Source organism: Pseudarthrobacter sp. LT1 (assembly GCF_035621795.1).
Classification (GTDB): domain Bacteria; phylum Actinomycetota; class Actinomycetes; order Actinomycetales; family Micrococcaceae; genus Arthrobacter.
Map to the genome: position 1 here is coordinate 2781679 of NZ_CP141830.1, position 57671 is coordinate 2839349.

At 66.7% G+C, this 57671-nt stretch carries 47 protein-coding genes and 4 tRNA genes (1 of these 51 running past the window's edge); 18 read left to right on the forward strand and 33 right to left on the reverse strand.

The genetic code is table 11. The annotated features are described in order from the left end of the window. The 4 genes in view from rsmD to thiL are tightly spaced (at most 42 nt apart) and all read right to left on the reverse strand, a layout consistent with a single transcriptional unit that may run on beyond the window. Positions 1 to 431, reverse strand: the 5' portion of a protein-coding gene (gene rsmD, locus VIK36_RS13100; RefSeq protein WP_324642226.1) for a 16S rRNA (guanine(966)-N(2))-methyltransferase RsmD. It extends 214 nt beyond the left edge of the window; the window shows 431 of its 645 coding nt (coding positions 1-431); its start codon is at positions 429 to 431; its stop codon lies beyond the left edge, outside the window. 42 nt (positions 432 to 473) lie between these two features. Then, complete coding sequence (locus tag VIK36_RS13105) at positions 474 to 2744, reverse strand: ATP-dependent DNA helicase RecG (protein ID WP_324642227.1); 2271 nt, start codon at positions 2742 to 2744, stop codon at positions 474 to 476. Further along, positions 2734 to 3720, reverse strand: coding sequence for a DAK2 domain-containing protein (locus VIK36_RS13110; protein ID WP_324645279.1), 987 nt, complete (start codon positions 3718 to 3720; stop codon positions 2734 to 2736). Before VIK36_RS13110 ends, VIK36_RS13105 begins: the two co-directional genes overlap by 11 nt. A gap of 22 nt (positions 3721 to 3742) precedes the next feature. After that, the gene (gene thiL, locus VIK36_RS13115; RefSeq protein WP_324642228.1) at positions 3743 to 4789 is read right to left on the reverse strand and encodes a thiamine-phosphate kinase; all 1047 of its coding nucleotides are present in this window, start codon (positions 4787 to 4789) and stop codon (positions 3743 to 3745) included. 69 nt (positions 4790 to 4858) lie between these two features. On the opposite strand from thiL, the gene VIK36_RS13120 reads away from it, so the two are divergent. Then, entirely contained in the window at positions 4859 to 5362 is a 504-nt protein-coding gene (locus tag VIK36_RS13120; RefSeq protein WP_324642229.1) for a DUF3515 domain-containing protein, read from the forward strand. Positions 5363 to 5433: 71 nt separating this feature from the next. On the opposite strand, the gene VIK36_RS13125 is transcribed toward VIK36_RS13120, so the two are convergent. The 6 genes from VIK36_RS13125 to leuC form a co-directional block, all read right to left on the reverse strand. Further along, positions 5434 to 6582, reverse strand: a complete 1149-nt coding sequence (locus VIK36_RS13125) for a D-alanine--D-alanine ligase family protein (RefSeq protein ID WP_255172519.1) — start codon at positions 6580 to 6582, stop codon at positions 5434 to 5436. A gap of 2 nt (positions 6583 to 6584) precedes the next feature. After that, positions 6585 to 7634, reverse strand: coding sequence for an NAD(P)H-dependent glycerol-3-phosphate dehydrogenase (locus VIK36_RS13130; protein ID WP_255172520.1), 1050 nt, complete (start codon positions 7632 to 7634; stop codon positions 6585 to 6587). After that, positions 7631 to 8401, reverse strand: coding sequence for a lysophospholipid acyltransferase family protein (locus VIK36_RS13135; RefSeq protein WP_255172521.1), 771 nt, complete (start codon positions 8399 to 8401; stop codon positions 7631 to 7633). Before VIK36_RS13135 ends, VIK36_RS13130 begins: the two co-directional genes overlap by 4 nt. Positions 8402 to 8410: 9 nt before the next feature. After that, complete coding sequence (gene murA / locus VIK36_RS13140; protein WP_255172522.1) at positions 8411 to 9736, reverse strand: UDP-N-acetylglucosamine 1-carboxyvinyltransferase; 1326 nt, start codon at positions 9734 to 9736, stop codon at positions 8411 to 8413. A 148-nt stretch (positions 9737 to 9884) separates the two neighbouring features. Beyond that, positions 9885 to 10487 carry a 3-isopropylmalate dehydratase small subunit gene (leuD, locus tag VIK36_RS13145; protein ID WP_324642230.1) on the reverse strand — a complete coding sequence of 201 codons (603 nt, stop codon included), beginning with the start codon at positions 10485 to 10487 and terminating at the stop codon, positions 9885 to 9887. A 9-nt stretch (positions 10488 to 10496) separates the two neighbouring features. After that, positions 10497 to 11951, reverse strand: coding sequence for a 3-isopropylmalate dehydratase large subunit (gene leuC, locus VIK36_RS13150; RefSeq protein WP_255172524.1), 1455 nt, complete (start codon positions 11949 to 11951; stop codon positions 10497 to 10499). A gap of 113 nt (positions 11952 to 12064) precedes the next feature. Between leuC and VIK36_RS13155 the strand changes: the two genes are divergently transcribed. Both VIK36_RS13155 and VIK36_RS13160 read left to right on the forward strand, forming a co-directional pair. After that, positions 12065 to 12784, forward strand: a complete 720-nt coding sequence (locus tag VIK36_RS13155) for an IclR family transcriptional regulator (RefSeq protein ID WP_009356552.1) — start codon at positions 12065 to 12067, stop codon at positions 12782 to 12784. Between the two features lie 41 nt (positions 12785 to 12825). After that, positions 12826 to 13371 carry a DUF1697 domain-containing protein gene (locus VIK36_RS13160; protein WP_255172525.1) on the forward strand — a complete coding sequence of 182 codons (546 nt, stop codon included), beginning with the start codon at positions 12826 to 12828 and terminating at the stop codon, positions 13369 to 13371. Between the two features lie 10 nt (positions 13372 to 13381). Here VIK36_RS13160 and VIK36_RS13165 read toward each other — a convergent pair whose 3' ends face one another. The 5 genes from VIK36_RS13165 to VIK36_RS13185 all read right to left on the reverse strand — a co-directional run bounded on the left by VIK36_RS13165 (position 13382) and on the right by VIK36_RS13185 (position 18219). Beyond that, positions 13382 to 14998, reverse strand: a complete 1617-nt coding sequence (locus VIK36_RS13165) for a GTPase (RefSeq protein ID WP_324642232.1) — start codon at positions 14996 to 14998, stop codon at positions 13382 to 13384. Further along, complete coding sequence (locus VIK36_RS13170) at positions 14995 to 16764, reverse strand: dynamin family protein (RefSeq protein WP_324642233.1); 1770 nt, start codon at positions 16762 to 16764, stop codon at positions 14995 to 14997. Before VIK36_RS13170 ends, VIK36_RS13165 begins: the two co-directional genes overlap by 4 nt. A gap of 7 nt (positions 16765 to 16771) precedes the next feature. Further along, positions 16772 to 17824 carry an acyltransferase gene (locus VIK36_RS13175; protein WP_324642235.1) on the reverse strand — a complete coding sequence of 351 codons (1053 nt, stop codon included), beginning with the start codon at positions 17822 to 17824 and terminating at the stop codon, positions 16772 to 16774. Positions 17825 to 17943: 119 nt separating this feature from the next. Next, a tRNA-Glu gene (locus VIK36_RS13180) sits at positions 17944 to 18019 on the reverse strand. A 128-nt stretch (positions 18020 to 18147) separates the two neighbouring features. Beyond that, positions 18148 to 18219, reverse strand: a tRNA-Gln gene (locus tag VIK36_RS13185). Positions 18220 to 18532: 313 nt separating this feature from the next. Between VIK36_RS13185 and VIK36_RS13190 the strand changes: the two genes are divergently transcribed. Beyond that, on the forward strand, positions 18533 to 20089 hold the full coding sequence (locus VIK36_RS13190; RefSeq protein ID WP_324642237.1) for a hypothetical protein: 1557 nt from the start codon (positions 18533 to 18535) through the stop codon (positions 20087 to 20089). 72 nt (positions 20090 to 20161) lie between these two features. Here VIK36_RS13190 and VIK36_RS13195 read toward each other — a convergent pair whose 3' ends face one another. Genes VIK36_RS13195 through VIK36_RS13210 form a run of 4 tightly spaced genes read right to left on the reverse strand, consistent with a single transcriptional unit; the run spans position 20162 to position 24077 of the window. Next, a complete protein-coding gene (locus VIK36_RS13195) occupies positions 20162 to 20899 on the reverse strand; it encodes an HAD family hydrolase (RefSeq protein WP_324642239.1) in 738 nt (245 codons plus the stop codon). Continuing rightward, complete coding sequence (gene gltX / locus VIK36_RS13200) at positions 20899 to 22413, reverse strand: glutamate--tRNA ligase (protein WP_324642240.1); 1515 nt, start codon at positions 22411 to 22413, stop codon at positions 20899 to 20901. Before gltX ends, VIK36_RS13195 begins: the two co-directional genes overlap by 1 nt. Positions 22414 to 22470: 57 nt before the next feature. Next, positions 22471 to 23247: a fumarylacetoacetate hydrolase family protein gene (locus tag VIK36_RS13205; RefSeq protein WP_224026426.1), complete on the reverse strand. Its 777-nt coding sequence runs from the start codon at positions 23245 to 23247 to the stop codon at positions 22471 to 22473. A 5-nt stretch (positions 23248 to 23252) separates the two neighbouring features. Further along, the gene (locus VIK36_RS13210) at positions 23253 to 24077 is read right to left on the reverse strand and encodes an MBL fold metallo-hydrolase (protein WP_324642241.1); all 825 of its coding nucleotides are present in this window, start codon (positions 24075 to 24077) and stop codon (positions 23253 to 23255) included. Between the two features lie 132 nt (positions 24078 to 24209). On the opposite strand from VIK36_RS13210, the gene VIK36_RS13215 reads away from it, so the two are divergent. Then, complete coding sequence (locus VIK36_RS13215; RefSeq protein ID WP_324642242.1) at positions 24210 to 24803, forward strand: hypothetical protein; 594 nt, start codon at positions 24210 to 24212, stop codon at positions 24801 to 24803. A gap of 82 nt (positions 24804 to 24885) precedes the next feature. Here the strand turns inward: VIK36_RS13215 and VIK36_RS13220 are convergent, their stop codons facing one another. From VIK36_RS13220 to ilvD, 10 genes are all read right to left on the reverse strand, one after another. Then, positions 24886 to 25998, reverse strand: coding sequence for a branched-chain amino acid aminotransferase (locus VIK36_RS13220; protein ID WP_324642243.1), 1113 nt, complete (start codon positions 25996 to 25998; stop codon positions 24886 to 24888). A 103-nt stretch (positions 25999 to 26101) separates the two neighbouring features. Then, a complete protein-coding gene (locus VIK36_RS13225) occupies positions 26102 to 27154 on the reverse strand; it encodes a 3-isopropylmalate dehydrogenase (RefSeq protein WP_324642244.1) in 1053 nt (350 codons plus the stop codon). Between the two features lie 91 nt (positions 27155 to 27245). Next, a complete protein-coding gene (gene metG, locus VIK36_RS13230) occupies positions 27246 to 28802 on the reverse strand; it encodes a methionine--tRNA ligase (protein ID WP_324642245.1) in 1557 nt (518 codons plus the stop codon). A gap of 36 nt (positions 28803 to 28838) precedes the next feature. After that, positions 28839 to 29594 carry an ABC transporter ATP-binding protein gene (locus VIK36_RS13235; RefSeq protein WP_324642246.1) on the reverse strand — a complete coding sequence of 252 codons (756 nt, stop codon included), beginning with the start codon at positions 29592 to 29594 and terminating at the stop codon, positions 28839 to 28841. Beyond that, the gene (locus tag VIK36_RS13240) at positions 29591 to 32389 is read right to left on the reverse strand and encodes an ABC transporter permease (protein WP_324642247.1); all 2799 of its coding nucleotides are present in this window, start codon (positions 32387 to 32389) and stop codon (positions 29591 to 29593) included. The genes VIK36_RS13235 and VIK36_RS13240 overlap by 4 nt, the downstream gene beginning before the upstream one ends. A gap of 217 nt (positions 32390 to 32606) precedes the next feature. Next, complete coding sequence (gene serA, locus VIK36_RS13245; protein ID WP_018768338.1) at positions 32607 to 34196, reverse strand: phosphoglycerate dehydrogenase; 1590 nt, start codon at positions 34194 to 34196, stop codon at positions 32607 to 32609. 125 nt (positions 34197 to 34321) lie between these two features. Then, positions 34322 to 35347 (reverse strand): ketol-acid reductoisomerase, encoded by a 1026-nt coding sequence (gene ilvC / locus VIK36_RS13250; RefSeq protein WP_324642249.1) that lies wholly within the window; start codon positions 35345 to 35347, stop codon positions 34322 to 34324. Between the two features lie 85 nt (positions 35348 to 35432). Beyond that, positions 35433 to 35945 (reverse strand): acetolactate synthase small subunit, encoded by a 513-nt coding sequence (gene ilvN / locus VIK36_RS13255; RefSeq protein ID WP_043453275.1) that lies wholly within the window; start codon positions 35943 to 35945, stop codon positions 35433 to 35435. 2 nt (positions 35946 to 35947) lie between these two features. Beyond that, entirely contained in the window at positions 35948 to 37855 is a 1908-nt protein-coding gene (locus VIK36_RS13260) for an acetolactate synthase large subunit (protein ID WP_159631697.1), read from the reverse strand. A gap of 274 nt (positions 37856 to 38129) precedes the next feature. Further along, a complete protein-coding gene (gene ilvD / locus VIK36_RS13265; RefSeq protein WP_324642250.1) occupies positions 38130 to 39848 on the reverse strand; it encodes a dihydroxy-acid dehydratase in 1719 nt (572 codons plus the stop codon). Between the two features lie 259 nt (positions 39849 to 40107). Here ilvD and VIK36_RS13270 point away from each other — a divergent pair, with 259 nt between their 5' ends. From VIK36_RS13270 to VIK36_RS13280, 3 genes are all read left to right on the forward strand, one after another. Further along, positions 40108 to 41184, forward strand: a complete 1077-nt coding sequence (locus tag VIK36_RS13270) for a hypothetical protein (protein WP_324642251.1) — start codon at positions 40108 to 40110, stop codon at positions 41182 to 41184. Further along, positions 41138 to 42337, forward strand: a complete 1200-nt coding sequence (locus VIK36_RS13275; protein ID WP_324642252.1) for a PQQ-dependent sugar dehydrogenase — start codon at positions 41138 to 41140, stop codon at positions 42335 to 42337. The genes VIK36_RS13270 and VIK36_RS13275 overlap by 47 nt, the downstream gene beginning before the upstream one ends. A gap of 114 nt (positions 42338 to 42451) precedes the next feature. Further along, positions 42452 to 42527, forward strand: a tRNA-Lys gene (locus VIK36_RS13280). 239 nt (positions 42528 to 42766) lie between these two features. On the opposite strand, the gene VIK36_RS13285 is transcribed toward VIK36_RS13280, so the two are convergent. Continuing rightward, complete coding sequence (locus tag VIK36_RS13285; protein ID WP_255175607.1) at positions 42767 to 43225, reverse strand: MarR family winged helix-turn-helix transcriptional regulator; 459 nt, start codon at positions 43223 to 43225, stop codon at positions 42767 to 42769. Positions 43226 to 43321: 96 nt separating this feature from the next. On the opposite strand from VIK36_RS13285, the gene bcp reads away from it, so the two are divergent. The 8 genes from bcp (at position 43322) to VIK36_RS13325 (ending at position 53416) form a co-directional block, all read left to right on the forward strand. Then, positions 43322 to 43795 (forward strand): thioredoxin-dependent thiol peroxidase, encoded by a 474-nt coding sequence (gene bcp / locus VIK36_RS13290; protein WP_324642253.1) that lies wholly within the window; start codon positions 43322 to 43324, stop codon positions 43793 to 43795. 127 nt (positions 43796 to 43922) lie between these two features. After that, positions 43923 to 44004: transfer RNA gene (locus VIK36_RS13295), tRNA-Leu, on the forward strand. 232 nt (positions 44005 to 44236) lie between these two features. Next, positions 44237 to 44941, forward strand: a complete 705-nt coding sequence (locus tag VIK36_RS13300) for a fasciclin domain-containing protein (protein ID WP_255172543.1) — start codon at positions 44237 to 44239, stop codon at positions 44939 to 44941. Between the two features lie 164 nt (positions 44942 to 45105). Further along, positions 45106 to 46773, forward strand: a complete 1668-nt coding sequence (locus tag VIK36_RS13305; RefSeq protein WP_324642254.1) for an ABC transporter substrate-binding protein — start codon at positions 45106 to 45108, stop codon at positions 46771 to 46773. Between the two features lie 79 nt (positions 46774 to 46852). Further along, positions 46853 to 48355 (forward strand): malate:quinone oxidoreductase, encoded by a 1503-nt coding sequence (locus tag VIK36_RS13310; RefSeq protein ID WP_324642255.1) that lies wholly within the window; start codon positions 46853 to 46855, stop codon positions 48353 to 48355. Between the two features lie 69 nt (positions 48356 to 48424). Next, complete coding sequence (locus VIK36_RS13315; protein ID WP_324642256.1) at positions 48425 to 51655, forward strand: efflux RND transporter permease subunit; 3231 nt, start codon at positions 48425 to 48427, stop codon at positions 51653 to 51655. Between the two features lie 190 nt (positions 51656 to 51845). After that, positions 51846 to 52955, forward strand: a complete 1110-nt coding sequence (locus VIK36_RS13320; RefSeq protein WP_324642257.1) for an LLM class flavin-dependent oxidoreductase — start codon at positions 51846 to 51848, stop codon at positions 52953 to 52955. Beyond that, positions 52955 to 53416: a MarR family winged helix-turn-helix transcriptional regulator gene (locus VIK36_RS13325; protein ID WP_224026440.1), complete on the forward strand. Its 462-nt coding sequence runs from the start codon at positions 52955 to 52957 to the stop codon at positions 53414 to 53416. The genes VIK36_RS13320 and VIK36_RS13325 overlap by 1 nt, the downstream gene beginning before the upstream one ends. On the opposite strand, the gene VIK36_RS13330 is transcribed toward VIK36_RS13325, so the two are convergent. After that, positions 53413 to 54219 carry a transglutaminase family protein gene (locus VIK36_RS13330; RefSeq protein ID WP_324642258.1) on the reverse strand — a complete coding sequence of 269 codons (807 nt, stop codon included), beginning with the start codon at positions 54217 to 54219 and terminating at the stop codon, positions 53413 to 53415. The genes VIK36_RS13325 and VIK36_RS13330 overlap by 4 nt on opposite strands. Positions 54220 to 54290: 71 nt before the next feature. Next, the gene (locus VIK36_RS13335) at positions 54291 to 55118 is read right to left on the reverse strand and encodes a hypothetical protein (protein ID WP_324642259.1); all 828 of its coding nucleotides are present in this window, start codon (positions 55116 to 55118) and stop codon (positions 54291 to 54293) included. A 181-nt stretch (positions 55119 to 55299) separates the two neighbouring features. Here VIK36_RS13335 and VIK36_RS13340 point away from each other — a divergent pair, with 181 nt between their 5' ends. Beyond that, positions 55300 to 55962, forward strand: coding sequence for a DUF1684 domain-containing protein (locus tag VIK36_RS13340; RefSeq protein WP_255172550.1), 663 nt, complete (start codon positions 55300 to 55302; stop codon positions 55960 to 55962). Between the two features lie 25 nt (positions 55963 to 55987). Beyond that, positions 55988 to 56488 carry a GtrA family protein gene (locus VIK36_RS13345; RefSeq protein ID WP_324642261.1) on the forward strand — a complete coding sequence of 167 codons (501 nt, stop codon included), beginning with the start codon at positions 55988 to 55990 and terminating at the stop codon, positions 56486 to 56488. 13 nt (positions 56489 to 56501) lie between these two features. Here VIK36_RS13345 and VIK36_RS13350 read toward each other — a convergent pair whose 3' ends face one another. Further along, the gene (locus VIK36_RS13350; RefSeq protein WP_324642263.1) at positions 56502 to 57668 is read right to left on the reverse strand and encodes a cysteine desulfurase family protein; all 1167 of its coding nucleotides are present in this window, start codon (positions 57666 to 57668) and stop codon (positions 56502 to 56504) included. Positions 57669 to 57671 lie beyond the last annotated feature (3 nt).

The following is a 57671-nucleotide window of genomic DNA, read 5'->3' on the forward strand; positions in this document are numbered from 1 at the left end:
GCCGCAAGCTTCTGCAGCACCGCTGAGAGCGTTCCGTCCTCCAACGGATACGGCGGGTCCAGGAACACCAGGTCCCAGGCGGCCGTTGGTGCCGCGCGGTCAAGGAACGGTTCCACCTTTGAGCGGTGGACGGTAACGGTTTTCTGGCCCAGCACTCCATTGATGAGGTCCGCGTTGCGCTGGCACACGGCGCTGGCCTTGGCTTCCGACTCGACCAGGTCCACCGCCCGCGCTCCCCTGCTGCCGCTTTCCACGCCCAGGGCGCCGGAACCGGCATAAAGATCCAGCACCCGGGCGCCGGCAATCACGCCAAAAGCATCGAGGCGGGAGAACAGCGCTTCCTTGACCCGGTCCGTCGTAGGCCGGGTCAACGATCCCGGAACAGCTGCCAGCGGTGTGCCGCCGGCGGCCCCGGCGATGATCCGCGTCACGTCGCCCACCGTGACCCGGCGGCGCCCGCTGCGCCCTCGTTGCTAACCGCGTTCAAGGAACGCCTCCTTCTCGGGGTTGAGGTACTGCTCAATGGCATCGGCGAGGCCGGGATGGCCGGCCAGCAGCGGGTCACCGCCGACGATTGCCTGGGCGTCGTCCCTGGCCCGGGCTATCACGTCTTCGTGTTCGAGGACCCGCAACAGCTTCAGGGTGGACCGGCCGCCGGACTGGGAAGCACCAAGGATATCGCCCTCGCGCCGCAGCTTAAGGTCTTCCTGCGACAGAACAAAACCGTCCGTGGTTGCAGCCACGGCCTCCAGCCGCCGCCGGCTGGGATGGCCGGGTTCAAGGGCGGTGACCAACAGGCAGGTCCCCGGCAGCCCGCCACGGCCCACACGCCCGCGAAGCTGGTGCAGCTGGGAGATCCCAAACCTGTCGGCGTCCAGGATCACCATCAGGGTGGCGTTCTGCACGTCCACCCCCACTTCGATCACGGTGGTGGAGACGAGCAGTTTAATGCGGTTGGCGGTGAACCCGGCCATGGTGTCCGTTTTCAACTCGGGGTCCTGGCGCCCGTGAAGGGGAGCCAGCGGAACTCCCGCCAATGAGGGCTCAGCCAGCAGGTGGTCCACGACGGCGGTGACGGACGCGAGTTCCCTGGCCTCCTCCGCCTCCACGCCCGGTGGTGCGGCCTCCCCGGGGCTGAAGTCGCCGTCGTCGTCGGTTCCGATCTTGGGACAGACCACGTACACCTGGTGGCCGGCGTCGATTTCCTCCCGGGCGCGTGCCCAGATCCGTGCCGCCCAGGCAGGGTTCTCCGCGAGGCCCACGAGATGGGTGGTGATGGGGGCCCTGCCTTTGGGCAGTTCATCGAGGGTGGAGGTTTCGAGGTCACCAAACACGGTCATTGCCACGGTGCGCGGAATGGGCGTGGCGGTCATGACCAGCAGATGCGGCGGCTTCCGGGCCTTGGCCCGCAGGGCATCGCGCTGTTCCACGCCGAAGCGGTGCTGCTCGTCCACCACGATCAGGCCGAGGTCGTAGAACGAGACGTTGTCGCTGAGGAGGGCGTGGGTGCCGATGATGATCCCCGCCGTCCCCGAGGCCGCATCCAGCATGGCTTGCTTCCGTGCCGCCGTGGGCATGGATCCGGTTAACAGCGTGACCTGCACGGATGGCCCGTTGCTTCCGGCCAGGCCGCCAAGGAGTCCGTCGCTGGAGAGCGAACCCAGGGTGCGGCGGATGGAGTCGTAGTGCTGGGCTGCGAGCACCTCGGTGGGGGCCAGGAGCGCGGCCTGGCCGCCGGCGTCCACTACCTGGAGCATGGCCCGCAAGGCCACGACGGTCTTTCCGGAGCCCACTTCGCCCTGGAGCAGGCGGTTCATGGGCGTGTCCTGCGCCAGCTCCCCTGCGAGGGTCCTGCCGACGGCGGCCTGGCCGGCCGTGAGGGTGAAGGGCAGCGCCTGGTCGAAGGCGGCCAAAATGCCTTCTCCGACAGGGCGCCGGGCGGTGGCTTCCTCAGCGGCGAGCTGGGCCCGGCGCCTGGCAAGCGCTGACTGCAGCACCAGGGCTTCCTGGTAACGGAACCGGTCGCGTGCACGCTTCCAGTCGGCGGCGGTTTCAGGCACGTGGATGAGGCGGTAGGCGTCGGCCACGGGCAGGAAGTCTTCCCGGGCCGCGACCACCGGGGGCACCGGGTCCGGCACCGCGCCAAGGTCCGAGGTCTCAAGCAGCGTCGCGATCACCTTCTGGATGTTCCAGCTGGGCAGCTTGGCCGTGGCCGGATAGACCGGAATGGGCATGGCCGCAAGCTTTTCGGGATCCTGGCCCCCATCGCTGAAGGGATCTTCGTCCAGGAGCTGGAAGTCCGGGTTGGTGAGCCCAAGCTTCCCTTTAAAACTGGTAACCCTGCCCGAAAACAGGGCACGGCGTCCCTGCAGGAGTTCGTTTTTCGCCTTGAACCCGTTGAAGAAGCTGATTTTGAGGGTCCCCGGAACTTTTCCGGTGTAATCCCGGCCACCCACCAGGCGAAGCCCCTGCTGCCCGTCGTCGTCGGAAACGATGACGTCGGTGATGGTCCCGCGCCGTGCCTGCATATGCCGGGTGCTGCTGGACAGAACCCTGGCAATGAGGGTGACCTCCTCATCCAAAGGAAGCTCCGTGATGGGCGTGAGCTCACCGCGGCTCATGTAACGGCGCGGGAAGTAGTTAAGGAGGCCCTCCACGGTGGTTATGCCGAGATGTTTCTCAATGACTGCCGCCGAACGCTTCCCGATCCGCCGCTCCAGGGCCAGTTCCAGCTCAGCGTTCATGCCCGCCGGTGTTCACCGCATCCGCATCAGGATCCCTGGGCAGGGCCAGTTCGCTGATGGTGATCTGGGAAGGTTCGCCCAGCGAGCGGATAATTGCAGCAGCCGGGGCAGCGTCCGGCACGTGCACGTGGACCCGCCACCGGTAGTTTCCTTCGGCGTCCGGCCCGTTGCCAACCTGGCTCATGATCACGGACTCGCCAATCTCGTCCAGCCGCTGCCGGAGGGTTGCGGCGTTCAAGGGCGAAAGGCTGATGGTGCACATGACTTCCACGCCGTCGTCGTCCGGCAGGGAGGTGTGGATGTGAGGATCGGAGACATCGTAGCCGTGCAGGCCGTCGAGGAGCTCGCCCTGCAGTTCCTGCCCCATGACGGCTGAGCGGAGGCAGTCGAGGATCAGCAGCATCCCCACACCGCCGGCATCCACCACCCGGGCAGACTGGAGCGCATCAAGCTGCTCCTCGGTGTGGATCACGGCGGCCAGGGCCCCCTCCACCGCTGCGTCCAGCGCGAGGCCCAGGGCGTGGTTGCTGTCATCGCCGTCCTGGCCGGCGTCCACAGCCCCAGCCGCACGGGCTGCCGCCTCCATCACCGAAAGCATGGTTCCCGGTACGGGATCACTCAGCGCAGACCAGGCGCGGATCTGGGCACGGTTCAGGGCTGCCGACAGGAGGGTGGACGTCAGCCGGGTGTGCCCGGCCAGTGGTTCGGCAGCAGCACACAGGAAAACCGAAAACAGGGTTCCGGAATTTCCCCTGGCCTCTTCCATGGCTGCCTGCCCGGCCTTGGAGAGGACTTCCCCGACGTCCACGGGGGCCGGCTGGTCCGCGTCCAGCACCAGCGACCGGGCGGCAGCGCGGACCGTGAGGTAGAGGTTGGTGCCGGTATCACCGTCAGCGACCGGGAAAATGTTGATGGCGTTGAGCCGGTCGCTGTGGTTTCCCAGGGCAGTTTCAGCCTTGCCCAGCCACCTCTTCATCGCCAGCGCGTTGGCGGCAACCTTAGTGTGCAAAGTGATCCCATCCCCCGGTGTCCGCGGCCCGGCCAGCTATCAGGACACCCGGGCCTTCGTCGGTGCCGAGTGCATGTATCGAGCCTATCGCAGTGAATCCGGGTGGCAGCTGAACGCCGGCCGGGAATGTGGCCAGCAGCCCGTGGTCCTCCCCGCCGCCCAGGACCCACGGTGCCGCATCTGCTCGCAGCCGCGCCGCAGCAGGGCCCAGCAGGTCCGCCAACTGGGTAAGACGCGCTGGGTCGAGGGCCACCGCGACATGGCTGGCGGTGGCCAGCCGCTTCCCGTCGCGCAGGAGTCCGTCCGAGATATCCAGCATCGCCGTGGCACCTGCCGCGCGGGCTGCCGGGCCGGCTTCCAACGGCGGCCGCGGACGGCACTGCAGGTCCACAAAGGCCTGCTCGGCAGGGGTGAGGGAGTCCAGCGGCACGCCCGATTCGAGCAGGGCCAGGCCCGCTGCCGCGTGGCCGACGGTTCCGGCCAGCGCGAGGATGTCCCCGGGCCGTGCGCCGGACCGGAGGACCGGCCGCCCGCCGTCGAGGGTTCCCAGGACCGCAGCAGTCACCGAAATTTCCCGGCCCCGGCCAAGGTCGCCACCCGCCACGGAACAGTGGACTGCCCCGAGTTCCCGGATTCCGGCCGTCAGCCCGTCCGCCAGGTCCTCCACCCAGCGGACCGGCGTGTCAACGGGAAGCGTGAGGCTGACCACCAGGGAGGTGGCATGCGCACCCATGGCGTTGATGTCGCTAAGGTTCTGTGCCGCGGCCTTCCAGCCGACGTCGAACCCGGTGGTGCGGTAGCCGTTGGGCCACAGGAGCCGGAAATCCTGGTCCTGGACCTGGGTGTCGATGCTGATGACGGTCTTCCCATCCGGAGCAGCGACGATGGCGGCATCATCCCCCGGGCCGAGGAGCGTGCTCGAGTTGTGGCCGCCCTCCATATGCAGGCGCGGAAAGATCCGGGCCAGCAGGTCGGCTTCGGAAAGTCCGGCCACGGTGGGCTGGCGGTCAACGCGGTTACGGAGGTCTTCAGGCACGCCACTACGCTACCGCGCCGGGCCGACATTGTGTCCGGACGGGGACTGCGGCGGCGATAGGCTGGAAGCATGCACCATCCCCAGCTGCCCCTGTCCGCCCGCGCCGCCAGGATCGCGGCAGTTGGGGCAATTGCCGCCCTTTCACTGGCTGCCTGCTCCCCCGCCGTTGATGTCACCGCCGCCAAGGACGCCGCCAACCCGGCGTGTGCGCCCATGATGGTGGCCCTGCCTGATGCCATAGGCGATTCCAAACTGCGGAAGACAAACAGCCAGGCCACCGCTGCCTGGGGCGATCCGTCCCTTGTCATTCTCCGTTGCGGCGTCAACGTTCCGGGGCCGACGACCGACCGCTGCGTTACCGTCAACGGCATCGACTGGGTGATCAAGGAAGGCGACCCCGTGTGGACGCTGACCACCTACGGCAGGGAACCCGCAACGGAGGTCCTGATGGACCCGGACAAGATCAGCTCCGCGACAGTGCTGGCGGACCTGGCAGCAGCGGCCGGCAAGGTTCCGTCGTCACGGAACTGCGTAGGCCAGGAGGATCTGCAGAACCTGCCCAAGAGCCAGTAACCGGCCGGTGAGGGCCCACGCCGGCAGGGTTCCCTGGCCGAAGCGGAGCGAGGTTAGGGTGCCGGTGGGGCTCAGCGGAGTCCGGTGTTGCGGTTCAGCGCCAGGTAGATCAGTTCGTCGATGAGGTCGGCGTAGCCCAAACCTGTTGCCGCCCACATCTGGGGATACATGCTCTTCGGGGTGAAGCCGGGCATGGTGTTGATCTCATTGATGATCAACTCGCCCTCGGGCGTGTAGAAGAAGTCCACCCGGCTGAGTCCCTCGGCCCCGACTGCGTCAAAGGCGGCTGCAGCCAGCTCACGGACCCGGGAAATGGCTTCCGCAGGCATGTCGGCCGGGCAGCTCAGTGCTGCGGCGTCATCCTCGACGTACTTGGCGTTGAAGTCGTAGAACTCGTGGGTACCCCCGGCGACTGAGATTTCGCCGGGCATCGATGTCCGTGGCGCATCCGTGCCCCGGCCCTCCAGGACCGCGCACTCGATTTCGCGTCCAACAATGCCGGCTTCGATCACGAGCTTGAGGTCGTGGCGGCGGGCTTCCTCGATGGCGGCGTCCAGCCCCTCGAGGGAGTCGACTTTCGAAATGCCCATCGAGGACCCGGCACGGGCCGGCTTGACGAAGACGGGGAACCCCAGGCGGTCCACCTGTTTACGCACAGCTTCCGGGTCCTTGCGCCATTGCCGGTCGGTCACAACCACATACGGGCCCACGTGCAGCCCGGCAGCTTCGAAGACCACCTTCATGTAGTGCTTGTCCATGCCGACGGCCGATGCCAGGACCCCGGCGCCGACGTAGCGCGTATCCGAGAGCTCCAGGAGGCCCTGGATGGTGCCGTCCTCGCCGAACGGGCCGTGCAGCAGCGGGAAAACCACGTCAACGGCGCCCAGTTCCTGCGGAACCTGGTTGGGCGAGGCCACGATCAACTGGTGTTCCCCGCCGATCTCGGCCAGGGTAACGGTCTCCGACGACGGCACAACTTCCGGGAGCGATGATGCCGCCAGGGACCATTGGGCCGTTTCGGCGGGGGCGAGAACCCACTGGCCGGTCTTGGCGATCCCGATGGGGATGACCTCGTACTTGTCCTTGTTGATGGCACCCAGCACACCTGCCGCCGTGACGCAGCTCACGGCGTGCTCGCTGGAACGGCCGCCAAAAAGCACGGCAACGCGCGGCTTCCTGGTGGGGACCGTTTGGCCTGTGGTGGGTTTGTCTTGGGACATGGTCAGTAATCGCCTTCAGGTTTCAATTCCCGGGACAGCAGAACCGGCCCCAGTTGGTCAACGGACAGCTTGCCTGCCAGCACCGCCACGACGGCGGCAGTAATGGGCATTTCGACGCCGAGCTTGCCGGCAAGTTCATGGACGGCCTGGCCGGACTTGATGCCTTCGGCGGTCTGGGTCATCTTCCGGCCCACCTCCTCCAGCGTCAGGCCCTGCCCCAGCAGCCGGCCGGCAGTGTGGTTCCGGGACAGCGCGGAGGAACACGTCGCCACGAGGTCGCCAAGCCCTGCGAGCCCGGCCATGGTTTTCGCTTCGCCGCCCAGCGCCAGCGCAAGGCGGGATGTTTCCGCAAGTCCCCGGGTAATCACCGAGGCCTTGGTGTTGTCCCCCATCTGCCTGCCCTCGCAAATGCCAACGGCCAGTGCGATGACGTTCTTGACGATGCCGCCAATTTCGACGCCGACGACGTCCGCCGTGGTGTACGGGCGGAAGTAGGGGGCGGTGCAGCTTCTGGCAAGCCAGCCAGCCGTCGCGGAATCCGTGCACGCCACAACGGACGCGGTGGGTTCCTCACGGGCAATTTCCATGGCGAGGTTGGGGCCCGAGACGACCGCGATGCGCTCCTGCGGCAGACCCAGTTCCTGGCCGATGACCTCACTCATCCGGGCATCAGTTCCCAGCTCCAGGCCTTTCATGAGGGAGACGACGACGGCCCCGGGGGCGATCATGTCCTTCCACTCCCGCAGCTGGGGACGCAGCGACTGGGCCGGAACGGCCACCACCACCAGCTCCGCCCCTGTCAGGACCTCCCGGACGTCGGTTGACGCCGTGATGCTCTCCGGCAGGACGATGTCCTTGAGGTAGTCGCTGTTGCGGTGGCTGGTGTTGATCTCTTCCACCACTTCGGCGCGCCTGCCCCACAGCTTGATGGCGCGCGGCGTACCGGTGGCAAGGGCGGCGTCGGCCAGGATCTTCGCGAACGTTGTTCCCCATGATCCTGCACCGAGGACGGCCACTGTGCGGGCCGCTCCCGGCTTTGCGTCAGCGGTCACTGCGCTTCCGTTTCTGCGCCTGGCTGCTGCCCGCGTTCCACGAACCGCCCGTGCTTGGCCTGCTGCTGCTTGGCCGGATCCCAGCGTTCCGCGGGAGGCTGCTCACCGCGCAGTCCCGCCAGGAGCTCCGTGATGGCATCCATGATGAGTTCGGTGGCCTCGCTCAGTGTGGCCTTGTCCAGGGGACGGCCCTTGAAGGCGCTCAGGTCCACGGGATCGCCCACGACCACCCGGGAACGCTTCCGCGGGAACAGGTGGAACCGCTTGCCGTACCGGGGGAAGACCTCGTGCGCACCCCAATGGGCGATGGGCACCACAGGGATGCCCCCCTCAAGGGCAAGCCGTGCCGCGCCGGTGTGCCCCTTCATCGGCCAAAGCCCGGGGTCGCGGGTCAGCGTGCCCTCCGGGTAGATGATGATTGCGCCGCCCTCAGCCACAATCTCCTGGGCCACCTGCAGCGACCGGTTCGCTCCCGCCGTCGAACGCTCCACGGGCACCTGCTTGGTCGCGCGCAGGAGCGGGCCCAGGCCCGGCACCTTGAAGAGTCCGGCCTTGGCCAGGAAGTGCGGGGCCCGCTTCTGGTTGTAGAGCATGTGCCCTACCACCAGGGGATCGATTTCGGTGCAGTGGTTGGGCGCGGCAATGAAGCCGCCCGCGGGAAGCTTCTCAGTGCCTTCCCACGTTTTGGACATCATGACGTTCATCAGGGGCCGGACGACGCTGGCGATGAACACAAATGTGGCCCTGCTCCTGGCAGATTCCTTCACGGTCCCGCTTTACTTCGTGGTGGTGATGTCGAAATCGGCACCGAGGCCGGCAAGCTTCTCGGTGAAGCGCTCGTAGCCGCGGTTGATGATGTCGATGCCGGTGACCCGTGAGGTCCCCGTGGCGGCCAAAGCGGCGATCAGGTGGCTGAACCCGCCGCGCAGGTCCGGAACATCGATGTCGGTTCCCTTGAGCTGGGTGGGGCCGGAAATGACCGCGGAGTGCAGGAAGTTGCGTTGGCCGAAGCGGCACGGAACGCTGCCCAGGCACTCCCGGTGCACCTGGATGCTGGCGCCCATGCGGATGAGCGCGTCCGTGAAGCCGAAGCGGTTCTCGTACACGGTTTCGTGGACAATCGAGACGCCCTCGGCCTGGGTGAGTGCCACCACCAGCGGCTGCTGCCAGTCGGTCATGAAGCCGGGGTGGACATCCGTTTCGAGGACCAGCGGGTTCAGCTTTCCGCCCTTGTGGTAGAACCGGATGCCGTCCTCGCCGATGTCCATTCCGCCGCCGACTTTGCGGTAGGTGTTCAGGAAGGTCATCATGTCGCGCTGGGAGGCGCCCTCGACGAAGATGTCGCCGCGCGTCACCAGCGCCGCCGACGCCCAGGACGCCGACTCATTGCGGTCCGAAAGCGCGCGGTGGTTGTAACCGCCCAGGTCCCGGACGCCTTCGATGCGGATGGTGCGGTCGGTCTGGACGCTGATGATGGCGCCCATTTTCTGCAGCACGGCGATGAGGTCGACGATTTCCGGTTCGGTGGCGGCACCGGAAAGTTCCGTGATGCCTTCCGCGCGGGTGGCGCTCAGCAGGACCTGCTCCGTGGCCCCCACGGACGGGTAAGGGAGGGAGATCTTGGCGCCCTGCAGGCCTTTGGGCGCCGAGATGTGGATGCCGCCGGGGCGTTTCTCCACAACGGCGCCGAACTGGCGCAGGACGTCCAGGTGGTAGTCGATGGGCCGGTCACCGATCTTGCAGCCGCCCAGGTCCGGGATGAAGGCTTCGCCGATCGCGTGGATCAGCGGCCCGCACAGCAGGATGGGAATGCGGGAGTCGCCGGCGTGGGCGTCGATCGCGGTGCTCGGCGCCGTCTTGGCGGCCTTGGGGTCGAGGGTGAGGTCACCGTTGACCGGGTCTTTCTCCACGGTCACGCCATGCAGCTGCAGCAGGGAGGTGACTACCTCGACGTCCTTGATTTCCGGCACGTTCCGCAACACCGAGGGTTCGTTTCCCAGCAGCGCCGCCACCATTGCCTTGGGGACAAGGTTCTTTGCCCCACGGACGCTGACGCGGCCTGTAAGCGGGACACCGCCGCGGATTGTCAGAACACTACTCATATACCGGTTTCCTCACGATCACTAGCCCCCAAAACCTTGCAAAGGCTCCAACCAAGCATAGGAGGTCGCGTTACCGAACCGAAATAAGGGGGCACCGGCGGCGGGGCGTGGCGGAACGGACACCCGCCGCCGGATGGCGCACCCCAGGCTAGGAAAGCTTCGCCGGCAGGGTCTTGGGCTTGAATGCCGGGCGGGTGGCCTCATAGGCCGTGATGTCGGCTTCGTGCTGCAGGGTCAGCCCGATGTCATCCAGGCCTTCCAGGAGCCGCCAGCGGGTGTAGTCGTCGATCTCAAAGGGCGCCACGATGTTGCCGCACACCACGGTCTTGGACTCGAGGTCCACCGTGACCTGGGTGCCCGGGGCGTTCTCGAGTTCCTTCCAGATGAGCTCGATGTCGTCCTGGGCCACCTGCGCGGCCAGGAGCCCCTGCTTGCCCGAGTTGCCGCGGAAAATATCGGCGAAGCGGGACGACAGCACGGCCTTGAAGCCGTAGTCCTTCAACGCCCAGACGGCGTGCTCGCGGGAAGACCCGGTACCGAAGTCCGGGCCGGCCACCAGGACCGAACCGGCGCTGTACGGCTCTTGGTTGAGGATGAAGGAGGAGTCCTTCCGCCATGCCGAGAACAGGGCATCCTCGAAGCCGGTCCGGGTGATGCGCTTGAGGTACACCGCGGGGATGATCTGGTCGGTGTCGACGTTGCTCTGGCGCAGCGGGACGCCAATGCCGGTGTGCTTGGTGAACTTTTCCATGGTGTTGTCCTAGGCTGCGTCGATGCGGATGGCTGCGGGTTCGGGAGCCGGTTCAAGGTCCGACGGCGAGCTGAGCGTGCCGCGCACGGCCGTGGCTGCGGCCACCACCGGCGAGACCAGGTGCGTGCGTCCGCCCTTGCCCTGGCGTCCTTCGAAGTTGCGGTTGGAGGTGGAGGCGCACCGCTCCCCGGGCTCCAACTGGTCCGGGTTCATGCCCAGGCACATGGAGCAGCCGGCGAAGCGCCATTCGGCACCGAAGTCCTTGAAGACCTTGTCCAGGCCCTCGGCCTCTGCTTCGAGCCGGACGCGGGCCGAGCCGGGCACTACCAGCATGCGGACCTGCGGATCCTTTTCGCGGCCGCGGATAATGTCCGCGGCGGCGCGCAGGTCCTCGATCCGGGAGTTGGTGCAGGAACCGAGGAAGACCGTGTCCACCCGGATGTCCTTCATCGGCGTGCCGGCTTCGAGCCCCATGTACTGCAGGGCGCGCTCCGCGGCGGCCTTGGCGTTCTCGTCGCCGAAGTCCCCGGGGGACGGAACGGACTGGGACAGCGATACGCCCTGGCCGGGGTTGGTTCCCCAGGTGACGAACGGCTCCAGCGTGTCGGCGTCCAGGTCCACCTCGACGTCGAAGGTGGCGTCGTCGTCGGTCCTCAATGTGTTCCAGTACTCGACGGCGGCGTCCCAGTCAGCGCCCTCCGGCGCGTGCGGGCGGCCCAGCATGTAGTCGTAGGTGGTCTGGTCGGGTGCCACCATGCCCGCCCTGGCGCCTGCCTCGATGGACATGTTGCAGATGGTCATCCGTGCTTCCATGGACAACGCCCGGATGGCCGAGCCACGGTATTCGAGCACATAGCCCTGGCCGCCGCCGGTGCCGATTTTCGCGATCACGGCGAGGATAATGTCCTTGGCGGTAACGCCCGGGCGCAGCGTGCCCTCCACGTTGATGGCCATGGTCTTGAACGGCTTCAGGGACAGCGTCTGGGTGGCCATGACGTGCTCCACCTCGGACGTGCCGATACCCATGGCCAGCGCGCCGAACGCACCGTGCGTGGAGGTGTGCGAGTCGCCGCAGACAACCGTCATGCCGGGCTGCGTGAGTCCCAGCTGGGGACCTACGACGTGGACGATGCCCTGTTCGGCGTCGCCCAGGCTGTGCAGCCGGACCCCGAACTCCGCGCAGTTGTTGCGCAGGGTCTGGATCTGGGTGCGGCTGGTGAGGTCGGCAATGGGCTTGTCGATGTCCAGCGTGGGGGTGTTGTGGTCTTCGGTGGCGATGGTCAGGTCCGGCCGGCGCAGCTTGCGGCCGGCCAGGCGCAGGCCTTCAAAGGCCTGCGGGGACGTGACTTCGTGGACCAGGTGAAGGTCGATGAAGAGAAGGTCAGGCTGGGCGTTGGCACCATCGCCGTCACCTTTGCGCACCACGTGTGCGTCCCAGACTTTCTCGGCCAATGTCTTTCCCATGGCCCTCTCCCTTCACTGCTGTTTGGCTGAATGGTCCAACTGAATCAGGAGGGCTCCACACCGCGCCACCCGAAAGATTTGCATCTCAGATAATGAGACGGCAATATCATTACATGGACAATTCTAGTGGAGTCGGTGTCATTGATAAAGCGGCCCAGGTGCTCGACGCCCTCGAGGCAGGACCCACCACCCTGGCGCAGCTCGTGGCGGCCACAGGCTTGGCCCGGCCCACTGTCCACCGCCTCGCTTTGGCGCTGGTGCACCACCGGCTCGTCAGCCGCGACATCCAGGGCCGCTTCGTGCTCGGCAGCAGGCTTGTTGAGCTCGCCTCGGCAGCCGGCGAGGACCGCCTGATCGCCTCCGCCGGCCCGGTCCTGATGCAGCTGCGCGACGCCACGGGCGAGAGCGCGCAGATTTTCCGCCGCCAAGGCGACTGGCGCGTCTGCGTCGCCTCCGCCGAGCGGCCCATCGGGCTTCGCGACACCATCCCCGTCGGCACACAATTGTCCATGAAGGCAGGTTCCGCGGCCCAGGTCCTGCTGGCGTGGGAAGACCACGACCGGCTCCTGGAGGGCCTGCAGTCGGCCCGCTTCACGCCCACTGTCCTGGCAGGAGTACGACGGCGGGGCTGGGGGCAGAGCCTGGGCGAACGCGAGCCGGGGGTCGCGTCCGTCTCGGCACCGGTGCGGGGTCCGTCCGGCAGGGTGATCGCCGCCGTCTCCATTTCGGGCCCGATCGAACGCCTGACCCGCCAGCCGGGACGCCTCCACGCCGAAGTGGTCTGCAATGCAGGACGCATCCTGACCGAGGCGCTGCGGAAGAACAACGACTAGGACCTTCCCTCCCCCGGCGTCCGCGCCGCTAGGCTGTGGCCATGGGCAGCTACGCAGTGTTCCTCCGCGGCATCAACGTAGGCGGAATCAATATCAAAATGGCGGACCTCAGGGGCGCGCTGAAGAACTGTGGTTTCGAGGACGCGAAGACCCTGCTGGCGAGCGGCAACGTGGTGCTGTCCAGCAGCCTGGACGCGGCAGCCGTGAAGCGCGAGTGCGAAAAGTGCCTCCGTGCGGCCTTTGGCTACGAAGCCTGGGTGGTGGTCCTGGAAGCCGGGCGGGTGGGCCACCTGGTGGAAGCCTGCCCTTACCCTGACGACGACAAGTCCACCCACGCCTACATCACCATCTCCTCGGACACCGCAGTCCTGGACGAACTCGAGGCGGCCGGCTCAGCCCTGGAAGGCCAGGACCAGCAGCGGCTGGCGCCGGAGGCTCTCGCCTGGCTGGCCCCCGTAGGCGGAACCCTTGACAGTCCCTTCAGCAAGATCAGCGCCAAGGCGAAGTTCAAAGCGGCAACCACCACCCGGAACCTGCGCACCATGATCAAGGTCCGCGACGCCGCACGGGCCCTCGCAGCAGGCTAGCGAACAGGCCCTAGGCCTGCCCGGCCTTCTTCAGTGCCTTGTTGAACGCCGCAAGCCTTCCGATTTCCGCTTCCACCGGTTCCACCACCAGCTCCTGCGCCGCCGCTGCAACGGCGCTGTTGAGCCGTCGTCGTGCCCTGGCAGCCCTGGCCCGGGCAGCCGCGGCTGCAATGAAACGTCCGGTGATCGCCAGGAAAATCCCCAAAACCAGTCCGAAGGCGATCATCAGGGTGGGCACCGGCCATCCCTCCACGCGCGGCACCTCCGGCACCGGCAGCTGAAGGTAGCCGAGCCCGGCCAGGACGCCCAGCCAGCCCAGACCGCCCACCAGGATTAACAGCGCCAGCCACTGCACCGCGTTGAAAGCACCCCACCACCACGCTTTCCGGTCGGCAGCCAGGTCGGTTCCGGCGATGGCCTGGTCCAGCGCATCGGGCAGGCGCTCCCGGCCGGCCCTTGCAGCCCCCCGGATCGCGGCCCGCCATGGGCCGGGCGCGCCGGCACTGGCCGCGTCCGCGAACTCCCTGACAGCTGCATCGGTGCGTGCCCGGTCCGGCGCACCGGCCGGCGGCAGCGAAGTCCGGTTCAGGCTGGCAGGAGAACTGCTGCGGAGGTTGAGCCGGCGCAGCGGGTCAACCCGGAACCGGGAGAGCCAGCGGGTTACCGGCCAGCCGGTGCGGCGCACGGACTCGAGGCGGTAAGACTGTCCCACGGCCCGCACCACGGCAGGCACATTCGCCGCAACGGCCAGTTCCTCCGCAAGCTGCGTCCTGGCGGCAGAACGGATCCCTGCGGCATCGCCGTCACCGGAGGCATGCAGCAGATCCTCCGCGGCCTTGCTGATGTCCGCTTCCAACCGCCGGGACTGGGCCTGCCGCTGCACAGCCACCTTCCGGATCGCGGCCCGCACCTCCGCAATCCCTGCCCCTGTCAGCGCGGATGACGCGAGTACGCGCACCTGTCCCAGCCCCTCGCCGGCAAGGATCGCGTGCAGCGAGTCAAGTACCGGCTGCACATCGTGCGCAGGCAGTCGGTCCACCTGGTTGAGGACCACCAGCGTGACGGCCCCGTGGGACGCCAGCGGCGCCAGGAAGCCGTTATGGAGGGCCGCATCCGCATACTTCTGCGGATCGAGCACCCAGACCAGGACGTCCACCATGCCCACCATGCGCTGCACGATCTCGCGGTTGGCGGCGCGGGTGGAGTCGAAGTCGGGGAGATCCAGCAGGATCAGCCCGGTCCGCTCGTCCGCAAAGCCCTCCACGGGCTGGGCGTGGTGCCGGTTCCCCACCTCCAGCCAGTCGAGGAGCGCTTCACTGCCCGCTGCTCCCCAGACCCCTGCCAACGGTTCCGATGTGGTGGGCCGGCGCGCGGCCGCCGTCGCGATTTCCGCGCCGCTGACGGCGTTGAAAAGGGACGACTTGCCGCTTCCTGTTGCCCCAAAGAAGCCGACCACTGTGTGGTCACCGGACAAGGAACGGCGGGAACTTGCGCGTTCCAGGACAGCGAATGCCTCCTGCAGCGCCTGGTCCGGCAGGACACCCTCCCCCAGTTCGCGGGCGTCCTGGAGGGCCTGGAGCCGGGTGTCCAGCCGTGAGGACTCCCGCGCTCCGCTGTGCCGGCTCACGCGCTCCCCGCCAGCCGCGCCAGTTTTCCGGCCTGCACTGCAAGTGCCTGTGCCAGGTCCGGGTTGTCCGCCGGCAGCCGCTGCAGGAACTTCTGCTGCTCGTCCATCAGCAGCTGCCGGCAGCGCACTGCCAGGTCCTCGCGCGCCTTGTCCGCCATCCGGCGCACGGCATCCTCGCCAAACACCGCCTCCAGCAGGCGCTGGCCCACGACGGCGGTGCCTCCGGCCACGCCGATCTCCAGTCCCGTGAGCCCCGCCGTCATCGAAAACACCACGATCATCAGCGCGGCACCGAGGCCGTTGATGCCGAACGACAACCAGCGCGCCTGGGTGCGTCTGCCTTGGCCTTCGGTGCGGATCAGCTCCATCAATGCTTCCTGCCAGGCCCGGATCTCTGCAGCCGCCTGGTCAGCGAACCCGGGCGCCGTCCCGGACAGGTCGTCCGCGGCCAGCAGTTGCCGGCCGGCCGGGTCCGAACGCCACCGCTGGTCAGTGTCTTCGGCAGCATTGGCTGCCTCGTCGACAATGACTGCCTGCAGGCCGGTCTCGATGGCCGCCTCCACCCGCACGGCCGGCGCGGGTTCACCACGGAAGAATGCCCCCAGCCGGTCCCTGAACCGGCCCACGTTCTGCTCGAGGGTGCGGAAAAATTCGCCGGTGCCCACGAAGTCCTGCCAGCGGGCCAGCACCTCGCCCCGCAGCAGGGCTCCGTCGCGGGTGGCGTCCAGGATCCGGGTGGCCGCATTTTCATAAGCCGCCACGGCATCGGATTCGAGCCGGGCAGCTGCCTGTTCCTGTTCACGCACAGATTCGGCGAGGTCTGCAACCCGCTGGGTCAACGCACGGACTGTCCCGTTCAGCGTTCGGCGTGCCACATCGGCCCGCCCCGCCGCATCGGATGCCAGCGACGCCAGCCACACCCCCAACTCATCCACGGCCCCGGCGGGCAGCATGCCGCGAGCATCCAGGACTGTTTCGGCGATGATGAACAGGCGGCTTCCGGCCAGGCCTTCGCGGTCCAGCAGGCCCCGGAGGTCCTGGCTCACCTCCGCTTCGGCGCCCTGCGGCACCCGGTCCAGCACCACGGCCACCGTGATGTCCCGGGAAGCGGCGTCCAGGAGGAGCTTCCAGGGGACGGCGTCGGCATACCGGTTTGCGGTGGTGACAAACACCCAGAGGTCGGCGGCAGCCAGCAACTGTCCGGCAAGGAGGCGGTTCTGGTCCGAAATCGAGTCGACGTCGGGCGCATCAAGGAGGGCGATCCCGGCAGGTACTGCCGCATCAGCCAGCAGGACCAGGGAATCGGTGGCAGCGGCCGGCTCCCCCGCGTGGCCCGTGGGCACTGGACTGGCAGCCAGGGTTCCCCGGATCCGGCTTAGCCCCGGCAGGACGCGCTGGCCTTCAAACCAGGCAGCTTCGGCGGGGTTGTGCAGCAGGATTGGCTGGCGGGTGGTGGGCCGGATGGCTCCGGCGCGGGTTACCGGGTGCCCCACGAGTCCGTTCACGAGGGTGGACTTGCCCGCGCCCGTGGAACCGCCGACGACGGCAAGCAGGGGGGCGTCCAGGCTGCGGTACCGAGGAAGGATGTAGTCGTCCAGCTGGGCCCTTGCGGCTGAGGCGTCGCGGCGCGCCTGGTCTGCACCCGGCAGGGCCAGCGGCAGGGTGACATCGTCCAGCCCGCTGCGGATTTCCTCCAGCAGCGTCACCGCCGCCAAGGATTGCGGGGGCTGCTGGGCTGGGCGGCCGTGCTCGTCGTGGGAGGTCACAGCAACATCATGCCAGTTGAGTGGCTGGCCCCCGGTCTTTTGTAAGTGGGAACCAGCTCCGCGCCGGCATTTCCACGTAACGGCACGATAGCCAGGCTGCAGGCGCTAGCGCCAGCAGCGATGCCGCGGCGAATAGCAGCGGTGGAACCCCAGTATGCAGCCCCATGGACGCCAGGACCTGCTGGACCGGCCAGCCGTAGATGTACACGCCATAAGAGATATCGAAGCGCGAACCGATACGTGACAACGGCAGATGCAGAGAGCTGGCCAGAAGGAGAATACACAGCGGTATGTGCACGAGCGACTGCGCGTAACCCAGCGAAGCAACCAACACGACGAAGCCAGCGGACAACAATGCGGCTCCGCGTCCCGCCGGGATCCAGTCCTGGAACATGTACACCAGCGAGCCAGCGAGAAAGGTGATCACCGGCACAAGAGGCCAATCGTAAGGGGTTGGCGGGAAGGTCCAGCCGGCATCAACGGCAAATGCGGCAACGGTGCCCGCAAGGAAGAGACAAAGCACCGCCGCCCGCGCCAACTCCGCCTTAAGCGCGGAAAACAAAACGCCGATCAACATGTAGCAGGCGATTTCCCAGAACAAAGTCCATAGGGGCCCGTTCCACAGTCGGGGATCAGGAACGCCGTCCAACGATCCCGGAATGCCCCCAATGGCAACTCCGGGGAATCCCGCGGACAGGTTGCTTGCAAAGTAGAGCACGGCGTCGGGAAACCAATAGCTCCGCCCTGTCGTCACGGCCGTCAGTGGGGCGATGACAAACGCTACTGCCGCTACGCAGGCGACAAGTCCGGGAAATATTCTCAGGAAGCGCGCACGCCAATAGGTACTGCCCGTCACCCGCATCCTGCTCCGGGTGATCAGGTACCCGGAGATACCGAAAAATCCAAGAACTGCCCAGCTCCCCAGCTTGACTCCCCCCGGTGCCGGTTCGGGCCCATAGGCGCCAAGCCACCATGAGTGCGAAACAACCACAAGGGCTGCGAGCACCAGCCGGATGGCATTCAACGAATTCTTGCCATCAGCAAAAAGTTTCCCCAGCACATCTTCCCCCGACGCTCGCCCCTGGAGTTCAGAGTAGGCGGGGCCCCGCAACGTTTGCGCGAGGTCAGCGCAGTTTTAACCAAAAATGGCCCCGGGCTGTTGCCCGGGACCATTTCCGATGGTGACCCCAGCGGGATTCGAACCCGCGTTACCGCCGTGAGAGGGCGGCGTACTAGGCCGCTATACGATGGGGCCGTGTACTGCCGGCAGCGTTTCCGCTGCTCAAGCTCAGTGAGTATTTCACACACTTTGCCGTGGTTTCAAATCGGCGAACCGAGTGGAAACCTCCTGTTTTGCGGCTGAAATCAGCACTCAAACCAGAGCTGGGATACCAGGACTCGAACCTAGAATGACGGTACCAGAAACCGTAGTGTTGCCAATTACACCATATCCCAATGGCACTTTCGGGCCGGATTTCAGGGCGTTTTCCCTGCTCCGTGCGCCTCAGCACGAGAAATTACTTTACCCGAGACTTTCGGCTCGCACAAATCGAGAGCCGGACAGGCGCGGGAGCCACGGCAGAACGGTTGCACCAAACCCCTTGCCCACCTTCCGCCCGTATGGTTACCCTCGAGTAAGTTACCCATCAGTAACAATCTCCCTTTCCCCTCTCATGGGGCGCCCACGAGGAAAACGGGAACGCCTTACCAGCCACGGTTTTTCGCCCCCCGGGCAGCGTCGTCCGGCGGAAGTTAGGAAGTGTCAGCGTTGACAACCCGCACAGCAACCATTGCCGCAGCCAGGCCCAGACCCCGGTCACAGTCCATCGCAATCATCGCCTTGTCCCTCTTGCTCACCCTGTTCCTTGCGTTCTACACCTACCTCACCGGCCAGATTTCCAACGGTGCCGCCCAGCTCATGGACGGTGCCGGGCAGGCGGCCGCGGGGGCGTCGCAGCTCAGGGACGGCTCCGGGCAGCTGGCCACAGGAGCCGGCGCAGCGAACAAAGGCGCGGGCCAGGTCAAGGACGGCTCGGTCAAGGTCAAGGAGGGAAGTGCCGAGCTTAATACCGGGGCTGCGGCCCTGCAGGCGGGTGCCGGGAAGATCTTCTCCGGAGTCCGTGACCAGCTGGCGCCCGGGGTGGACAAGCTGCATGCCGGCACCACCAAGCTTCAGAATGATGTCCTGAACAAACTCGTCCCCGGCGTCTACCAGGTGGATGACGGCGCCCACAAGCTTCAGGCCGGCGCCATCGCACTGTCCGCGGCGCTGACTCCCACTGCTGCCGGAAACGCGCCGAACAACCTTGCCGACGGTGCGGGACAGCTGGCGGCGGGTACCGGCCGGCTCGCGGCAGGCGCCGGTCAGCTCGACGCCGGCGCCACCAGCCTGAGCGCAGGGACAGCGGCGCTGAAGAACGGAACAGCGCAGCTGAAGGGCTACCCCGGCGCGGGGAATGATCCGGCCAAGGGAGACGGGCTCGCCGCGCTCAGCCAGGGGCTGGACCAGCTTGAAGCGGCGGCGAACGGGCCCCAGGGCCTGGTTCCCCTGGCCGTCATCAAGGACCAGATCGCCAAGTTGGCCGACGGCGGCCGGCGCGCCTACGCGGGAGCGGGGCAGCTCGATGCGGGAGCAGCGAAGCTGAACGACGGCGCCGGGCAGCTTAAGGCCGGAACCGGCAGTTTGACCACGGGAGCCGCCCAGCTGGATGACGGGGCGGCCCGGCTGAAGGCGGGCTTTGCCACGTTGGCCGGGAAGCTCAATGCGACGGACCCGCAAAATCCGGGTGTGGTGTTGGGCACGTCCATGCTGGCCGAGGGCACGGCCAAGATCAGGGTAGGAATGGACGGCGTCCCCGGCAACCCGGACAGCCCCGGACTGATCTACGCCGCAAACAACCTCCAGGACGGCACCACCAAACTCAGCGCCGGAATCAACGGCGGCGAAGACCCCGCCAACCCTGGCCTGCTGGCCGGAACCGAGGCGTTGTCCGACGGCACAGTGGCCCTGAGCCGCGGCACAGGCCAGCTGCAGGCCGGATCCGCCCAGCTGGCCGACGGAACGGGGCAGCTCGCGGACGGCAACGGCAAGCTGGACGACGGCTCAGTCAAACTCGCCGACGGTGCGGGCAAGCTGGCGGACGGCAATGCGAAAATCGCGGCCGGCACGCAGGAGCTGCACTCGAAGGTGGCCGCTGTATCGCCGTCGTCGTGGCTGGACAACCCTGCAGTCGCACTTGTGGTGGTGGCGCTGCTGGTGGCTGCCGCCGTCGGGGCCTACCTGGTCCTCCGCAGGCGTTCCCTGCGGCCGGAAGCTGCGGCCTGACACCCGGGGCACTTTTGTCGACACAGCGGCCGCCGTCCCGCAAGAAGGGCAGCGGCCGCTGTGGGCGGAAGCTTATCCCAGCAGCTGGTCCAGGGATGCGACCATGCCGCCCTCGAAGTCGTCCACGACCTCCCCCACGCGGTTGAGCCACACACCCACCAGGCCCGCCGCCGTCGAGCCTTCTGCATCCAGCAGCCGGTTGTCGCCGACATACAGCGTTTCGGCAGGACCAGTGCCCAGGAGCCTGACGCCTTCGAGATACATCGCCGGATGCGGCTTGGCGACGCCCAGGGTGTCGGTGCCCACCAGGTGGGTGATCCGCTCCAGCCCGGCGCCGTCCAGCTTGGCCCGCTGGTAATCGTGGACGTTGTTGCTCACGGCGCCATACGGGACGCCCGCCTGGTCCAGGGCATCGAGCAGGGGCAGCACATCGGGAAACGGCTTCACATAAGCGGGCTGCTTCTCCATGTAGGCGCTCAACCACTGGTGTGATTCCTCGCCGTCGGCCAGCTCCACGCCGAAGTGCCCCAGCGCCGCCCTTCCCCGGAGCAGGCGCTGTTCGTTGAACGTCAGCTCACCTGCAAGGTAGCGGTCGTAGTAATGCGTGGTTTCGTGCGTGAAGATGCGCCCGAACCGCTCCCATCCGGCCTGGTCCAGGCCGGGCAGGAGGTGTTCACTGACCTCGCGCAGGGCGGTGGTCATTGAATATTCGAGGTCCACCAGGGTGTCGTCAATGTCGAACAGGACACCCCGGACAGCGCCGAAAGGTGTCTGCAACACGCCGGCGGGTGCCTGGCTGGGGGCGGTCATCAGCCGCGGAAGGCTTGGAGCCGGCGCAGGGACGACTCCTTGCCCAGGATCACCATGGACTCGAACAGGGGCGGCGAGACGCGGCGGCCGGAAACCGCCGTGCGGACCGGACCGAAGGCGAGCCGCGGCTTGATGCCCATGTCTTCCACCAGGGCCTGCTTGAGTGCAGCCTGGATGTTCTCCGCCGTCCAGTCCGCCACCGGCTCCAGGGCGGCGATGGCGGCGTCCAGGACCTCGGGAAGGTTGGCGGGGAGGCCCTTGCGGGCGTCATCGGCAACGTCGACGGCGTCGTCTGCCTTGAACAGGAATGCCAGCATCTCGGGCGCTTCACCCAGCAGCGTGATGCGCTCCTGGATCAGGGGTGCCGCTTCGGTGAGGATCTCCTCCTCACGGTCGGTCAGGATCTCCCCCACCAGGCCGGCCTCGCGCAGGTAGTGCGCCACCCGGTCGCGGAAGACCTTCGGTTCGAGCATCCGGACGTGGGTGCCGTTGATGGCCTCGGCCTTCTTCAGGTCGAAGCGCGCGGGGTTGCCCAGGACGTCATGGATGTCGAAGTGCTCCACGAGCTGCTCTACCGTGAAGATGTCCTCGTCCGCGCTGAGGGACCAGCCCAGCAGTGACAGGTAATTGAGCAGCCCTTCCGGGATGAAGCCCCGCTCGCGGTGCAGGAAGAGGCTGGACTCGGGGTCCCGCTTGGACAGCTTCTTGTTTCCCTGGCCCATGACGTAGGGCAGGTGTCCGAACTCCGGCATGTACTCGGCAACACCGATGGCATACAGGGCCCGGTACAGGGCGACCTGCCGGGGCGTTGAGCTGAGCAGGTCCTCCCCGCGCAGCACGTGCGTGATGCCCATCAGTGCGTCATCCACGGGGTTGACCAGGGTGTACAGCGGCGCACCGTTGGCCCGCACCACGGCGAAGTCGGGAACCGACCCGGCCTTGAAGGTGATGTCGCCCCGGACGAGGTCGGTGAACGTGATGTCCTCGTCCGGCATCCGCAGGCGGAGCACAGCCTGCCGGCCTTCGGCCCGGTACTGTGCCAGCTGCTCGTCGGTCAGGTGCCGGTCAAAGCCGTCGTAACCGAGCTTCGGGTCGCGGCCTGCGGCGCGGTGGCGTGCCTCGATCTCTTCCGGGGTGGAGAAGGACTCATAGATGAATCCGCCCTCCTGCAGCCGCTTGATAACGTCCTGGTAGATGTCGCCGCGCTGGGACTGCCGGTACGGCTCGTGCGGGCCGCCCACTTCCACGCCCTCGTCCCAGTCGATGCCGAGCCACTTCAGCGCATCCAGCAGCTGGTGGTAGCTTTCCTCGCTGTCGCGAGCCGCATCCGTGTCCTCGATCCGGAAGACCAGCGTGCCCTTGGTGTGGCGCGCGTAGGCCCAGTTGAACAGGGCCGTCCGGATCAGTCCCACGTGCGGGGTGCCCGTGGGCGAGGGGCAGAAACGGACCCGCACGGGCGTTTCCGCGGTGACGGGGGGAATGGAGGCGGCAGGTGACGAAGAAGCGATACTCATAGTGGCTTCAACTTTACCCGCCCGGCCGGATCCCGCCTCCCGCCCTGCGGGCCAGTGCTAACGGCGGACGATGGGGTTGGACAGCCGGCCGATGCCCTCGATTTCCACCTCGAAGCGGTCGCCCTCCTTGACCAGCCCCACTCCGGCAGGGGTACCGGTCATGATCACGTCGCCGGGCAGCAGGGTAAACGCCTGGGACACCACGGACACCAGTTCGCGCACGCCACGGATCATCTGGCTGGTGCTGCCGTCCTGGCGCACCTCACCGTTCAGGCGGCCCTGGATCTGCAGGTCCTCCGTGTCCAGGTCGGTTTCGATCCAGGGACCCAGCGGCGCCGAGGTGTCGAAGCCCTTGGCACGGGTCCACTGCAGGTCGGTTTTCTGGACGTCACGGGCCGTGAGGTCGTTGCCGCAGGTGTACCCGAAAATGACATCGTCCACGCGGTCTTCCGGCACGTCCTTGCAAATGCGGCCAATGACCACGCAGAGTTCGGCCTCGAAGGAGACCTCCTCGGAAAACTCCGGCAGCACCACGGGGTCGTTGGGGCCAACGACGGCGGTGTTGGGCTTCAGGAAGAGCAGCGGCTGGGCGGGTACCTCGTTGCCGAGCTCATGGGCGTGCTCCACGAAGTTCCGGCCCACACCGATCACCTTGCTTCGGGGAATGATGGGCGCCAGCAGCCGGACGTCCTCCAGCTTGTGGCGCACGGAGGTACGCTCCACGCCGTTGAAGAAGGGGTCGCCGTGGATGACAGTGATTTCCTCACTGCCGGGAGCACCTTCCACAACGCCGTACAGGGGATCGGAATCGACGACAAACCTGGCAATACGCATGGCTCCTACCCTACCGTCCCGGCGGCGGCCGCCTGCCCTTCATCCCCGCCGCGCAGGTACGAGAGCTGGGCGGCCACGGACAGTTCAGCGGCGCGCCGGACGGAAGGTCCGACGCCGGCATAGACGGCGTCAGCCACCTCACCCACGGTTGCGTCCCGGCCCAGCCGGGCCAGTGCAGCGCGTATTTGCACCAGCCGTTCCTCCCGGTGCGTCCGGTAGTCGCGGGCTGCAGACTCCAGGGACGGCAGCACCGGGCCGTGCGCGGGCAGGACTGTTGCAGGGCCCATGGCCTCCAGCAGGTCCAGGGATGCAAGGTAATCGCCCAGCGTCCCGTCCGGGTAGTCCAGCACGGTGGTCCCCCGGCCAAGGATGGTGTCCCCCGTCAGCACCGATCCGTTCTGCCCGTCCGCCGGCAGGTGGAAGCAGGCGGAGTCGGAGGTGTGGCCAGGGGTGGCAAGCACTGCGATCTCCAGCCCTGCCACCCGGATAACTTCCCCGGACGCCAGGGGTTCTCCCCCGCCATGGCAGTGGTTGGCATCCATGGCGCGGACTGGTGCGCCCGTGAGCTCGTGCAGGCGCGCGGAGCCGGCAGTGTGGTCCGCGTGCCGGTGGGTCACCAGGATCAGCTCCACGGTGCCAACGCCGGCCAGTGCGGCCAGGTGCGTTTCATCCTCCGGTCCGGGATCCACCACCACCACGGCAGAATGCGCGGGCGCGCGCAGGACGTAGGAGTTGGTGCCGTCCAGGCTCATGGGACCCGGGTTGGGGGCAAGGAAGAATTGCGTGAGTGCGCTGCTCCGCTGCAGGACCGGGCCGGGATTGAAAGTCACGGACCCATCCTTGCATCCATGGCCACCCCTCCCCCAGCCTGGCCGCTGCGGGCCGCCGGAATAGAAGGGCGCCGGCTGCGGGTTGGCACAGTGACAGCACCACGATCTCCATCAGGAAGCCGGATACCGCCCATGAGCACAGCATCACTCGCAGACCTTCTCGCCCAGGCGGACGCCGACGGCCACGACCACTCGGCCACCGAAAAGGCCACTGGCCTGCTGCACGTCCACAACCACGCCACGGGCAGCATCGTCTGGTTCCCGACGTGGCGGAAGTTCCGTGAAACCCCGGACTGGACGGAGGCCGTCGCCGGCATCTCCGCGGAACTCGATGCCGCCTCCGCGCCGGCAGACCAGGCCGGCGCCGCAATCGTTGCCACGGACCTGGAATCCCTGCTGGACCAGGCCGCCCGGTCCGGCGATGCCAACGTCTTCGTGCAGGAGAACCTCACGCGGCACCTGACCAGGACCTGGGCTGTGGGCGATGCCGTGGCGAAGGCCACCAACAAGGACCTGTTCACCAGCGGCCCCACCCCTGCCGTTTTCGCCGGCTACCCGTACGACGTCTATGCCCAGGACGGTGGCGTGTTCGCCACGGCCCTTTGGAACGACCTCATCGACGCACGGCGCAACCGGGCTTTGGCGGAGGAAGCGGCCCGCAAGGCGCTCAAGCCGGTCTCCCGAAAAGCCATGAAGAACGCGGCCCGGAAGGCAGCACGCCGCTGACCAACCCGCCGTCGGCTGAAACGCAGAACGGCGCCTGCCGGACCAAAGTCCGGCAGGCGCCGTCGTGCGTTGAAGCCTGAAACTATGCCAGGCGGGTGAGCCAGCCGTGGGTGTCCGGCTCGGCGCCGGTCTGGATGCCCAGGAGCTTTTCACGGATGGCCATGGTGACCTCGCCGGCCTTGGCGTCCTCGGAGCCGATGAACTCGGTGTCATCCTTCAGGACCCCGATGGGAGTGATCACAGCTGCGGTACCGCAGGCGAACACCTCGGTGATCTCGCCGGACGCCACGCCGTCGCGCCACTCGTCCAGGGTGATCTTGCGTTCGGCCACCTCGCGGCCCATGTCCTTGGCCACCTGGATGACGGACATGCGGGTGACGCCTTCCAGGATGGTGCCGGTCAGGGCGGGAGTGGCCAAAGACCCGTCCTTCATGACGAAGAACACGTTCATGCCGCCCAACTCTTCCACGGCGTTGTCGTTGGCCTGGTCCAGGAACAGCACCTGCTTGCAGCCGTTGGCTTCGGCTTCCTGCTGCGCGATCAGGGAGGCAGCGTAGTTGCCGCCGCACTTGGCGTCGCCGGTGCCGCCGCGGCCTGCACGGGCGTAGTGACGCGAGATCCAGATGGACACCGGCTTGAGTTCGCCGCCGAAGTAGTTGCCGGCCGGCGATGCGATCACGCGGAAGGACACTTCACGGGCTGCCCTGACACCCAGAAAGGCCTCGGTGGCGATCATGAAGGGCCGCAGGTAGAGCGCTTCGCCGTCGCCGGAGGGAACCCATTCCTTGTCCACGGCCACCAGTTCACGGATTGCGCCAAGAAAGTATTCGGCCGGCAGCTCGGGCAGGGCAAGCCGGCGCGCGGACTTGTTCAGGCGTGCCGCGTTGGCTTCGGGACGGAAGGTCCAGACGGAGCCGTCCGCGTGGCGGTAGGCCTTGAGCCCTTCGAAAATCTCCTGGCCGTAATGGAAGACAGCGGCGGAGGGGTCGAGCACGATCGGACCGTAGGGTTCGATTCGGGCGTCGTGCCAGCCGCCGTTGCCGTCCGCGTCCACGCTGTAGTCGACGATGGCGGTGTGGTCGGTGAAGTAGTTGCCGAATCCCGGGTTTGCCAGGATGGCTGCACGCTCTTCGGCGGACTTCGGGTTCTCCGAGGGCTGCCGGGTGAATTCGACGCCATGGGCGGTCTGAGTCATGGTTCCTCCACGATCGGCCGCCCGGGGTTCAGCGCTGAACGGGAAGGCGGCATTTGGTGATTCGAGTAAAGCTTACGCCCGATGCCGGCGGCCCCGGCGCGGGCTACAGGCCGGCAGTGATGGCGTCGCCCACGGCGCTGGTGCTGCGTGCGGTACCGTCGCGCTTTTCGACGTCGGCGACGACGGCCGCTTCGATCCTGCGGGCAGCGTCGGTGTAGCCGAGGTGGTCCAGCAGGAGCGCGGCGGAGAGGATGGCCGCGGTGGGGTCAGCCTTGCCCTGGCCGGCGATGTCCGGCGCGGACCCATGGACCGGTTCGAACATGGACGGCGCGGTGCGGTCCATGTTGATGTTGCCGGAGGCTGCCAGGCCGATGCCGCCGGTGACGGCCGCGGCGAGGTCGGTGAGGATGTCGCCGAACAGGTTGTCGGTGACGATGACGTCGAAGCGGGACGGGTCGGTGACCATGAAGATGGTGGCCGCGTCCACGTGCAGGTAGTCATGGGTGACCCCGGGGAATTCCTTGGCCACGGCTTCGACGGTGCGCTTCCACAGGTGCCCGGCGAAGACCAGGACGTTGTGCTTGTGCACCAGGGTGACGTGCTTGCGCTCCCGCAGGCTGGCGCGGCGGAATGCGTCGCGGACTACGCGCTCCACTCCGTGGGCGGTGTTCAGGGACACTTCGGTGGCTACCTCGTGCGGAGTTCCCGCCCGCAGCGTGCCGCCGTTGCCCACGTACGGACCCTCGGTTCCTTCGCGCACCACGATGAAGTCGATGGTGCCGGGGTTGGCCAAGGGGCTGCCGACGGTTCCGTAGAGCCGTGACGGCCGCAGGTTGACGTAATGGTCCAGGCTGAAGCGCAGCTTGAGCAGCAGCTCACGCTCGATGATGCCGGACGGGATGCGGGTATCGCCGGGGGCGGCACCCACAGCGCCGAAGAGGATGGCATCGCGGGTCTTCAGGTCGGCGAGGACTGCATCCGGCAAGGTCTCCCCCGTGGCCAGCCAGTGCTCGGCGCCGAGCTCATAGTGGGTCGGCTTGAGCTCCACGCCCTCCGCCGCCACAGCCTTTTCCAGGACTTTGAGGGCCTCGGCAATGACCTCGGGGCCGATGCCGTCGCCGGGAATAACTGCAAGATCGATGGAGGATGCGCTCATGGTTTCAGGGTAGCCAAGACATCCATATGCTGGTCAAAACGTCTCAGCTTTTGGACATGAGCGCGTCCGCCGGGCTCGCGGAGGAAGGAACCTACTCCGCTGGTTCCTCGAACTTGGGGAACACCGGGGTGGGAGCGGGCAGCGGCGTACCGGGCACGATCGGGGTTGCGATTGCCGCGAACTGCCGGGCGTCGCCTTCCGGCTGGCCGAGGGCGTCCAGGAGCTTGGCCGTGGCGTCGGGCATGACCGGCTGGGCCAGGACCGCCACGATCCGCAGGACCTCCAGCGTCACGTACAGCACGGTGTTCATGCGTTCGACGTCGGTCTTCCGCAGGACCCAGGGTGCCTGCTCGGCGAAGTAGGCGTTGGTGTGGTGCAGCACGCTCCAGATGGATTCCAGGGCGCGGCTGAACTCCTGCTTGTCGAAGGCGGCGCGTGCGGCCTCGAGGAGCCCGTTCGCCTGGGCGAGGATCGCGTCGTCCTCTGCCGTAAAGGCTCCGGGCGTGGGAACGGCGGCATCGCAGTTCTTTGCCACCATGGACAGGGAGCGCTGGGCAAGGTTGCCGAAGTTGTTGGCCAGGTCCGAGTTCATGCGGCCCACGATGGCCTCGTGGTTGTAGCTGCCGTCCGCGCCGAAGGGAACCTCGCGCAGGAAGAAGAACCGCACCTGGTCCAGGCCGTAGCGGGCAACGAAGTCCGCCGGTGCCACCACATTGCCCAGGGACTTGGACATCTTGACCCCGTTGTTGTGCAGGAAGCCGTGGATCATGACGCGCTTGGGCAGTTCCAGCCCTGCGCTCATGAGGAAGGCGGGCCAGTAGATGGCGTGGAACCGGGAAATGTCCTTGCCGATGATGTGGAGATCGGCCGGCCAGTACTTCGTGAACTTCTCCGAGTCCACGTCCGGGTACCCCACCCCGGTCAGGTAGTTGGTCAGCGCGTCCACCCAGACGTACATGACGTGCTTGTCGTTGCCCGGGACCGGAACGCCCCAGTCGAAGGTGGTCCGGCTGATGGACAGGTCCTCCAGGCCGCGCTTGACGAAGCTGATGACCTCGTTGAACCGGTACTGGGGTGCGCCGAACTCCGGGTGGGATTCGTAGAGGGCCAGCAGCTTGTCCTGGTAGGCGGAGAGCCGGAAGAAGTAGCTCTCCTCCGCCGTCCACGTCACCTCGGTGTCCGTCTCTTTCGAGTAGCGCACGCCGTCGTCCTTCACCACGGTCTCATCCTCGGCGTAGAAGGCCTCGTCCCGGACGGAGTACCAGCCTTCGTACTTGTCGAGGTAAATGTCGCCGTTGGCTTCCATCTTCTTCCAGATGGCCTGCGAGGCAGCGTAGTGGTCCGGGTCGGTGGTGCGGATGAACCGGTCGTAACTAATGCCCAGGGCGGAGTGCGCCCCCTTGTAGACCGCAACGTTCCGGTCCACCAGTTCCTTGGGGGTGATGCCTTCCTTCTCCGCCGTCTGGGCTATTTTCATGCCGTGCTCGTCGGTGCCGGTCAGGAACATCACGTCAAAGCCGTCCAGCCGCTTGAAGCGGGCCATGGCGTCGGTGGCAATGTACTCGTAGGCATGCCCGATGTGCGGCACGCCGTTGGGGTAGGTGATGGCCGTGGTGATGTAGAACGGCGTTTTCTCTGGAGCAGTCACGTTCGGACGGTTACCTTCGGTGCGTAAGGGGGCGGACTAGATCAGTTCTGTCAGGGTATCGCTCAGACGCACCAGTTCGTGGTCGTGCGAGGCCACCAGGACGGCGATGCCATCGGAGGTGGTGTCCTTCAGGATGCTGATGATGCGGTTGGCGGAGGCACGGTCCAGGGAGGCGGTGGGCTCATCCACCACCAGCACCCTGGTGCCGAGGATCAGTGCCCGGGCGATGGCCACGCGCTGGCGTTCACCGCCGGACAGCTGGGCGGGGCGGTGCCGCATGCGGCGGCCCAGGCCCACCAGGTCCAGCAGGTCCTTGGCCATGTCCCGCCGTTGCTCCACTTCGCCGTCCGGAACGGCGGGCAGGAGGACGTTTTCCAGGGCGCTCATCCCGTCGATCAGGGCGCCGCCCTGGTCCACGTAACCGATCAGGGCGCGACGGCGGTCGGCGATTTCGTCGTCGCCCAGGCTTTCGAGCGAATCACCTTCCCAGAACACGCGGCCCGACGTCGGCAGGGTAAGTCCCGCGCCGACGGTCAGGATGCTGGTCTTGCCGGAGCCGCTTCGGCCGGCGACGCAGTGCATCTCGCCCGCGTGCAGGGTCAGGTCGAAGCCTTCCACCACGCTCACGGCCTCGGCGCCGCCCTTTCCGCCGCCATAGCGGATGGTGATGTCGCGCATCTCCAGCGGGGTGGCGTGGTCGGCCGACTTGACGATGGTGTTGGCCCGGGTCTGCAGGGGGACCTCGTTGGAGCCGCTCCTGCGGCTGCGCTGGACGTTCGTCGGGTTTGTCATTGGACCACTTTCGTTGCAATCGGTATCCAGCAAAGCACAGCCACCAGCCCGGCCACGGCAGCCCAGATGGCTGCATAGGGGGCCAGCAGCAGGCCGATGCCCAGGGCGCCCAGCACGCCCAGCGGCAGGGCCACGGTTCCCACCAGTGCGTTTTCGAACAACCGGACCTGGCGGAGCATGTCCGGGTTCCAGCCCATGGCCTGGAGGATGCCAAGGTACTGCCGTTTGGCATTGAGCTCGAAGCGTCCCGTCACCAGGGTCAGCACCAGCCCCACGGCCACGCCGGCAAGCGCCAGCAGGATGCTGGGCAGCGTTACGCTCGCTGCGGCCAGCCCGCTCAGGGCGCTTGCTCCGGCGGCGCGCGGAATGTCGATCAGCAGGGCGATCAGGCCGCCGACCGCAGCACCGAAGACACCAACCGCGACTGCCAGGGACAAGGTGTTGAACTTGTTGGTGCTCAGCTGCCGGTTGGCGAAGGTCAGTGGCGAGTCGACCGGGATGAGGCGTTCGTCGTGCTGCGGTTCCTGGTCAATGACGTCGCGGTGCCGGAGCTGCCGGGCGGCAAACAGGGCCGCAGCGCAGTAGAGCACCAGGACAGCGGCGCACACCAGGGCGGTGGCCAAGCTCCAGCTCAGCAGGCTCAGGACGATGCCCGCAGCGGCGAGCAGCACGGCGCCGACGCCGAATTCCTCCAGCACCCAGCTGCGGATCCGCCGCTGGGTCCAGCCCATGGCCCGCAGTGTTCCGGCCTCGCTGCGGCGTTTGCGGATGTAGCTCACGGTCGATGCGCCCGTCAGGAGGGCGGCCCCGCACAGCGTCAGGAAGAGCAGGGTGATGTTGGTCCCGGAAAGAGCTCCGGCCACCGCTTCGGCGGCATTTTGCCGTACCCAGGACTGCTGCACCGTGCCCAGTGCCGATTCCTTGCCGGCTCCGTCCTTGGAGTAGCCCGGAACGAAGATGCTGGTGTCCTCACGGGCCGAACCGGCCACCACAGTGGCGTCCAGGCCCATGTCCCGGATCTCGGCGGCAAGCTTCTCCACCTCGGGCTGGGCGTCCTTCCAGCTGCCCGGCGCCTTGGCGCGGACGCGGACGGCGTCGATGACGGCGGCGTTCTGCTTGTAGCCACGAGCGGCGGCGAGTCCGTAGTAGTCGGTGATGGCACCGGCGGACTGGCTGGCCAGGCCGGTGGCACTGAGCGACGGCTTCAGTTCCGCTGCCGGCACGTCCTTGCCGGCCGCGTCCTTCTCCAGGGTGAACGGCGTGGGGTCGTACCCTCCGAGCGGAAGCTTGTTCACGTCACCGGAGGCTGCCTCAACTGCGGCGGGGTCGAACGTGCCGTAGACCATGGGCAGCGGCGAGGCGGCCTGCTGCTGGCCGGTGGGCAGGTTGTCCCGGTACGACCGCTCGTCCACGGGGTCGCGCTGGGTCTGGTCAACGGGGGCGCCGTTGGCGGCCTTGTCCGGCAGCCGGTTGACGGTGACCCACTCACCGGGAACGGCGGTCTTGTCCACGGCGCCGTTGGCGGCTGTGTCACCGTCCGTGTACTTGGGGGCTCCGGCAAAGTTGGTGCTCCACTTGGCGGGTGTGTACAGGCCGGGGTTGAAGTTTCCGTTGCTGCCCAGGAGGGACGAGTGGTCCGTGGAGCCGGGCCAGGACAACACGAAGGGGTCCTTGGAAACGAAGGGCAGGTAGTCCTCGCCCAGGGACTTCGACACGGTGCCGACGTCCTTGACTACCTTGCCGGCGCCGTCAATTTCCTCGATCTTGACGTTGTACTTAAGGTCCAGCGTCGTACCGGAGCGGACAATCAGTGGAACTGCCTGCGAGGCGCTGGTCAGCTGGCCGGTGCGCTTGGCCTGCTGGTACTGGGTCATCAAGGGGGCCCAGTACTTGAGCTTGACGCCCAGGAAGTCCGGCCCTTCCTTCAGCTGGTCCATGCTGATGCCCTTGGTGAAGAGCCCTTCCAGGTAGCGGCCCACGGCGCCTGCGTCACGCGCATCAGCGGGGGGCGCCTTCTCCAGCGGAGCAAGGAAGTCGCCGGCGGAGCCGAGCAATGCCCGTTCGGCGGCAGGGTCGACGGCCACGACGGACTCGGTGACCTCAGGGGCGAGCGGCAAGGCCACGGAGAGGTTGAAGAGGTTGTGCTCCGAGCCGCCGGCGGGGGCGGGGAACTTGATGCCGGTCTCCCCTTCTGCCGGGGCGATGCGGATGCTGCTGCCGCCAGGTGCCTTTTCCTCCACGAGGCGCGCCTTGCCCAGGCTGCCCTCGGCCGTGGTCTTGAAGAGCGTCTGCTCGGAGTGTCCATCGGAGCTCACGGCGCTGGCGGTCAGGCGGTACTTCTTGGCAGCATCGGTCAGCACCGATTCAGCGGCGGGCCACTTGTCCGGCGCGGTGGCGCCGGCAGCCTGGTCCGCCGTGGCGGTGCCTGCCAGTCCTGCGTTGTAGCCGAGGTAGTCCATGGCGTCGAGGCGGGGCGTCTCGAGGTTCTGTGTGACGCGGGAGACCAGGCTGATGGGGGCGGCTACGGAGGTGCCGGACAGCTTCCTGATGGAGTCCAGCTGGTCAAAGCCGATGCCGCCAGCGCCGTTGGCGATCTCGGGCTGCAGCAGCGCCCCGGACGGCGCCTTCGCCTGGACCAGGATGTCGTAGAGCCCCCTCGAATTTTCATTGACCGTCCGGTTGAGCGCAGCCTGTGACTGGCTCTGGACGACGACCGACAAGCACATGGCTGCGATCAAGATGGCCGCGGTCAACAGCAGCACCCTGCTTCTGATGAACCTCTGGACGGCGTTCATGGAACTCCCTGAAACCTGGATTGCGTGCGCGCACATCCATCCCCCGGGCAGACGTGGGCAATGACGGACGGATGTGCAAAAGGTATTGGCCGGTCTGCCGGCTATGGTCCCGAATCAGGACGTAGCCATTGTAAGCAGACCGGCCAATCATACGTGGCTCCGCACGGACGTACCCTTGCGGAGGAGCGGCTTTCGGCGTTTCGGCCGGTGTGTCGCGTTAGTCTTCCAGGTCCACTTCCCGGACCATCTCAGCGCCGATGCCGGCCTTGATCGCGTCCAGCACCTGCTGGGGAACGGAGCTGTCGATGGTCAGCAGGGCCAGGACCTGGCCGCCCTCGTTGGAGCGGGCCACCTGCATGCCGGCGATGTTGATGTTGTTCATGCCCAGGATGTGGCCGATGGTTCCGATGACGCCGGGGCGGTCGGTGTAGGCAACCACCACAAGGTGCTCGCTGATGGGGATTTCCACCTCGAAGCCGTTGATGCCCACGAGCTTCTCGATCTGCTTGGGGCCGGTCAGGGTGCCGGCCACGGAGATCTGGCTGCCGTCGCTGAGGGCGCCGCGCAGGGTCAGGACGTTGCGGTAGGACTCGGTCTCCGGCGTGGTGATCAGGCGGACGTTGATGCCGCGCTGCTCGGCGATGACGGGCGCGTTGACGTAGGAAACCTGCTCGGTCACGACGTCGGCGAAGATGCCCTTCAGTGCCGCAAGTTCCAGCACCTTGACATCGAGGGAGGAAATTTCGCCGGCCACTTCGACGTCGAACTGCGTCAGGGACGCGTGGGTCAGCGCGGTGAAGATCCGGCCGAGCTTCTCGATCAGCGGGATGCCAGGACGGACGTCGGGGGCAATGACGCCGCCGGCGACGTTGACGGCGTCCGGGACCAGCTCGCCCGCGAGGGCAAGGCGGACGGACTTGGCCACGGAGACGCCGGCCTTTTCCTGGGCTTCGTCGGTGGAGGCGCCCAGGTGCGGGGTGACCACTACATTGTCGAGCTTGAAGAACGGCAGGTCGGTGCTGGGTTCCTTGGCGAAGACGTCCACACCGGCGCCGGCGATTTCGCCGTCCTGCAGGGCCGTGAAGAGCGCTTCTTCGTCGACGAGGCCGCCGCGGGCCACGTTGACCACGTAGGCGGTGGACTTCATCTTCTTGAATGCGTCCGCACCAAGCATGCCCACGGTCTCGGGGGTCTTGGGCATATGGATGGTGATGAAGTCGGACTGGGCCAGGAGCTCGTCCAGGGTAACCAGCTGCACGCCGAGCTGCGCGGCGCGGGCCGAGGTGATGTAGGGATCGTAGGCCAGGATCTTGGTGTCGAAGCCCTTGAGGCGTGCCGCCACCAGGGCGCCGATGCGGCCCAGGCCGATGATGCCGATCTTCTTTTCGAACAGTTCGATGCCGGTGTACTTGGAGCGCTTCCATTCGCCGTCCTTGAGGGCGGCGCTGGCCTGCGGGATGTGGCGGGCCAAGCTAAGGATGTGGCCCACGGTGAGTTCCGCGGCGGACACGATGTTGGACGTGGGGGCGTTGACCACCATCACGCCGGCCTGGGTGGCGGCCTTGATGTCCACGTTGTCCAGGCCCACGCCGGCGCGGGCGATGACCTTCAGGTTCTTGGCCGCGGCGATCGCTTCGGCGTCCACCTGGGTGGCGGAGCGGACCAGGATGGCATCCACGTCGCTGATCGCCGAGAGCAGCTGGGAACGGTCGGCACCGTCGGTCTGTCGGATTTCAAAGTCCGGGCCAAGGGCCTCGACGGTGGCGGGGGAAAGTTCTTCGGCGAGCAGTACTACGGGTTTTGACACGGCTGATCCTCTGCGTTGCAGTCCTGGGGATGGAAACAAGTCTAGGCCGACAGAAAGGCCGGGCTCACATTGTTAAGTGTGAACCCGGCCTCACCATTGGGGTCTATGCGGTTGCGCTGGCAGCCTTAGCGGGCTGCGGAGCCTTCCACGTAGTCCACGTCCTGCTGCTGCCAGGAGAACAGGGAGCGCAGTTCGCGGCCAACGGCCTCGATGGGGTGCTGCTCAGCCTTGGCGCGCAGTTCCTTGAACTCGACGGCGCCGTTGTCCTGGTCTTCGATGAAGCGCTTGGCGAATGCACCGGACTGGATGTCGGCCAGGACGGCCTTCATGTTTTCCTTCACCTCGGGGGTGATGACGCGCGGGCCGGAGACGTAGTCGCCGTACTCTGCAGTGTCGGAGACGCTCCAGCGCTGCTTGGCGATGCCGCCCTCCCACATGAGGTCAACGATCAGCTTGAGCTCGTGCAGCACCTCGAAGTAGGCGATCTGCGGCTGGTAGCCGGCCTCGGTCAGGGTCTCGAAACCGTACTGGACCAGCTGGGAAACGCCGCCGCACAGCACGGCCTGCTCGCCGAAGAGGTCAGTTTCGGTCTCTTCGGTGAAGGTGGTCTTGATGACGCCGGCGCGGGTGCCGCCGATGGCCTTGGCGTAGGACTTGGCCAGCTCCCAGGCGTTGCCCGATGCGTCCTGTTCGACGGCGATGATGTCAGGGATGCCGCGGCCGGCTTCGAACTCGCGGCGCACGGTGTGGCCCGGAGCCTTCGGGGCAACCAGGATGACGTCAACGCCTTCCGGCGCCTTGATGTAGCCGAAGCGGATGTTGAAGCCGTGGGCGAAGGCCAGGGCCTTGCCGGCGGTCAGCTTGTCCTTGATGGAGTCGTTGTAGATGGCGCGCTGGTGCTGGTCCGGCGCGAGGATCATGATGACGTCGGCCCATTCGGCGGCGTCGGCAACGTTCTTGATCGTGAAGCCGGCGTCCTCGGCCTTGGCGGTGGACTTGGAGCCGTCCTTCAGTGCGATGACGACCTCGACGCCGGAATCGCGCAGGTTCAGCGCGTGGGCGTGGCCCTGGGAACCGTAGCCAACGATGGCAACCTTGCGGCCCTGGATAATCGACAGGTCGGCGTCGTCGTCGTAGAACATTTCAGTCACTTGCGTAACTCCTCTTGAGTGGTTGTAGATAGTGGTCTTGCGGTGCTGCGGTTACGGGCGCGTGGTCCCGCCTGGACGCAAATGCCTAGGCGGAGCGGAGCGCCCGGTCACTCATGGAGCGGGATCCCCGTCCAACGGCCAGGGTGCCGGACTGCACAATTTCGCGGATGCCGAAGGGCTCCAGCACTGAGAGCAGGGCTGTGAGCTTTTCGGGGTGGCCGGTGGCTTCAATGACGACGGAGTCGGTGGAGACGTCGACCACTGAGGCGCGGAACAGGTCTGCGGCCTGGGTTACCTGCAGACGTGTTGCGGCATCCGCACGTACCTTGACCAGGATGTGGTCGCGCTGTACGGAAGATTCTGGGGTCAGCTCAACGATCTTGATGACGTTGACCAATTTGTTGAGCTGCTTGGTGACCTGCTCGATGAGGTCGCCGTCGGCGTCGACCACCACCGTCATGCGGGACACGCCCGGCACTTCGGTGGGGCCCACGGCCAGAGAGTTGATGTTGAAGGCGCGACGGGCGAAGAGGCTGGCCACGCGGGTCAGGACGCCGGGCTTGTCCTCAACCAGGACGGAAAGTGTGTGGCGGCTCATGCTCAGTCTTCCTCTTCCCATTCCGGGGTCATGTTGCGGGCAACCTGGATCTGGTCGTTGCTCACGCCGGCGGGCACCATTGGCCACACCATGGAGTTGGGGCTCACCACGAAGTCGATGACCACGGGGCGGTCGTTGATTTCGAGGGCCTTCTGGATGGTGGCATCGATGTCTTCTTCGCGTTCAACACGGAACGACGCGCAGCCGTAGGCCTCCCCCAGCTTGACGAAGTCCGGAATGCGGACCGTGTCGTGGCCGGTGTTGAGGTCCGTGTTGGAGTAGCGGCCCTCGTAGAAGAGGGTCTGCCACTGCCGCACCATGCCCAGCGAGGAGTTGTTGATGACAGCTACCTTGATGGGGATCTTGTTGATGGCGCAGGTGGCCAGTTCCTGGTTGGTCATCTGGAAGCAGCCGTCGCCGTCGATGGCCCAGACCACGCGGTCCGGGTTGCCCACCTTGGCGCCCATGGCTGCCGGTACGGCGTATCCCATGGTGCCGGCGCCACCCGAGTTCAGCCAGGCGTGCGGGCGCTCGTACTTGATGAACTGGGCGGCCCACATCTGGTGCTGGCCCACGCCTGCCACATACACGCCCTCGGGGCCGGTCAGCTCGCCGATCCGCTTGATGACCTTCTGCGGTGCGATCAGGCCGTCGTCCGGTTCCGTCCAGCCCAGCGGGTAGGTTTCCTTGAGGTTGTTCAGGAAGGCCCACCAGGTGGTGAGGTCAGGGGTCCCGGAAGCATCGAACTGGCTGCGCACGGCCTCGGTCAGTTCCGGGATGATCTCCTTGACCGACCCGACGATAGGCACGTCAGCGGTGCGGTTCTTCGAGATTTCGGCAGGATCGATGTCGGCGTGGATGACCTTGGCGTTGGGCGCGAAGGTCTTCAGCACGCCGGTGACGCGGTCATCGAAGCGGGCACCGAGCGTGATCAGCAGGTCTGACTGCTGCAGGGCCGTGACGGCGGAGACGCTGCCGTGCATGCCGGGCATGCCGACGTGCTGCGGGTGGGAGTCCGGGAACGCGCCCTTGGCCATCAGGGTGGTCACCACCGGCGCGCCGGTGGCTTCGGCGAGGGCGAGCAGCTCGGCCGAGGCATGTGCCTTGACCACGCCGCCGCCCACGTACAGCACAGGCTTGGTGGACGCGGCAATGAGTTTGGCCGCTTCGCGGACCTGCTTGTTGTGCCCGCGGGTCACCGGACGATAGCCCGGCAGGTCGATTTTCGGCGGCCAGGAGAAGGTCATCTGGCCCACCTGGGCATCCTTGGCAACGTCCACCAGCACCGGGCCGGGGCGGCCGGTCGAGGCCAGGTGGAAGGCCTCTGCCATGACGTGCGGGATGTCGTTGGGGTCGGTCACGAGGAAGGAGTGCTTGGTGATGGGCATCGTGATACCCACGATGTCGGCTTCCTGGAACGCATCGGTGCCGATCACGCCGCTGGATACCTGGCCGGTGATGGCCACCAGGGGCACGGAGTCCATGTGGGCATCCATGATGGCGGTAACGAGGTTGGTGGCGCCGGGGCCCGAGGTGGCGATGCAAACGCCCACCCGCCCGGTGACCATGGCGTAGCCTTGCGCGGCGTGGCCGGCTCCCTGTTCGTGACGGACCAGCACGTGGTTCATGGTGGAGGCCATCAGGGGGTCGTAGGTGGGCAGGATCGCGCCACCAGGCAAACCGAAAATGTCGTCGACGCCGAGTTCTTCGAGCGAGCGGACGATTGCTTGCGAGCCGGTCATCACCGTCGGGGGTACGACGTTGTTCGGCCCAAGGACAGGAGAGACGGCAGCAAGGTCGGCGACGACGGCGGCATGGTCAGCCGTCCGGTCGGCGCGTTCCGGAGCCTTGGGGGCTCCAGCGGACTTGGTGGCCATCAGCGAGGGGCTGATGGGCGATCCTTTGCTCATCGGACTCTTCCTTGTGGATCTTCTCTGGTTTTGGAACTGGTTTGGAACGGTGGGAATAAAAAAACCCCTCGGCCTGGCGGCTTGGTGAGGGGTTTGCGCGTGACTGTTTGTTACCAGGGGCTAATGTGCCACGCGCTTGGTAAGGACGACGACGATGCCGGTAACGAAAGTCATGCGTTCAGTTTTCCCTCTTGGTGAGATGGGTGTCAACGAGCAACAACCCTATCTCACCATGTGGACGACGCTGTCCACCCTTTGATCCTATCCCGCCGGATCAGCCGGTCCAGGCGCCTTGGCTGGCGCTGTGGACCAGCTTGGCGTACTTGGCGAGCACGCCCTTGGTATAGCGGGCCGGGAGCGGCTCCCAGCCCACCTTGCGGGCCTCAAGTTCCGCCCCGTCCACCAGCAGGTCGAAGGTGCGCGCGGCGATGTCCACCCGGATCCGGTCACCGTCCTTCACGAAGGCGATGGGGCCGCCGTCGACCGCTTCCGGTGCCACGTGGCCGATGCACAGGCCGGTGGTGCCGCCGGAGAAGCGGCCGTCGGTGAGGAGCAGGACATCCTTGCCGAGTCCCGCACCCTTGATGGCGCCGGTGATGGCGAGCATCTCGCGCATGCCCGGTCCACCCTTGGGACCTTCATAGCGGATGACGACGACGTCACCGGCCTTGATCTCCCCCTTGTCCAGGGCGTCCAGGGCGCCCTGCTCCCGCTCGAAGACCCGGGCGGTGCCTTCGAAGACGTCGGCGTCGAAGCCGGCACTCTTCACGACGGCGCCTTCCGGGGCCATCGAGCCGTGCAGGATGGTGATGCCGCCGGTCTTGTGGATCGGGTTGTCCAGGGCGCGCAGGATCTTGCCGTCAACGTCCGGCGGATTGATCGCCGCAAGGTTCTCCGCGACGGTCTTGCCCGTGACGGTGAGGCAGTCGCCGTGCAGCAGGCCGGCGTCGAGCAGTGCCTTCATGATGACCGGCACGCCGCCGATCCTGTCGACGTCGGTCATGACGTAGCGGCCGAACGGCTTGAGGTCACCCAGGTGCGGGATCCTGTCGCCGATGCGGTTGAAGTCGTCCAGGGTGAGTTCCACCTCTGCCTCGCGGGCAATCGCCAGCAGGTGCAGGACGGCGTTGGTGGAGCCGCCGAAGGCCATGGTGACGGCGATGGCGTTCTCGAACGCCTCCCTGGTCATGATGTCGCGGGCCGTGATGCCCAGGCGCAGCAGGTTGACCACCGCTTCGCCGGACTTGCGCGCGAACTCATCACGACGGCGGTCTGCCGAGGGCGGTGCGGCGGATCCGGGGAGTGACATGCCCAGGGCCTCGCCGATGCAGGCCATGGTGTTGGCCGTGTACATGCCGCCGCAGGCACCTTCACCCGGGCAGATGGCCTTTTCAATGCGGGTGAGGTCCTCCATGCTCATCTTGCCGGCAGCGCAGGCGCCCACCGCTTCGAAAGCGTCAATGAGGGTGACTTCCTTTTCGGAGCCGTCCTCGAGCTTGACCCAGCCGGGCATGATGGACCCCGCGTAGAGGAAGACGCTGGCAAGGTCCAGCCGGGCGGCGGCCATAAGCATGCCCGGCAGGGATTTGTCGCAGCCGGCCAGCAGGACGGAGCCATCAATCCGCTCGGCCTGCATGACGGTCTCCACGGAGTCGGCGATGACCTCGCGGGAGACCAATGAGAAGTGCATGCCTTCGTGGCCCATGGAGATGCCGTCGGACACCGAGATGGTGCCGAACTGCATGGGGAAACCGCCGCCCGCGTGGACGCCTTCCTTGGCGCCCTGCGCCAGCCGGTTCAGCGAAAGGTTGCAGGGGGTGATTTCGTTCCAGGAACTTGCCACGCCCACCTGGGGCTTGGCGAAGTCATCATCGCCCATTCCGACGGCCCGGAACATGCCGCGGGCGGGGGCCGCGTGGATGCCGTCGGTGACGACGCGGCTGCGGGGCTTGATGTCCGGCTTGTTTCCGGTTGTGGTCTGGGCGTCGCTCATGAGGGAAAGTCTAGGGCTCGGATGCTGCCTGAACGACCTCCGGCGGCCGGATCCGGGGAAAATCCCGAAAGTTGCCGGGCCAACCAATGGACGGGGATCTCATAGTGTGAGACGCGGATGACGTGGCATTCCACTTCAGCGCACCCGCCCGTGTTTTCACCAGGCCCTGTCCGGCGTGCCGCGGCATGTCTGGACAGCAGTGGTGACCCGACGTAGCGTCGGGGACAGGACACCCGCCACCTGTAGAGAAGGGCCTGCCATGGACATTATTTTCTGGATCATCGTCATAGCCGTCATCGCCGTCATTATTTGGTGGCTGGTCAACCGCAACAAGTCCGCCAACGCGCCGGGGGGATCATCAGCCGGCGCGACGACTGATCGGCCCCGTGCCGATGGAGCCCTCGAAGGGGGCAGCGCCGCCGCGTCGGCCGCGGCTGCGGGGACCACCGGCATTCCAACAGCTGCCGGATTCGGAAAAGCCGCAGAACCGGCAGCGCCCGCCACGGCCGAAGAGCCGGCCGACTCGTCCGCCATGGCCGCCAAGGCCACTGGACACGACGAACAACGGTCACATGACCTGGAGGCAGACCAAAACGCAGAACAGGCCGAATGGGAAACCCAGTGGTCCGAGGCCGGATCCGGGTCCCGGTCCGGCTCCTCCGTTGCCGGTGGGGCCGCGGCCGCGCAAGAGGTCGCACCCCACTCCGGGACCAATACGGACGCACCGTCCGGACAGGCAGCCCGCGCAGCGTCCCGCCCCGTCCACCACGACGAATACACAGCCCCCCATGCCCCGACGCTTCCCGGCGCCGAAACAGCTGCAGTGGAGGGCGTGGACGGCGCCGGCACGGCAGCCGGCGGACAGCCCATTGGCCAGGCGCCCCAGCACGTGGCGGACAGCTACCGGGCAGCAGACCAGCACGAGCCCGCGCCGGTCTCCGGCGGCAGCCTTGGCGACGCCGGCGATGCCGAAACGCTGGAGCGCGCCCAGTCCTCCGCACTGGTGGAAAACGGCGCGGACCACCACCAGCCGTCCGGCCAGGGACAGGACGCCGTTCAGGGATTCGCGCAAGGATCCGCCCCGGAGCATGGCACCACTGCCGCCGAGCCTGCCGGACACCTTGCAGCCGACGAGCCCTACGGCGCAGGCTCGGCTGCGCCGGGCCCTGACGGCAGCGGACCGGCGGACTACACGGTCAAGGGCGATGCCGCCGCAATGGTCTACTACGAAGAAGGACATCCGGACTATGAGCAGACCCGGGCGGAAGTCTGGTTCGAATCTGCCGCGCATGCGGAGGCCGCAGGCTTCCGCGCTCCACGGCGCAGACGGCTCTAGCAGGAGGAAGGCCCGCCGCATTGCGGCGGGCCTTCCTTGCCTGGCCCTGTTCCTGGTGCTGGCAGCCTGCACGGGCACGCCAGGGCCGCCTGCACCAGGCACGAACCCTGCCGGCGCGGACACCCCGCCGGGAACCGCCGTCGCCAGCCCCGCTTCCCCGGCCACGGAATCCGCCGGAACAGCCCCCGTCCCCGCCGCACCCGCCGTGCAGGACCGGTTGGAGCTGCAGTTGGACACGCCCTGGGCAGCGGTATTCCTTCCGGAGGGCACCGCCGTCATTTCCGAGCGCGGGACCGCACTGCTGAAGGCCGTTCGGGACGGCACCGCCACAACCATCGGGAAAGTGCCCGACGTGGTGCCCGCAGGAGAGGGGGGCCTGCTGGGCCTGGCGCTTTCCCCGCATTTTGAGGCTGACCGCTTCCTTTATGCCTACACGACCACCAGGGAGGACAACCGGGTGGTCCGGCTTACCGTCGAGCGGAGCGCTGATGGTTCACTGACGCTGGGCCGGCCGCAGACCGTCTTTGCGGGAATACCCAAAGCCGGCACCCACAACGGAGGCAGGATCCGGTTCGGCCCGGACGGGTTCCTGTATGTGGGCACCGGCGACGCCCAGCGCCGCGAGCAGGCCCAGGACCCCGCCGCCCTGGGTGGGAAGATCCTCCGGCTCACCCCGGACGGCGCCCCCGCGCCCGGCAACCCGTTCGGGAACGCCGTCTACAGCCTTGGCCACCGGAACGTCCAAGGCCTGGCGTGGGACCAAGCAGGCAGGCTGTGGGCCAGCGAGTTCGGACCGGATGTGGACGATGAGCTGAACCTGATCCTCCCCGGCGCCAATTACGGCTGGCCGGAAGTCACCGGCACACCGCACCGTGCCGGCTTTGAGGACGCAAAAGTCGTTTGGCCCTCCACCCGCGAGTCCTCCCCCAGCGGGCTGGAGATTTCCGGGGGTATCGCCTACCTGGGTGCACTCCGGGGCGAACGGCTCTGGGCGGTGCCGCTCAAGGGCACGGAAGCCGGACAACCTGTGGCCTATTTCACAGGTCAGTACGGCCGGATCCGGGACGCCATCCGGGCACCCGATGGCAGGTTGTGGCTGCTCACAAACGGCAAAAACCCTGATTTTGCGCTGGTTTTGCGACTCTCACAGTGATTCAGGAACCCACAGGAGGGCCGATTTCACTTGCACCAAAAGTTCGTGTAGAGTTTCATGTCGTTGCGGAGATCAACGGGAAAGAAAAAGCCCGGGGATGGAAGCAAATAAGATGCACCTCTAGCTCAATTGGCAGAGCAATTGACTCTTAATCAATGGGTTCCGGGTTCAAGTCCCGGGGGGTGCACCACTGGGAAAACAGCCTCCGGTTTGTGGAAACACAGACCGGGGGCTGTTTTGTTTGCCGGCCCACGTCATCCATTGCTGAGTACATGTCGTTTTCACGACTCAAAACGACAAGTACGCAGCAATCGATGATGGCCGGGCACTAAAGGCCGACGGCGGGCGGCGGCCGGGCACAAAAAAGCGCGGCCCTGGTTTTTCCAAACCAGGGCCGCGCTTTGCTTTTGCTGCCTTCAGCACCAACGGCTATTTTGCGATGTTGTCCATGAGGGCTCCGGCGTTGCTGGGCGTCGTGGAGAACTGGCTGGCCAGTTCCCGGACCACAGCTTTGAGTTCCTGGCGGAGCAACTCAGGGTCGATCGAGGCCGATGCCAGGACCGAGCGCTCCATCTCCACGGCCTGGGCAACGGCTTCCTTGCCCTGCTCGGTCAGCGACACCACGTGGCTCCTGCGGTCCGAGGTGCTGCGCACCCGGGCAATGTGGCCGTGGGACTCAAGGCGGCTGAGGGTCTTGCCCATGGTCTGGGCCTGTACGCGGACGTACTGGGCAAGCTGGGCCTGGGTCATGGGTCCTTGCGCGGCAAGGACCTCGATGGCGATAACACCGGCATGGGTGAGGCCGATGGCGCCGAGTTTTTCGTTCCAGGAGTGCTCAACGAGTCGCGCAGCAGTGGACAGAAGGCGCCCTGTGGGCCAGTGATCCATATCAGGCATAGCAGCAAGTATAGCCAAATGCCGATTAGCACTCGTTCCACCTGCTTACTAGGCTGTTGTGTCCCGCCCGCAACAAGGAGAAAAACAATGGCTGAAAGACTCGTTACCGGCGACAAGGCACCGGCTTTCACCCTGCAGGATTCCACCGGCAAGGACGTCAGCCTGGCCCCCCGGCCCGGCCGCTCCACCATCGTCTACTTCTACCCGGCAGCCTCCACTCCGGGCTGCACCAAAGAGGCGTGCGACTTCCGGGACAGCCTTGCCTCCCTGCAGGCTGCCGGCTATGACGTCCTGGGGATCTCCCCCGACCCCGTCGACAAACTGGCAAAATTCGCGGACAAGGAGTCCTTGACGTTCCCGCTGCTTTCGGACGCCGACCACGCGGTGGCCGGGGCCTACGGCGCCTGGGGTGAAAAGAAAAACTACGGCAAGACGTATGAGGGCCTGATCCGGTCCACCATCGTGGTGGACCCGGACGGCAAGGTGGCACTGGCCCAGTACAACGTCCGGGCCACCGGCCACGTGGCCAAACTGCGCAGGGACCTCAACCTGGACGCCTGATCTGTTCCGCGCCTGCCCCCGCCGCCGAAGCCGGTGCCCGGCCCGGGCGTGGCCGCAGACCCCGCTACAATGGACACTGGCATCCGTCGTCGAACATCCTGTCCGGGTGTTCACGGCAGGACGCCGAGCGCGAGTGGTGAAATTGGCAGACACGCAGGATTTAGGTTCCTGTGCCTTCGGGCGTGGGGGTTCAAGTCCCCCCTTGCGCACACTGAATCCCCCGGCCCCCGGCCGGGGGATTCCTGCGTTAACACGCCGGCCGTTCCACCGCCAGTTTCTGCCCCGAATAGAAAAACTCCGAAGATCCACCCATCCGCCGCCGCCCACCCGGCGAATAGCCATTGAGACACCAGCCAAGGGCAGGTGCCCACCCCAAGGCAGGCTGCACGCCACGAACACACAGTCCGATGGCGGCAGGCAAACGATCCAAGGAGAACCCAAATGCAGACCTTCAAGCGCACCACTTTCACCGTCGCAGGCGTTGCAGCGGCCGCTCTGCTCAGCCTCACGGCATGCGGCGGTTCCGGCAGCACTTCCGGTTCCTCGGCGTCGTCGGCGCCGATGTCATCCGCCCCCAGCTCGAGCATGGCGTCCCCGTCCAGCTCCAGCATGGCGTCCCCGTCCGCAAGCTCCTCAGCAGGAAGCATGGACCCCGCCGCCAACCTGGTTGGCCCCGGCTGCGCCGCCTACGCCCAGCAGGTCCCCACCGGCGCAGGCTCGGTGGAGGGCATGGCCCTCGATCCGGTCGCGGTCGCAGCCTCCAACAACCCCATCCTGACCACGCTTACCGCAGCAGTTTCCGGCAAGCTGAACCCCAAGGTTGACCTGGTGGACACGCTCAACGGCGGCGAGTTCACCGTGTTCGCACCGGTGGACGACGCCTTCAAGAAGATCGACCCCGCCACCATCGAAACGCTGAAGACAGACGATGCGCTGCTGAGCAAGATCCTCACCTACCACGTAGTCCCCGGCCAGATCACCCCGGACAAGATCGCCGGCACGCACGCCACGGTTGAGGGCGGCTCCGTCACGGTGACCGGCAGCGGCGACAACCTCAAGGTGGACAACGCCAACGTGGTCTGCGGCGGCGTCAAGACCAAGAACGCAACGGTCTACCTGATCGACTCGGTCCTCATGCCCAAGTAAGCCCTCTCCCCGCCCCCCCAACACAGGGCCGGGTCCGCCGGTAGACCGGCGGACCCGGCCCTGGCGCGTCATGTGCCAGCCTGGGGCCGGCCGCAAGCCCGGTCCTCTAGACTGGTCCCGGCCCGCAAGCGGCGGAGCCGGCAGCATCCAGAGGTGATAAACGAGTGCCCAGCAGTACATCGCGGCGGACGGTCATCAAGGCCGGCGCCGTCCTCATGGCGCTGGGCGTGACGTCGTGCACAGGCATGCCGTCCCCCTCCCCCACGTCCGGCACGCCCAGTTCCCCTCCGGCCGAGCCCCAAGCCACCTTCAATTTCGGCACCGCGGCCCAGCCCCTGGGCCTGGACCCGGCCCTGTCCAACGACGTGGAATCCCAGCGCATCACCCGCCAGATCCTCGAATGCCTGGTGGGTGTGGACCAGACCACCGGCAAACCCACCCCGCTGCTGGCAACCGAATGGAACGAGTCCAACGAGGGCCGGACCTACACTTTCAAGCTCCGCACCGGGGTCACCTTCCAGGACGGCACCCCGTTCAACGCCGACGCCGTCTGCGCCAACTTCAACCGCTGGTTTGCTTTCCCTGCCGAGCTGCGGAAGCAGGCTCCCGGCAGCTCCTTCAAGGGCGTGTTCAAGGCCCACTCCGACGAGCCCGGGCTTTCGATTTTCAAGAGCTGCACCGCGTTGGCACCTGACACGGTACAGATCGACCTCACCCAGCGATTCACTGCGTTCCTCCAGGCACTGACCCTCCCGGCCTTCGCGATCGCATCCCCGGCCGCCCTGGCCTCGGGCAAAGCGGACGTCCTGGACCAGAACCGGGGCGGCCAGGCCATGTCGGCGTTCGCCACCAAACCGGTCGGCACCGGGCCCTTCACCCTTGCCGACTGGGGCACCGACAACGTCACCCTCGCCAGCAACAAAACCTACTGGGGGGACCGCGGCCAGATCGCCACCATCAACTTCCTGGCCTACAACCACCCCCAGACCCGCCTCCAGGCACTGCTGGACGGCACGATCGATGGCTATGACGCTGTCACCGTGGGAAATTTCGACCAGCTGGTCAAGCGCGGCAAGCAGATCGTGCAGCGCGACCCGTTCTCCGTGATGTACGTGGGCATGAACCAGGACATCCCCATACTCCAGAACCAGAAGATCCGGCAGGCGGTGGAGCTTGCCATCGACAAGGAAACGTTGATCCGGAAGTTCTTCATCGACAACACCGCCAAGGCCACGCAGTTTGTCCCGCCCAAGATCAGCGGCTTCAACAATGACGCGCCGGAACTCGGACACGATCCCGCCAAGGCCAAGGACTACCTGAAGGAGGGCGGCTACGCCGGCGAGGAACTGAAGTTCTACTACCCCATGAACGTCACCCGGCCATACCTGCCCACCCCCGAAAAGGTCTATGCCGAGCTCAGCCGCCAGCTCACCGCCGTCGGCTTCAACATCCGGCCCGTGCCGGTTGACTGGTCCGACGGCTACCTGCAGAAGGTGCAGTCGGCCGGCGACCATGCCCTCCACATCCTTGGCTGGAACGGCTCCTACTCCGACGCCGACAACTTTGTGGGCCCCCTCTTCGGGGAGAAAAACGGCGAGTTCGGGTACCAGGATCCACAGGTCTTTTCGAAGATCAACCGCGCGCGGGGGCTCCCTGACGGGAAAGAGCGGGATGAGCTTTATCACACCATCAACGCCCAGATCGCCGCGACGGTGCCGGCGGTTCCCATCGCCTTCCCCATCTCCGCACTTGCCTTGTCAGACCGAGTACTCAGCTACCCGGCTTCCCCGGTCTTAAACGAAGTTTTCACGAAGGTCCAGCTAAAGCCTTGACGGCCCCGGCCAATTTCAGTATGCGGGCTGCGCGGGGATATTCTGTGACAGCCAGAGCCGCTGCAATCGGAGACTGATCGTGACCTTCATTTCCAAGACCCCACACGCCGACGTTGTCCTGATAGGCGGCGGCATCATGAGCGCCACGCTGGGGGCATTCCTCAAGCAGCTGGAGCCGGACTGGACCATCTCCCTGTTCGAACGGCTGGACCAGCCTGGCCTCGAAAGCTCGGACCCCTGGAACAACGCAGGAACGGGCCACGCCGCCCTCTGCGAACTCAACTACTCGCCCGCAGCCAAAGACGGCTCGGTCAGCCCCGCCAAGGCACTGCTCATCAACGAACAGTTCCAGCTCTCACGCCAGTTCTGGTCCCACCTGGTGGACAACAACCTCATCGGTTCCCCCAAGGGCTTCATCAACACCGTCCCGCACATGAGCTTCGTGATCGGCGAAGACCACACCAGGTTCCTGAAGACCCGGTACGAGGCGCTGAAGCCGCACCCCCTGTTCCGGAGCATGGAGTACTCCGAGGACCACGCCCAGATCGCCAAGTGGGCGCCTCTGATCGTCAAGGGCCGCGACCCCCAGCAGCGTATTGCCGCCACCCGGGCCGCCGAGGGCACCGATGTGGACTTCGGCGCACTCACCCGGGAGCTGACCACCTACCTGGGGAACAACGGCGTCGAAATCAATTACGGCCACGACGTCACCGGGATCTCCCGCGCCTCCGACGGCGGCTGGGACCTGACGCTGAAGTACCCCAAGTCCGGGGAACACGGCAAGATCCACGCCAAGTTCGTCTTCGTCGGCGCCGGCGGCGGTGCCCTGCACCTGCTGCAGGCCTCCGGCATCCCGGAAAGCAAAGGCTATGGCGGATTCCCGGTCTCCGGCCAGTTCTTCCGCTGCACGGACGAGACCATCGCCGCCCAGCACAGCGCCAAGGTCTACGGCCAGGCCTCCGTGGGCGCGCCGCCGATGTCCGTTCCGCACCTGGACACCCGCTACGTCAACGGGAAGCGTTCGCTCCTGTTCGGCCCGTACGCAGGCTTCTCCACCAACTTCCTGAAGAACGGCTCCTACCTGGACCTGCCCCTGTCCATCCGCCCCGGCAACATCATCCCGATGCTGGCCGTGGCGAAGGACAACATGGACCTCACGGCCTACCTGGTCAAGGAAGTGGTCAAGCGCCACGACCAGAAGGTGGAGGCGCTGCGCGAGTACTACCCCGAGGCAAAGGGCGGGGACTGGGAACTCATCACCGCCGGCCAGCGTGTACAGATCATCAAGAAAGACCCGCAAAAGGGCGGCATCCTCCAGTTCGGTACTGAAGTGATCGCCGGCCGTGACGGCTCCATCGGTGCGCTCCTGGGCGCTTCGCCGGGGGCGTCGACCGCTGTCCCCATCATGATCGAGCTGCTTCAGAAGACGTTCCCCAAGAACTTCAAGGGCTGGCAGTCCAAGCTCAAGGACATGATGCCCGGCTACGGGGTGAAGCTGGATGAGAATCCTGACCTCGCCGCGGAGCTGGAGCGGGCCACGGCCGCGTCCCTTCAGCTGGAGAGTGTTTCCGCCAGCCACTGACCCTGCCGGGGCCAGCGGCTGGCACCCCCAGGGCTTGTACCAGTCACTTAGACCCCCCAGGAGACACCCATGTTCCGGTTGGCGCACCTTTCCCTGGCGAACCGGGCCCTGATCGCGCTGATCACCGTCTTCGCCTCGGTCTTCGGCGTGATCACCATGTCGTCGCTGAAGCAGGAGCTCATTCCTTCCATTGAGTTCCCGCAGATCACAGTGCTCAGCTCCATGCCGGGTGCATCGCCCGAAGTGGTTGACAAGCAGGTCAGCGGTCCGCTGGAAAAGGCGCTGAACGGCGTGGAGGGGCTGGAATCCACCTCCTCCACGTCGCGGACCGGCGTCTCCCAGATCACCATGGTGTTCACCTACGGATCCAACCTGGACCGGGCCCGGAACCAGATCGACCGGGCCATTTCCAACGCCAAGCGGACGCTGCCCAGCGATGTCCAGCCACAGGCCATCGCCGGAAGCATCAGCGACTTCCCCATTGTTTTCCTCGCCGTCTCCTCGGACAAGCCACTCAGTGAACTGAACGCGGACCTCCAGCGCCTCAGCGTGCCCCGGCTGCAGAAGATCGACGGCGTCCGCAGCGCCGACGTCACGGGCGGCGCCTCCCAGCACATCGAGATCCTCCCCCGCACCGAGGCCATGGCAGCGGCAGGGGCAGGCGTTACCGCCATCCGCGACGCCCTGTCCAACAACGGCGCGCTGATCCCTGCCGGAACACTTGAGGACCAGGGCAAGACCCTCTCGCTGCAGATCGGCAGCCCCGTCGATTCCCTCGATGCCATCAAGGCCCTGCCACTGTCCGGCGCCAAGAACGCGGCGACCATCGGCTCGGTAGCCGATGTTTCCCTCAAGGACGACGAGCGCACCTCCATCACGCGCACCAACGGCGCCGAGACGCTGGCGGTCTCCGTGACCAAGAAACCCGAGGGTGACACGGTGGCGATCTCCCACGCGGTGCGGGACTCCTTGAATGAACTCGAGGCGGAGCTGGGCTCGAACGCCAAGTTCACCCCCGTCTTTGACCAGGCGCCGTTCATCGAAAAGTCCATCAAGGACCTCACCACGGAAGGCCTGCTGGGGCTGGGATTCGCCGTCGCCATCATCCTGCTCTTCCTGATGTCCGCCCGGTCCACGCTGGTCACGGCCGTCTCCATTCCGCTGTCCCTGCTGATCACGTTCATTGGCCTGTCAGCCACCGGCTACTCGCTGAACATCCTGACGCTGGGCGCCCTCACCATCGCGATCGGGCGGGTGGTGGACGACTCGATCGTGGTGATCGAGAACATCAAGCGGCACCTGAGCTACGGCGAGGAAAAGTCGACGGCGATCCTCACCGCCATCAGGGAGGTGGCCGGCGCCATCACCGCCTCAACCCTGACCACGGTGGCGGTGTTCCTGCCCATCGCGTTTGTCGGTGAACTGGCCGGTGAACTGTTCCGGCCGTTCGCCCTGACAGTCACCATGGCCCTGCTGGCGTCGCTGCTGGTATCCCTGACCATCGTTCCGGTGCTGGCCTACTGGTTCCTGAAGAACCCCAAGGGCGGCCCCGCCGGCGCGGCCGCAGGATCCCCCGAGGCGCGGCGCATTGCCGGCGAGGCCAAGGCAAGGGCCCACGACGCCGAGCAGCGCAGCCGGCTGCAGCGCGGCTACCTTCCCATCCTCCGGTCCACGCAGAAGCACCCCGTCATCACCCTGGTGGCGGCTGTCCTGGTGCTCGGAGCCACCGGTGCCATGACACCGCTGCTGGCCACCAATCTCCTCGGAAATTCCGGGCAAAACAGCCTGACCGTGCGCCAGGTACTGCCGGCCGGAACCAGCCTGGCCGACACCAGTGCCGCCGCCGTCCGCCTCGAAGGGGTCCTGCGCGGCATCGACGGCATCAAGGATGTCCAGGTCACGTCCGGCAACGCCCAGGCAGGCTTCGCCGCACTCACCTCCACCGGCTCCTCCAACTCAACGTTCACGGTGGTGACCGACGAAAAGGCCAACCAGGAACGGCTCCAGGACACCGTGCGCTCGGAGCTTGCGAAGGTCCCCGACGCCGGAAAGATCTCCGTAGGCACCCAGCAGGGCGGCTTCGGTACCTCATCCACCGTCGACATCACGCTGAAGGCTGCCACCAGCGCCGACCTGCAGTCGGCCAGCGACACCATGGTGGCCGCCATGACGGGCGTCCCCGGCACCAGCGAAGTGGCCAGCAACCTTGCTGCCAGCAACCCCGTGGTGCAGGTCAAGGTGGACCGGGCCAAAGCCGCGGCCGCCGGCCTGAACGAGGAACAGGTGGCCGGCGTCCTGGCCTCCACCATCAGCCCCATCCCGGCCGGCACGGTCCGGATCGACACCAACGACTTCCCCGTCCGGATCGGCCAGGGCACCAAGTTCACCAGCATCGATGCAGTCCGGAACATCCCGCTTCCGGCGGGCGGCCGGCCGGTGACGCTGGGAAGCATCGCCGCCGTGGAGCAGGTGGACGTCCCGGTCTCCATCACTGCCAGCAATGGTGAGCGCACCGCCAAGGTGTCCATCACGCCGTCGGGCTCCAACCTGGGCGCAGTGAACACCGAAGTCCAAAAGCGCCTGGCCGATGTCCAGCTGCCGCCGGGAGTCACCGCCACCATCGGTGGCGCCACCACCCAGCAGGCAGAGTCCTTCCGGCAGCTGGGCCTGGCCCTGCTGGCAGCCATCGCCATCGTGTACGTCATCATGGTGGCCACCTTCAAGTCGCTCATCCAGCCGCTGATCCTGCTGGTCTCGGTTCCGTTCGCGGCCACCGGTGCGGTGGCCCTGCTGCTGCTCACGGGCGTGCCGCTGGGCCTGCCGTCGCTCATCGGCATGCTGATGCTCGTGGGCATCGTGGTCACCAACGCGATCGTGCTGATCGACCTGATCAACCAGTACCGGCAGCCACGCGATGGCCGGCCGGGCATGAACGTGGCGGACGCCATCACGAACGGCGCCCGGCAGCGGCTCCGGCCCATCCTCATGACGGCACTTGCCACGGTCTTTGCCCTGACCCCCATGGCCCTGGGCCTTACGGGCGGCGGCGGGTTCATTTCCCAGCCGCTGGCAGTGGTGGTGATCGGCGGCCTGGTGTCCTCCACGGCGCTGACCCTGATCCTGGTTCCGGTGCTCTACCGGCTGGTGGAAGGCCGGCGCGAGAAGAAGGCGCTGCTGCGTGACCTGCAGGCCCGCCCGGAACCCGGGCCCGGTTCGGACATCGACGCCGAATTCAGGGACTGGACCACTGGCCAGGTCCCCAAAGTCAGCGGCCGCCGGGCGGCGCCCGGCGCCGGATAAAGCCCAACGTAGCCGCGATGCCCGTACCAGATCCTGGTGCGGGCATCGCTGCGTTCCAGGGCATGGCCCCTAAGCAAGGGCGGGGAATAATCCACGGGACGTGGTGTTACAGAAGGCACTATATGCAAATGCATCTACATTGGTCTACACTGGAACCAAGCCAGCAAGTCCAGGAACGGAAAGGCACGTCATGCAGATCGGTGTATTCAGCGTCAGCGACATCACCACGGACCCCACCACGGGCCACACCCCCACCGAACACGAGCGCATCAAAGCCTCGGTGGCGATCGCCAAAAAGGTCGAGGAAATCGGCATGGATGTCTACGCCCTCGGCGAGCACCACAACCGGCCTTTCTTCTCCTCCTCCCCCACCACCACCCTGGCCTACATCGCAGCCCAGACCGAACGCATCATCCTCTCCACGGCCACCACGCTGATCACCACCAATGACCCGGTGAAGATCGCCGAGGATTTCGCCATGCTCCAGCACTTGTCCGACGGCCGCGTCGATCTGGTCCTGGGCCGCGGCAACACCGCGCCGGTCTACCCGTGGTTCGGCAAGAACATCCAGGACGGCGTGGAACTGGCCATCGAAAACTACAGCCTCCTGCGCAAGCTCTGGGACGAGGACACCGTGAACTGGTCCGGCAAGTTCCGCACCCCGCTGCAGAACTTCACCTCCACTCCCCGCCCGCTCGACGGCGTGGCCCCCTTCGTGTGGCACGGTTCCATCCGCACGCCGCAGATCGCCGAGGTGGCCGCCTACTTCGGTGACGGCTTCTTCGCCAACAACATCTTCTGGCCCAAGGAGCACTACCAGCAGCTGATCGGCCTCTACCGCGAGCGGTACGAGCACTACGGCCACGGCAAGGCGGACCAGGCGATCGTGGGACTCGGCGGCCAGTTCTTCATGCGGAAGAACTCCCAGGATGCGGTGAAGGAATTCCGCCCGTACTTCGACAACGCCCCCGTCTACGGCCACGGTCCATCCCTGGAGGACTTCACTTCGCAGACACCGCTGACCGTGGGCAGCCCGCAGGAAGTCATCGAAAAGACCCTGACCTTCCGCGAGCACTTCGGTGACTACCAGCGCCAGCTGTTCCTGATCGACCACGCCGGCCTGCCCCTGAAGACCGTCCTGGAGCAGCTGGACCTGTTCGGCGAGGAAGTGCTGCCGGTCCTGCGCAGGGAGTACGCAGCTCTTAAGCCCGCCCACGTTCCGGAGCCGCCCACCCACGCAGGACGCGTGGCCGCCCTGCTGGCGTCACAGGACGCCGGCAAAGCCACCCCGGTGGCGTAATGGCTGCCGGAGGATCGGAATCGCCGGTGCGGCTTGCGGCGGAAACCTGGGAATCGCTGTTCCGCGCGCAGGTGGCTGTGATGCGGAAGCTGCAGTCCGGACCGGCGTTCCGGAAGCTTGCGGTGAACGAATACGACGTCCTGTTCACGCTCTCCCGCTGCCCGTCCGGCTGGCTGCGGCTCAACGAGCTCAACGACAACGTCCTGTTGAGCCAGTCCAGCCTCAGCCGGCTGGTGGAGCGGCTCGAAAAGCGGGGACTCGTGGCCCGGATGCCGGCACCGGAGGACGGCCGCGGCGTGCTGCTCAAGCTGACGGACGAGGGCCGGGAACTGCAGAAAGAGATCGGCCGCGAGCATGTGCGGGACATCTCGGCCCTGGTGGGGCCCGCCCTGACGGCCGCTGAGCAGAAGGAACTCATGCGGCTGACCGACAAGCTGCGGAACTCGCTGGGGAAGCGCTAACCCAGCTGCACCAGCCGGGACGGATCCTCGGCCGGAAGGTCCCCGTCCACCACGGCGGTCACGCGCAGCTGGTTCAACACCAGGCTGCCGCCCACCGTGGAAAGGAAGGCCGTGTCCGACGAATCCCGGCCCGCAGTGATGCGCAGCATCGACTCCCGCGGGGCAAGCCCCGTGGGGTCGATGACGTGCCAGGCACCCTCCACATAGGCTTCCGCCACGGCGTGGAAATCCATGGGATTCAAGCCGGGGGCGTAAACAGCCGCGAGGCGGGCAGGGATGTCCTTGGACCGCAGCAGGGCAATGGCCAGGTGCGCGAAGTCCCGGCAGACCCCCCGCCTGCTCAGGAGCGTCTCCACCGCGCCATCCGTGCCACGGGAGGAGCCGCTGATGTACCGCAGTTCGCCATTGACCCACTCGCGGACCGCATGCACCAGGTCGGCCCCGTGGACCCCGCCAAATTCCGCGTAGGCCGTCGGCAGCAGCCGGTCCGACTCGGCATACCGGCTGGGACGCACGTAGCGGATGCGGTCGGCCAGGCACGCCTCCTCGGGCACGGCGCGGCCGGTCACTGTGGCCGTGTATTCCACCGTGACTTCGGCGGGCTCGGCGAACTCCATGTAGTGGAACCGGCCCCCGTGGTGGTCCGAAATTTCCGTGAGGGGAACCTCCGCGCCCCCGGCCGTCACGGACAGGGATTCGTCAAAGGATGAGTAGCCGCTGTTCCTCGCCACGGCGATGGCCATGGCCACCTTGGTGTTGGCGATGGTCTTGAAGGCCAGGCGTGCGGAAACAGAGCGTTCCATGAATCTCCGGGGGTGTTGGGGGTGGAAGGCAAGTCGGGCGCACCGGCGCCTGGTGGGCGCGGGCAGCGGGACTAGTTTTTGACCTTCAGCGACATTAGCATCCGCTGCACGTTGGCGAAGTCAGGGCTCCCGTTGACGTACTGGGCCGCCTGGCCCAGGGTGTCGAACGCCTTCGCCGGGGCCACCTTCTCGTCCGGCGCGAAGGCCTTGAGGGCCACCAGGTCCCCAAACGAGTAGTCCCCCTGCCCGGCCGGGCCGCGGACCACGTTGCGCAGCTCGCACGCCTTCCCGTCGGTTCCTCCCACCAGGTTGGTGATGCCGTAGGAACCGAAGTAGCGGTAGCCCTGGATCACCCGGTAAACCATGCGTGGCGGGATGGTGCCCTCCCCACCCTGCGCGGCAAGGTCGAACGGTACGCTGCTGATCACCGTGTACGGGCGCTGTGCGCTTTCCGGGCAGTCGGCGGACGACGGCGGCAGTCCCGTCCGGAGCGCGGCCATGAAGGTTCCGTCGGGCTTCTTCACGTCAACCCTGAGTCCGCCGGGAAGGACGCCTTCCTCCGGCGCCACGGACTGGGCGATCCAGTCCGCCGGCAAATCGAAGCTGACCGTCTTTGCGGGATCGGAGAACGTCTTCCAGGACGTTGCGGTGGGTACAGCCTGGGGCTCGCTGGAGGCCGGTGCTGATGCTGTTGCGCTGCCGGCCGGCGCCGCTGCCGTGGCCCCGGCGCCCGCCCCGTCGGCCGGTGAGGCCGTTCCGGACGCCGCCGGTGCCGAGGGGTCCGGTTGGGCAGTCCATCCGGACCCGGCCGGCTGCGGTCCGGAACACGCTGCCAGCAGAACTGCGGCAGCCACGAGTGAGATACCGGAAAGAACAGTCTTTACTGGCGCGCCCGTCATGAGGCCCAGCCTAACGGGACCCGCCCCCTCCCCCGCCTGCCGCGGCGGTGTTTTCCGCATCGCGGACACCCGCCCCCAGGCTCCTCCCAACCCGCCCGCCACCCGGCCGCAGGCCGGGCACCCGGCCCGGCGTGTCGCCGTCGGACGTCTACCACCCCGGCCTGGGACTAGGCTGGAGGCTATGTCGGAAGAGCAGCACGGCGCAGCCGAAGAGAATCCCGCGGACATTTCCGCCCTGGACATTGCCGACTGGCGGCTGCGGACGTTTGCGCTCTACGACAATGTCCGGCGGATCTCCGCCGAGAGCCCGTCCGAGGCGCACTCATACTGGCGCCACCAGCGGGACCTGATGTTCGCAACGCACCCGGCTTCCGCCCTGACAGCGGCGGACAAGGCGCGCTTTTCCGGCCTCAAGACTGCCGACTATGATCCCATCTACCGCTTCCACGTCCCGCTCACCAAGGAAGGCGCAGGCCGGGAGATGAGCGTGGACACGGGAACCGACGGCGTGGTCAACTTCGTCCGGCTGGGCACGTTCGACCTGCCGGAAATGGGCCAGCTGGGGGTCTGGAAAATCCATGGCTACGGCGGCGGCATCTTCGTTCCGTTCCGCGACGCCACGGCCGGCCAGCCGGGCGGAAGCTACGGGGCCGGGCGCTACCTGCTGGACACCATCAAGGGCGCGTTCCACGGGGTCAGCGGCACGGGGCCCGGCGCCACCTTTGTGCTGGACTTCAACTTTGCCTACAACCCCTCCTGCGCCTACAACGAGGCGTGGGCCTGCCCGCTGCCCGGGCCATCAAACCGCCTGGCAGTGGAAATTCCCGTGGGCGAGCTGTACTGATGCCGGCCGTCCCCGGTTACGCCGCGTGAGGGAAGGTCTGTCCGCACCCGCCGCCACGGAGACTGACACGGAGACCGCCACCCGGCGCTTTCCCGCCACCAGGCACCACCGCGGTGTACTGCGCTTTCCGGTCATCCGGCAGCTGCTGCGTTTCTCCGGCGTCGGGGTCATCTGCACCGCGGCGTCCCTGGGGCTTTACGCGCTGCTGCGGCCGTGGCTGGGCGCCCAGCTGGCAAACGCCGTGGCGCTGGTCCTCACGTCGCTGCTGAACACGGCCCTGAACCGGCGGCTGACCTTCAAGATTGCCGGCCAGCAACGCCGCACCCGCGACCACCTCAACGGCCTGGTGGTGATCGCCGTGGCGTTGGTGATCACCGGCAGCAGCCTGGGCGTGCTGCACTGGTTCAATCCGGACGCCACCGTGGGTGACGAACTGGTGGCCACCACGCTGTCCGGCTTCCTGGCCACCGCCGTGCGCTTCAGCATGCTGCGGCACTGGATCTTCCGCCGCGCGCGCCACCGCTAGGGTTTACAGGGGGCTACCGGCCCGGGCCCGCTCCGAGGTTCCTGACGCCGGCCACGGCCGCCTGGACGGCAGCCGCGGCAGCGTCGAGGTCCTCCCGCGTCACCGACGCGTCGAAACTGAACCGGACCGCCGTCTGGGCCACCTCGGCCGGAATGCCCATGGCCGTGAGCACGGGCGACGGCGCGTCCGAGCCTGCAGCGCACGCCGAGCCGCTGGAGCAGACCACGCCGCGGCGTTCCAGCTCGAGGAGCACCGACTCGCCGCTGGTACCGGGGAAGCAAAACGACGCCACTGACGGCAGCCGTTCGGACGGATGCCCGGTGAGGACGGCGTCCGGCACGCCTGCCAGGACGGCTGCAATGAACCGGTCCCGCAGGGCGGCAACCCTTGCCTGCTCCCCTGCCTGGCGGTCCCGGGCAAGCGTGAGGGCGGTGGCGAGCCCCACCGCGCCGGCAACGTTTTCCGTTCCGGACCGGCGGCCGCGCTCCTGGCCGCCGCCGTGGATGACCGGTTCCAGGCGCGTACGGCTCCGGATGAACAGCAGGCCGCAGCCTTTGGGTGCCCCCAGCTTGTGCCCCGAGATGCTCATCGCATCCACGCCCAGAGGGCGGGTGTCGAGCGGCAGCCAGCCGGCGGCCTGGACGGCGTCGGTGTGGAACGGGATGCCCTGGGCGCGGGCGAGTTCCGCCAGCCCGGCGATGGGCTGGATGGTTCCCACCTCGTTGTTGGCGTACATGATGCTCACCAGCGCGGTTTCCGGGCGCAGCACCCCGGCAAGTGCTTCGGGTGTGACGCGGCCGGTTGGATCCACCGGGACCACGTCGACGGCGAAGCCGTGGAAGCGCTCCAGGTACCGGGCGGATTCCTCCACGGCGGGGTGTTCGACGGCGCTGATCACCACCCGGTCCAGCTGCGGGTTTGCCGCCTGCCGGGCCAGGGCGATGCCTTTCACCGCCAGGTTGTCCGCTTCGGTTCCACCAGAGGTGAACACCACTTCGCCCTGCCGGCAGCCAAGGACATCCGCCACGGCCCTCCGAGCCTGCGCGAGAGCCTCGGCTGCCGCCTCGCCCAGGTTGTGGTGGCTGGAGGGATTCCCGAATCCGCCCGTGAGGTAGGGCCACATGGCGTCCAGCACTTCACGGCGGACCGGGGTGGTGGCGGCGGCGTCAAGGAAGATCACGGC

Coding starts and splice junctions, on each gene's coding strand:
- VIK36_RS13105 (WP_324642227.1), bottom strand. CDS start 2,744: ATGAACGCTGAGCTGGAACTGGCCCTGGAGCGGCGGATCGGGAAGCGT.
- VIK36_RS13110 (WP_324645279.1), bottom strand. CDS start 3,720: ATGAAGAGGTGGCTGGGCAAGGCTGAAACTGCCCTGGGAAACCACAGC.
- VIK36_RS13120 (WP_324642229.1), top strand. CDS start 4,859: ATGCACCATCCCCAGCTGCCCCTGTCCGCCCGCGCCGCCAGGATCGCG.
- VIK36_RS13125 (WP_255172519.1), bottom strand. CDS start 6,582: ATGTCCCAAGACAAACCCACCACAGGCCAAACGGTCCCCACCAGGAAG.
- murA (WP_255172522.1), bottom strand. CDS start 9,736: ATGAGTAGTGTTCTGACAATCCGCGGCGGTGTCCCGCTTACAGGCCGC.
- leuD (WP_324642230.1), bottom strand. CDS start 10,487: ATGGAAAAGTTCACCAAGCACACCGGCATTGGCGTCCCGCTGCGCCAG.
- leuC (WP_255172524.1), bottom strand. CDS start 11,951: ATGGGAAAGACATTGGCCGAGAAAGTCTGGGACGCACACGTGGTGCGC.
- VIK36_RS13155 (WP_009356552.1), top strand. CDS start 12,065: ATGGACAATTCTAGTGGAGTCGGTGTCATTGATAAAGCGGCCCAGGTG.
- VIK36_RS13160 (WP_255172525.1), top strand. CDS start 12,826: ATGGGCAGCTACGCAGTGTTCCTCCGCGGCATCAACGTAGGCGGAATC.
- VIK36_RS13195 (WP_324642239.1), bottom strand. CDS start 20,899: ATGACCGCCCCCAGCCAGGCACCCGCCGGCGTGTTGCAGACACCTTTC.
- gltX (WP_324642240.1), bottom strand. CDS start 22,413: ATGAGTATCGCTTCTTCGTCACCTGCCGCCTCCATTCCCCCCGTCACC.
- VIK36_RS13205 (WP_224026426.1), bottom strand. CDS start 23,247: ATGCGTATTGCCAGGTTTGTCGTCGATTCCGATCCCCTGTACGGCGTT.
- VIK36_RS13215 (WP_324642242.1), top strand. CDS start 24,210: ATGAGCACAGCATCACTCGCAGACCTTCTCGCCCAGGCGGACGCCGAC.
- VIK36_RS13220 (WP_324642243.1), bottom strand. CDS start 25,998: ATGACTCAGACCGCCCATGGCGTCGAATTCACCCGGCAGCCCTCGGAG.
- VIK36_RS13225 (WP_324642244.1), bottom strand. CDS start 27,154: ATGAGCGCATCCTCCATCGATCTTGCAGTTATTCCCGGCGACGGCATC.
- VIK36_RS13235 (WP_324642246.1), bottom strand. CDS start 29,594: ATGACAAACCCGACGAACGTCCAGCGCAGCCGCAGGAGCGGCTCCAAC.
- VIK36_RS13240 (WP_324642247.1), bottom strand. CDS start 32,389: ATGAACGCCGTCCAGAGGTTCATCAGAAGCAGGGTGCTGCTGTTGACC.
- ilvN (WP_043453275.1), bottom strand. CDS start 35,945: ATGAGCCGCCACACACTTTCCGTCCTGGTTGAGGACAAGCCCGGCGTC.
- VIK36_RS13260 (WP_159631697.1), bottom strand. CDS start 37,855: ATGAGCAAAGGATCGCCCATCAGCCCCTCGCTGATGGCCACCAAGTCC.
- ilvD (WP_324642250.1), bottom strand. CDS start 39,848: ATGAGCGACGCCCAGACCACAACCGGAAACAAGCCGGACATCAAGCCC.
- VIK36_RS13270 (WP_324642251.1), top strand. CDS start 40,108: ATGGACATTATTTTCTGGATCATCGTCATAGCCGTCATCGCCGTCATT.
- VIK36_RS13275 (WP_324642252.1), top strand. CDS start 41,138: ATGCGGAGGCCGCAGGCTTCCGCGCTCCACGGCGCAGACGGCTCTAGC.
- VIK36_RS13285 (WP_255175607.1), bottom strand. CDS start 43,225: ATGGATCACTGGCCCACAGGGCGCCTTCTGTCCACTGCTGCGCGACTC.
- bcp (WP_324642253.1), top strand. CDS start 43,322: ATGGCTGAAAGACTCGTTACCGGCGACAAGGCACCGGCTTTCACCCTG.
- VIK36_RS13300 (WP_255172543.1), top strand. CDS start 44,237: ATGCAGACCTTCAAGCGCACCACTTTCACCGTCGCAGGCGTTGCAGCG.
- VIK36_RS13315 (WP_324642256.1), top strand. CDS start 48,425: ATGTTCCGGTTGGCGCACCTTTCCCTGGCGAACCGGGCCCTGATCGCG.
- VIK36_RS13320 (WP_324642257.1), top strand. CDS start 51,846: ATGCAGATCGGTGTATTCAGCGTCAGCGACATCACCACGGACCCCACC.
- VIK36_RS13325 (WP_224026440.1), top strand. CDS start 52,955: ATGGCTGCCGGAGGATCGGAATCGCCGGTGCGGCTTGCGGCGGAAACC.
- VIK36_RS13330 (WP_324642258.1), bottom strand. CDS start 54,219: ATGGAACGCTCTGTTTCCGCACGCCTGGCCTTCAAGACCATCGCCAAC.
- VIK36_RS13335 (WP_324642259.1), bottom strand. CDS start 55,118: ATGACGGGCGCGCCAGTAAAGACTGTTCTTTCCGGTATCTCACTCGTG.
- VIK36_RS13340 (WP_255172550.1), top strand. CDS start 55,300: ATGTCGGAAGAGCAGCACGGCGCAGCCGAAGAGAATCCCGCGGACATT.